Here is a 57671-nt window from a genome sequence, read left to right on the forward strand (position 1 = left end):
CCAAAAGTTACACCGTGGACTTATACCAAGGCAGAATTACTTATGGGTAGGTTTGTCTAGGTTTTTAGAAGCGGTAACATAGAAGTCTTACCAAAACCCCTTGCCCTGTCGTTGCATTCTTCTTTGACTATTTTGGAGCCCAGGAACGAGGAATTAAACCAGCCCATCCTACCCACAAGCACCACAGGATGCTTAGGCGAAGATCAATTTGCCCTCGCCTTCCGTTTGTCTCCCAACGCCATGGCAATCAGCACCCTAACGGATGGACGCTTGTTGGCAGTCAATGAGCAGTTGTTGAATCTGACGGAGTATCAACGAGACGAAATCATTGGTAAAACCACAGTTGAATTAAACTTTTGGCTGCATCCAGAGGAGCGGACGCAATTTGTTCAGCTATTGCAAAATCAGGGAATCATTCACAATTATGAATTCAATTTCCGTCTTAAATCAGGACAGCTAAAAACGGGACTGCTATCGGCAAATATTATTAACTTCAGTGGACAAGACTGCTTACTTGCTGTCATTAACGATATAACTGAACGCAAACAGGCTGAGGAACAGGTGGCACGTCTAGCTAAAATGAGCCAAGCCATTAGTAGTGCGGCGGATTTTCAGACAGCGTTGGACATCGCCTTGCATCAAGTCTGCGAAATTACCGGCTGGAGTTATGGTGAAGCGTGGATTCCGGCGACGGATGGGATGGCATTAGAATGTAGCCATAGTTGGTATCGAAAATGCTCGAATATTGATTCCCCAGATGCGGCAAAATTCAACCAATTCCGAGAGTACAGTGAAGCATTAACCTTCTTACCTAATGAGGAATTACCGGGACGAGTGTGGCATCGAGTTCAGCCGGAGTGGGTTGATGATTTAGCGACGTTTTCAGATGACCTTTTCCTGAGATTAGAACTCGCTGTTAAATGTGGATTTAACTCAGCATTTGCCGTACCTATTGTTACACCAAGATCAAACCAAGAACCCATTTATGTATTAGCTGTGCTGGTGTTTTTTATGGTAAAAAAATACCCATCCAATCATCGCTTCTTCGAGCTAGTCACGGTTATTTCTAATCAACTTGGTAGCGTGATGCAGCAGAAGAAAAATGCCACGGAGATTCAAGCCCTATTTGCCGCGATGACAGATGTGGTGCTGGTGATTGATGCCTCGGGACGATGCCTAAAAATTGCCCCCACTAATCCCCTGAGTGCCTACAAGCCGTCAGCCGAAATCGTGGGTAAAACCTTACACGACCAGTTCCCAGCCGAGCAAGCCGATTTTATTCTCCAAGCTATCCAAGAAGCTCTCTTAACTCAGCAAACCGTGAGTATTGAGTATCAGTTGACTGTTGCCGGACGAAATAGTTGGTTTGCGTCTAATTTATCACCACTTTCTAATGATAGCGTGATTTGGGCGGCACGGGATATCAGTGAAAGTAAATTACTCGAACATAAACTGCGAACCTCAGAAAGCAAAATGCGCCTATTTTTTGAGGCGATGAATGCTGTTGTGCTAATTATTGATGTTCAAGATAGTACAATAGAGAATATCGAAATTGCGCCAACCAATCCTACGCGATTCTATGACTTTTATATTGACCCAATTAGCCAAACCATCGAATCTCTTTTTCAAGAAGAAATAGCTCAAAATTGGCTGGATAAAATTCAACAGGCGTTAACGACTCAGCAAACGATCTATTTTGATTACAGTCTACAAAGTGAAGAAAATACAGTGTGGTTTGCCGCCAGTATTTCGGCGATGTCTGAACAATCGGTTATTTGGGTGGCGCGTGATATTACTGATCGCAAACAGGCAGAAGCGGCGTTACAGTTAGAGCAAGACAAGTCAGAGCAGTTATTACTGAATATCTTACCCGAACTGATTGCCAATCGTCTTAAACAAGATCAACGGGCGATTGCTGAACATTTTGATCAGGTGACGATTCTTTTTGCCGATATTGTCGGGTTTACGCCGTTATCGGCACGTCTGCAACCGATTGAACTGGTGAATATGCTTAATCAAATCTTTTCCACATTTGATCAACTTGCAGATCAGTATGGATTGGAGAAGATTAAAACCATTGGTGATGCTTATATGGTTGTCGGCGGTTTACCCAGTCCTAGAGACGATCATGCCACAGCGATCGCGCAAATGGCGTTGGATATGCAACAAGCGATTTATGACTTCCAAAAGCAGCAGGGTGAGTCGTTCCAAATTCGCATTGGTATTAACACCGGATCAGTCGTGGCGGGTGTGATTGGGAGGAAAAAATTTATCTATGATTTATGGGGAGATGCAGTTAATGTCGCCTCTCGCATGGAATCCTCAGGAGAACCTGGTAAAATTCAAGTTACCGCTACTACGTACAAACAATTAAAACATAAGTTTATCTTTGAACAGCGAGGTGAGATCGCAGTTAAGGGGAAAGGCGATATGATTACCTATTGGCTTCTGGATAGAAGGATGTGAAAAAATCTCTCAATCTGGGGTGCATGTAGATCCAAAGAGGTAGACTAGATAACAATAGCAGATATTAACCGATTAAACCAACCCGATTGTATCCCTGACTCTTGGCTTGATAAAGTGCCTGATTTGCTCGTTGAATAATTACCTCAATATTGGAATCATCGGATTGATAACTAGCGACACCAACCGTCACAGTCATTTGCACATGTTGATTACCAATCCCAATAGTAATTTGTTCCAGCCGTCTTCTCAGACGTTCAGCCACACGCACCGCCCCAGCACTATCAGTTTCTGGGAGCAATGTGACAAATTCTTCACCGCCAAATCGTCCACAATAATCCGCCTCACGCAATGAACCAACGATGCTTTTTGCTACACCTTTAAGTATTTCATCTCCCATCGTATGTCCATAGGCATCATTAATTTGCTTAAAGTTGTCAATATCAATCATCAGGACAGACAAGGAACGTTTGTACCGACAGGCTCGGTGAAATTCCTGATAGCCAACACTTAAAACATGGCGGCGATTCCAGAGTCCAGTCAGGGGATCAGTACTCGCTAACTTTCTCAACATATTCATTAACTTTTCATGCTCTTTAACCAATTGTTTCAATTGATATCGAGTCTGCTTCAATTCTAAATGGGTTCGGACACGGGCAAGAATTTCCGCCGGATTAAAGGGATATATAATTGTATCAGCGACACCTTTTTCAAAGGCTTCGATTAAATGCTCTTGTTCATGAATCGTCCGAATCAGGATAATTGGGCTGGTGGTTAGGGGGAGGGGAAACTTAAGATGGTCGCACAATTCTAACCCACTCATTGTGGACATGATTAAAGCGATAATAATTAAGTCCGGCTTTTTAAGTCGTACACGATTAATTGCGTCCTGTCCCTTGTTGGCAACAGTTGTTCTATAACCTTCGGCTTCTAAAATAACACGAAGAATTTGTAAATTATTGAGATTATCATCGACAATCAAAATTAGGAACTTTTCAGGAAAAAATGATTTCATTTTTCATGTATTAATTGGGGATTGGTAATGGTAAAAATCATACTATTGAGCGAAGTGAAGGGTAAAAAAAGGGGTTATGGGGTCTCTTGGGTTACCATTTTTCAGGAATTCTAGCATCGATTTCGATTACTGGAGTGATGTTCTCCTCTGGTATGGTTTTGAGGCAAATAGGGGTGGGTGCAATACTGCTCGGATAAGCCTGTCTTCTCTCCCCCTGCTCCCCCTGCTCCCCCTGCTTCCCCTGCTTCCCCTGCTTCCCCTGCTCCCCCTGCTTCCCCTAACTTTTCACGGGATGTGGAAAAAGGGGATTGGTTTGCGAATGTTATCCGCGAACCAATCCCCTTACTCTTTTGGAGATTTAGAAGCCTCTTGAGTTAAATCAGACCAACTTTGTTTGAGCGTCTCAATTGACCTGACTTTTCACGGCATCTTGGGTGTGGGGTGTGGGGAATTGTATTAGATTTATATCGCCCTTTAATATTCAGGCACAGACAGGTCAATTTCCCGACTCCAAGCGGTAATTCCTCCTTTGACATTAATCCCTTCAATTCCGGCTGCTTTGAGAATGCCTAACGCCTTAGCCGAACGTCCACCCATCTTACAATGGGCAATTAAGCGGTGACCATTCAGCAGTTGCTTAACCGTTTCGACGCCAGAACCCTGTTCAATATCCGGTAATGGCACCAAAACGGCACCCGGAATTTTGGCAATCTCGTATTCATTGGGATTGCGAACATCAACGAGAACAAAATCTTTTGTCCCACTATCCAGCAATTGCTTGAGTTCTTGAACGGTCATCTCTTGAATTTCCATTAACCGTTTCGCCTCCTGTTCTTTCGCTTGGGTAATGCCACAGAATTGTTCGTAGTCTACTAATTTTTCGATAACAGGACGTACTGGGTTAGGTCGCAGCTTCAGTTCCCGGAATGTCATATCCAGGGCGTTGTAGAGTAACAATCGTCCGCTGAGAGTTGTTCCCTTACCCAGGATAATTTTAACGGTTTCCGTGGCTTGGATGAGACCAATAATTCCGGGTAAAATACCCAAAACACCACCTTCGGCACAAGAAGGAACCATTCCCGGTGGTGGGGGTTCGGGGAACAAGTCGCGGTAATTGGGTCCATCTTCGTAGTTAAATACGCTGGCTTGTCCTTCAAAGCGCAAGATAGAACCGTAGACGTTGGGTTTACCCAGAATCACACAGGCGTCATTCACCAGGTAACGGGTGGGGAAGTTATCCGTCCCATCGACAACAATATCGTAAGGTTTTATGATATCCAAGGCATTCTCGGATGTCAGGCGGGTTTCGTAGAGGTCTACTTGACAATAGGGGTTAATTTCTAGAATCCGGGTTTTTGCCGATTGAATTTTCGGTTTCCCCACCCAGGAGGTTCCGTGAATCACCTGACGTTGCAGGTTGGAACTATCGACGATATCAAAATCCACGATACCGATACGTCCAATACCCGCTGCGGCTAAGTAAAGCAACAGGGGTGAACCCAGTCCTCCCGTACCAATACATAGAACACTAGCGGCTTTGAGGCGTTTTTGTCCCTCTAGTCCAACTTCTGGCAAAATTAGGTGTCGAGAATATCGTTCGTATTCTTCTTTGGTTAGTTGGATTTCTTCCAGATTGGGGTTTAACATGGCAATTTCGTAAGATTAGCGATTGGGAAAGTTTTGACCCTTCACGATTTTCGAGAGCATGGCGCGTGAGTTTCGTGTAGGGGCGGGTTTGACTATTATCGTTTCTTTTTCTCCCAGATGCGACTCGCGCCCGCCCCGAGCAAGTTTTGAGTTAACGTCCTCATTTCCGTTACATAAAATTTACACAAATCTACCAATGCCCAGTAAAATCTGCCGTTTACTTCCTGCTTCATTCTGGCGGCGGGGGCACTCAACCAGTCCACAGGCTAACACCACCTAACTGGCGGCTTGCTCCAAATTGAGCGATGCGTTCAAGTCTCGGTCAATTTCTAGACCACAATTGTCACACCGAAAAACCCTCTCAGATAATGGCATTGAGTCTTTATCGTCAACCCTCATCTCAAAAGACTTGCTATGACACGTCTGGAACATTATGGCTTCCCCGCCTCCTTTGTCGTGAGAATTTCTTCAGGCTGAAACTGGTGATGGGGATCAAGAGTCCAGCTTCTGAGGTCAGAAGCTATACCCTGCTGAACGGAAATTATAATATACGAATAGCGCTGCCATGCGATCGCGCGATCAAATTCTGAGGGCACGGCTGCATGGTCAGGATGGGAGTGATAGATCCCAATGATATCTAATTCGCGATCGCGTGAGAGCTTCTGAACCTGCAACATGACCTCTGGGGCAATGGTAAACTGGTTACGTTTTGTCCCTGAGTGACCCCGTGAACCGTTTACTCCTTCAAACTCTTCCGCCGCCTGATTATCCCAAGCGTTTTCTGTCGGTATAACTTCAACGACGGTTTTCACCTCCCCCTTAATGTGACCTAATAACAAGCCACAGCATTCCTCTGGGTAAGTACTTTCGGCGTGAGTTTCCATCACCTGAACATAATCAGCGTCAAGTTTGAGTAAATAGTGCGGGAAATGGTCGGGGTTTGCCATATATTTCCAATAAACACGGCTTAATTGACTTTGAACTAGAATATGCCATTGTTGATCTTCAGGGACGCTGGATAGAATGAATAAGGATTCTGTCGGATTTCGAGTTCGGCTTAAATAACCATGATCTAAGCTCAATCAAACTTAAATAATCCCAACTGAAAAATCGCTTTTGTTCTCCTTTAAATTATGACAACAACCCTCGAACCCAATAACCAAAATAATACAACTTTCCTTGATTACTTTCAAGCTTACGCAACCGAAGCTTTACAAAATCAAAACCAGACCGTTAGTGATTCCTTAAACCGGAGGCAAATTCCTAAGAGCCAGGTACGCCCCCTTGATCAAGCTTACCAAGTTTCCTTAAAACTGGGTAAAGACTTGCCACTTCAGCCAATTAAAAAACAAATCTTACAACAAATTGATGCCGTTGTCTATTTTCTCCGAGATTTTCACATTGGGGTACTAGGTCAGCGAACGAGTATCTTTCATCTTTATGAAGTTGAGATTCAAGTTGAATCCAATCTGCGCTATAGTTTGAGTTTTGAATCGGGCAAACTCTTAATTCAAATCCCCTATTGGCAGATGGCAGTTTGGGATCGCTACCTGCCTTATCAAAAATTAAAATATCGCTGGCATCGCGGCAAACATTTACCAAAATCTTCGCCCATTCGCAAAGTTTGGTGGTTAGTTGATCCGATTGGAGAATTACGTTCCAGTCTGCGATCTCTGCTTGTACTGGCGATTCAAAAGCAAATTTTGGGAATTGACCAGCTTTTTGTCAAATTTAACTTACTTGATCACGGGAATCGAGAACATCAAGTGATTCAAGGGGATCATCAAGAAAAAACAGGATTTAAGCATAACGCGATCGCGTTCCTCAAGGCAACAGTCAAAGAAGAAAAACTGGGCATAAATCTCGATCTAGTGCTTCAGAACCAAGACAATGCCGCAATCGCGAAGTTATTGGCAGTCTATAAGAAAAATTTGGCAGATATAGATCAGATGGAGGAATTAATTGAAACGGGGGCATTTACCTTACAACAGAAGCTGAATGAAGAACAATCTCAAGTCGATATTAAGATGTTTGGCTTTGTCAATGTCGGTAACTATCATCGGATTGATGTGGCGGTTAATCTGAGTAAAGGTTATCTCAAAAAATATGTAGAAATCATTCCCCGAAAAACCGATGTGAAAGCCACACTATTTGGCTTTGTCAATGTTTACACGATAGACGACATTACCGTAAAACCCAATTTTCACGGGGCAATGACGCTCAATTTTGAAACAGCCGCTTTGGAAAAAGCATTAAAGGAATTAGAATTAGTACAGTAGTCGATCATGTAGGGGCGGGTTTCACAGTTATCATTTATGACTGCACCCGAATGCGACTAAACCCGCCCCGATTAAATTACAACGTTTTGCAATTGTAGATAAAGATAAAATGGAACGTGGTTTACTCTGGTTACCCTTACTAGCTGTATTTATTTGGCTAGCGTGGTCAGGTTGGAATGAATATCAAAAAGTTGAGGCATATCGCTTATGGGCAGAACAATTTGAACGGGCAAAATATGATATTTATGCCGTACTCGGACAAAAGGGAAAAAGCCTGACTTGGGGAAAACCGACTCGTTCGGGTCTAGTGGATATAGAAACTTTTTCTCTAAATGATGTCCAGGCAATTCGACTGTTAGTCGATGGGCAGATTGTCGCCTTAGAAACTCCCCCCAAAAAAGGACGCGCGATCGCACTAGAGTTTCTCCTGCCAGAATCCACGATCCAGGTGCCGTTTACCGAACTTCCTATGGCTGCGGAGTGGGGAAAGTTTCTCCAGAATTATCAATAAATTTTGTCGGGGTGGGTTTCACCATTATCATTTCTGACCCCACACAGATGAAACTCGCGCCCGACCCCGACTATTGCACAATGGCTGTATTAATCTTTGTTACCTTTTTCCTGTTAAGAGTTCCCTGTCTAATGACGAATGACGTAATGGAACGCTAAGCCCTGAAATTCGTCTTTATAAATAATAGTTCTGGTACTTTTTCCATGAAACCTATCCTACCTATTCTGGCGATTATCGGATTACTCCAGAGTTGCACCGCCCCGGTGAATTTTTCCTCTCAAGTCATTGGAAATCCCGCTAATTGCCCTCGCCAAACTGAACCCATACCGATCGCCTCTGCTAAGGATGAGGGACTGTATCAGCAATTTGACTATCACATTCGCGATATTCTTACAGATGCCGATACGATCACCTTTCAAACTCAGCAGTATAATATCGTCTTCTGCCGATTTGATCGCACCTGGACAGTAGAACCGGGAACGTTAGCCAGTGAGAGACAAAGGTCTGATAATCCCGAACAATTCCAAGAAAACCTCCAGAATCCCCCTTATCAAACCATTGAACTTAACGGAAAATCCTATCAATATCGCGTCATTCTTGAACCGAAGCCCTTTGGTAATGACGAACCAAAAACCGTTGTCTTTGAACTGATTACTCCCAATAGCAAACAACCTCAACGCCACCCCCTCTATACATTAGAACAGGTGAGGGAAGCTGAAGTGGGAATTGCCTTGGGAGTTCCTCGAATTACCTCCGCCGTCAATTATGCCGATCGCCTATTTTGGTCAGTCGCATCAGAACAAGGGGAAGGGTTCAGTGGTATTGCCACGATTGTTGGTTACAATCCCGATATGAATGAGGTGGCAGTGATTCAACCTCAAGAAATTCAAGGGCAACAAATTACCGATTTTGTCATCGCTGGTGATCGAAACAATCCAGTCTTTTGGCTAGGAACTCATATTAGTGGTGAAGGGAATCCCTACCTACCCGGAACGGGATTAGTCGCCTATCGTCCTTCTCCCCCCAATCTCAAATCCGGAACGATTACCTCCTACACCGTCAGCAATAGTCCCATTATCGGGGCAATTCCTGACAAACTGCATTTAGAAGGCGATCTCCTCTGGGTAGGAACCGGAAACGGGGTTTGCCAAGTCCGTTGGCAAGGGGTAGATAATCCCGGAAATTGGTCTTGTTGGCGATTTGCGGCAATGGCGAAACTGCCGAGTCAGGAATTACCCCTTTACAGCCGTTTATTAGAGGAAACCCCTGCCGTTACCCTTGAGGCGGATCGGGTGGGAGACACGGTAGAAGTGCTATGGTGGTCACCAGTGGACTACCAAACCCAAAAGGGACGGTATGAGGTCAGGTATGAAGATGGCTTTACCGTCACCTTAGAGGAGGGGGCGAGTTCTTGGTCTGAAATTTATGGATCATCATGGCAACCTCTCCCTGGGCAACCGCCTCTACACTGGGCTGGACACGAATGGTATTGGAATGGCGATCGCTTTGTGCGCGGTTTTGATCAAGTCGCCCTGAATTTCTTTGGCGGTGGACCTTTGGGAATTGTATCCGATTCAGATCAATGGACAGGGGAAAAACCTGCCAATATGAACGCCTTGCGGGGTGATCTGGAAGTATTGGAATTAACGGAAACGACAACGAAGCTGAATTATTATTCAGGTTGGGTAGAAGAAGAATTACTGAATCCTTATTTCACCGTTGTTCCTCAAAATCGTCCCTTTAATTCTCGCCCTAATCCTTTGAATGAGATTGGGTTTGGAAACCAAACCCCTAAGTAGTCGGACAAAAACTCCACTGGTTGATATGGCGCTTGGATAGTCATATAGGTGGGATCGTCACAACGGTATTAAACCGGACAATTTTATCAGTAATTCTGATTATGGGGCGATGATTGGTTGCCAGGGGTGTTAGCATAATTTTAATCTAGGACTTCTAGTTTTTGCTTCACTATCAAGTCAAATCAATTGATAAAATGCTTAAAACCATTCAAGTGAAAAACTTCAAAAGCTATCGACATGGAGTTTTACCCTTGGCTTCTTTAACTGTCTTAATTGGTGCTAATGCATCAGGCAAAAGCAACATCATTGAAGCCCTAAAATTACTGTCTATGATTGCTGAAGGCGAGCGATTAAGCCTGCTGGGAAACACGCATCAACAGAGTGACAATCTGTTTAGAGGTGAAATTAATAATCTTGGATACCGAGGATCAACATCATTGCAAATTTCCTGTGATGTAACAACTCAAGCCTTTGCCGGCTGGGATCATTTTGAGATTCATCTAGGGTTTGGCAAGGATGGAGAGATCCATGTTACCCAAGAAAGAATCACAGGCTCGACATCGACTGTTCCACTTTACCAAATTATCAGTGAACCTCAAGGAGCAGGTAGTGATGTTTTTGTGGCATATAATAATTTTGCCCGTGGTGGTAGAAAGCCAAAAATCGTATGCAGTAGCCAGATGGCAATTTTCACACAGTTATTGAGTGAAATTCGGTTTCGTCCTGAAAACCAAGAAACTCGCGCTCAAATACCGAAAATCACTAAGAATTATGTGCGTTGGTTGAGTGGCATTGTTTTTCTGGAGCCTGAACCTAATGCCATGCGCTTTTATGGACATAAAACCGATAAATTGCTCAAGAAACACGGCGAAAATATTTCGGGTGTTCTTTATACTCTATGCCAAGACGCGACGATTAAGGCTGAGATATTAGAATTTGTGAGAAGCCTTCCTGAACAAGACATTAAAGATATCAGCTTTATTGAAACGCCTCGTGGAGAAGTGATGGTGCAGTTAACTGAAACCTTTGGTGGCACATCAACTGCCTATGATGCCGCGACTCTTTCAGATGGCACATTAAGAGTTCTGTCGATTGCAGGAGTTTTGTTTTCGGCTCCAGAACAAAGCATTGTCGTTATTGAAGAAATTGATAATGGAGTACATCCTAGTCGAGCCGAAAGTTTACTGAAGCGGATGTCTAATATTGCACAACAACGTAATTTGCGAGTCCTGATTAGTAGCCATAATCCGGCATTACTTGATGCGTTACCGGATCAGGCTGTACCAGAAACCGTTTTTTGCTATCGTAGTCCTGATGATGGTTCGAGTCAACTGATCCGATTACGAGATATTCCCGACTACCCTGAATTAATTGCTCAAGGTTCGGTTGGACATCTGATGACAAGGGGTTTACTTGAACGGTTTGTGAAACATCATCCTGGACGTGAACAGAAGCAGCAAAAAGCACTGGAATGGTTAGCTTCTATCCGTGAAGAGATGGAGATCAGCGGATGAAGGCAGTGGCAATTGTTGATACCTCTATCTTTTGTGAGTTTCTGAATATTCCTAATATGAATAGCTCACAAGAGGAAGTCTTAAATGAATTTGAAAGACTTGTCTTTAACGATACATCATTTCTTTTGCCAATAGCTGCTGTTTATGAAACAGGCAATCATATCGCCCAATTACCGGATGGGAAAAATCGTCGCCGTTTCGCTCAAGCTTTTGTTAGGGAAGTTCAGAAAGCGATTAACGGAGAGGCTCCTTGGCAAATTCTGCGAGTTCCAACGGTTCAAGAAATTGGTATATGGTTGAATGAATTTCCTGACTCAGCGATGCGAACTGTAGGTATGGGAGATCTGTCAATTATTAAAGAATGGGAAGAAGCCAAAAAGAGGACTCCTTATCTACGTGTGTTTATTTGGTCTTTAGACAAAGACTTGAGAGGATATGACTACCAGCCATAATAATGTGAACCTGTAGGGTGTGTTAATTATTTACTGTTGATTGGTTTTGGAAACCAAACCCCTACTAATCATTAACAAAATTAGCAATAACCGGGAAATGATCAGAGGGAAGAACTCCTTGCCATTTCCGATCATCAACCGTCACCGTGTCTCGTCTGAGGCGACTATCGTAATAAATCGTATCAACAGCCGCAAACGCCTCACCTGTAAACCCATGAATACTTCGCTGTTTTTCTAATTCAACACCTGCAAAGGCATCCTGTAGAGTAATATAATTCGCTGATGACTCAGATAAGATTTCCCGTGGTAAGCTATCGGGTTCAGCATTAAAATCACCCGTAAGGAAGAGATAGGTATGATCACGATTGTGGTGAATTATGCGATCGCGGATTAGCGTTGCTCCCAGTTCCCGTGCCAAGGCACTGTTATAGTCCAGATGGGTATTAAAACAGGTGATCGTTTTAGTATCCTGCGCTACAGTAAATACTGCCCAGCTTGCCATTCGCGGTACAGGATTCCCCCATTCAGGAGTGATACTCCCAGCAATATCAGGCGTATCACTTAAGAAAAAATCACCACTGTCTAGGCTTATGAGACGGTCTTGGTTATAGAAAATCGCACAATATTCTCCTGTCCCTGTTCCCGTGCGATCGCCCCCAATACTTTGATAATTCGGTAAACGGCGATGTAAGTCAAGGATCTGGTGAGCTTTCCCTTCCTGTGTGCCAATAATATCTGGACGATACTCCTGAATCAGCGCCGCGATCGCATCACGCCGAATCCTCCAATCTTGGTTATCTGGGTCAGGTTTATCATAGCGGATATTGAACGTTATGATTTTAATGTTCATTTGTTATTTGTGATTTGTGATTTGTGATTTGTGATTTGTCATTCGTCATCCTCGCTCTTCGAGCAAGCAAGCTACCTCTATGTTCCCTGTTCAGTAGTTCCCTGTTCTCTATTCCTTATTGCCTATTCTCTAGGTCATAGTTCCCACGGAATCGCTATATAACATTTAGTTAACTTATAGTTAAGGCAAGGTTAAAGGTGTGTTAATATAATGGAAAACAGAAATTTAAGACAAGAGGTGAAATATGGCACAGTCCCCATCATCTGATTCCCCACAGATCAGCAAGCAAAACTTCCTTTACCCTCGATGCCGCTATTACGGCAAGTTTACGCCAGAGTATCTAGCCTTTAATGCCAACTTGCAAGAGTTTGCCCAGAAAGTGTCCTATGTTTCTGCCCTAGAAACTGGCGGCAAGATTTCCTCTGAACAAGCCTATCAGCAAGTGCGCTCACTCTGGAAGCAGTTGAAACATACTAAGGAATCCTTAGGCATTGGTCAAGCTAAACCCCCCAATACCTGATAGCTTTTGTATAAAATGGTAGTTTAAGATAAACTGTGAAACAGAATGCTGCAATTTTAGTCATTGAAGATGAAGAAATTTTGCGGGACATTATTCTTAATGTCTTACAGGAAAAAGGGTATCAGGCAATTGGCACGGGCGATTCTCGCAGGGGCTTACTCTTAGCCAAAGAGTTTGTCCCTGATTTGATTTTGTGCGATATTCGGATGCCAAAATTAGATGGGTATGAAGTTCTCAAAGCTTTACGCCAAGATGCCAAGACTAGGACGATTCCCTTGATTTTTATTTCGGCAGAAAAAAACCAAAGCGTTAGGCATATAGGGCAACAGTTTGGTGCGAATGGTTATCTGGCGAAACCTTTTACAACCGATGAACTATTAACGGTAATCGCTAATCAGATCAACTTTTATCAGTAAAGGCTAAAATTTTTCTTTCTGTGTCTATATTTATTTTTGATAATACCAATTATAAGTAGGGCGGGTTTGGTTGTTCAGTTATTTCACCAATAGCTGATTTTAGTTCCTAAACCCGTCCCGACAATAAATAAGGATCTACACTGCGTAGTAGTGCTGGCAAAATGTCTACCTGCAAGCCATGAATCGACGTAAAAAACGCTACTCGCTGAGATTTGTTGTTCGGAATCTTCGTCAATCGCTTTCAGTATTCCGCTATAGTGGACGCGCCTTGAAGTTAGTTTGGACAACCAATCACAGATTAACCTTGGTGCTAGCTATTTTAACCATCATAGCTGGATTATTACCCGCCGCGATCGCATACTTGGGTAAGTTGATTGTGGATACCGTGGTATTGGCGTCTCAGTCGGGGTTAGCCGCCCATCGTTGGCTAGCGCTAGGCTATGTCGGATTAGAAGCGATCGCAGTTATGATACTGGCAGGAAGTCAGCGAGGTCAAACCGTTTGCCAGTCGCTATTGCGGGTATTGTTAGGGCAACGGGTGAATGTGTTAATTCTAGAAAAAGCCTTAACCCTAGACTTACCCCACTTCGAGGACTCCGAATTTTACGACAAAATGACCCAGGCGCGGCGGGAAGCCTCCAGTCGCCCTCTAGCGCTAGTGACGCGGACGTTTGGACTGGTTCGGGATAGTCTGTCACTAATCACCTTTGGCGGACTACTGCTGCAATTCTCAACCTGGGCGGTGGCGATATTAGTCATAGCCGCAATTCCTCCCTTTATCGCCGAAACTCGCTTTGCTGGGGTAGCCTTTCGCTTATTCCGTTGGCGTTCTCCAGAAACCCGCCAGCAGCATTATTTGGAAACATTAATTGCTAGAGAAGATTACGCCAAGGAAATTCAGCTATACCAGCTTGGCGCTACCATGCTACAGCGCTACAACGATACATTCGGGCGCCTTTACCGAGAAGATAGAGATTTGACCATTCGTCGCGGTTTTTGGGGTTATTTGTTAGGATTACTGAGTACGCTGACATTTTATGGAGCCTATGCTTGGATTGTCATAGAAACCATCTTTGGTCGGATTTCCTTGGGCGACATGACCATGTATTTAACCGTATTTCGCCAAGGACAATCTACATTTTCCGCCATACTCACCTCCATTGGCGGTATGTATGAAGATAATCTCTATATTTCCAACCTCTACGAATTTCTAGAACAAGAGGTTCCCCAATACCAGGGGACAGCCACTCAGGGGATAAAACCAGGGGATGGGATTCGGTTTGAGAAGGTGTTTTTTACCTATCCTGGAAGTCAAAATCATGCACTTAAAGGGATTGACTTACACCTGAAACCGGGAGATAAGTTAGCCCTTGTCGGCGAAAATGGGTCAGGAAAGACAACGTTAATTAAATTATTAACTCGTCTCTATACGCCAGATTCGGGGCGCATTCTCTTAGATGGGTTAGATTTAAAGGAATGGAATATTGATACCCTGCGTCGCCGCATTGGGGTGATTTTCCAGAACTTTGTCCGCTATCAATTTACCGTCGGGGAGAATGTTGGCGTTGGGGATGTAGACTATTTGCAAGACAAAACCCGCTGGGAAAATGCGGCGGAGAAAGGCATGGCGAAACCCTTTATTGAATTAATGCCAGAAGGATTTAGCACCCAGTTGGGGCGATGGTTTAAAGGGGGACAGGAACTGTCTGGGGGTCAGTGGCAGAAAATAGCCCTGTCTCGTGCTTTTATGCGAACCGGTGCAGATATTTTAGTCTTAGATGAACCCACAGCCGCCATGGATGCAGAAGCGGAGGTGCGAGTCTTTAACCATTTCCGCACGATTACCCAGAATCAAATGGTAGTATTAATTTCCCATCGCTTCTCTACAGTACGGATGGCGGATAAGATTGTGGTGATGGCGGGGGGAGAAATAATTGAACAGGGAACCCATGAGGAATTAGTGGAACTTGGCGGACGTTATGCGCGGTTATTTTCGCTACAGGCGGCGGGATATCAATAGTTTGTCATTTGTCCTTTGTCATTCGTCCTTTGTGTGATTTAACAATTTGGGGTATTCCGTAGTTAGTGTGCTAAATTGTTAGTTTGATTTGCCTGAATATTGGACAGCAATAGATTTAACCATTTTTGCCCGGATTTCAATTCCTTTTAAGACGCTTAAAAGCCACAATCCTTGATTGGTAGGCTTTCTGGCTTATTAAAACTGATATTTTAGCACACTAAGTACGGAAGACCCAGCTTTACAATTGCCAAAGATATAGGTGATGCAATGATAAAGCAGTTAGCTCTGATAAGTTGGGGAAATATTGCTCTCATGAAAGGAGACGATAAAAAAGCAATACATTGCCTGATTGATCTGGCAAATCTCTACAAGGAATTAGAAGAGTATGATCAAGCAATTGAGTCTATACATATAAGCTTGCTAATTAACCGTAAAATTCACGACCCAAGACAGGATATAAAATGTTGGGAACTCTAGGATTTATTTATGCTCACCAAGGCAATTATGAAAAAGCCATTGAATGTCAAAAGCGAAATTTACGGATTGCACGAACAATTCAAGCCCGTCGAGAGGAAGGACATTTTTTGGGCAGTTTAGGAGAAGCTTATGAATCCCGAAAAGACTATCCTAATGCAATCAAGCACTATGAACAGAGTTTGACTATTGCGGAGGAAACACAAGAGTCATTGGGACAAACGATACTCTTGAGAAATTTGGGAAACATTTATTCCTCTCTGGAAGAGTATGCCCAAGCAATTAATTATTATAAACAGAGTTTAAATATTGCACGGAGAATACCAGATAGCTGGGAAGCAGAAAAAGTCATACTGAAGCTGGTCAAAGCTTCCTGTGCTTTGGGAAAGTATGACGAAGCAATTGATTACAATCACCAGCATTTCGTTCTTGTACAAGAAAGAGAAGGGGAACGAGGGGAGTGGGAAGGGGCCTGGGGGGTTAGGTTTCTCAATTGCCCAAAATATTGTTTAACTGCCAAGCGCAACTCATTAAAGCTATAATTAATAGAAATTAATTTAAAGGAAATAACTCTATGAGTGTAACAATTTCTGATGACATCTTACACGCAACTCAGATGTCAGAAGCAGAGTTCAAGCAAGAAATAGCTATTCTACTTTTTCAAACAGGCAAACTCACTCTCGGACACGCTAGCCATTTAGCTGGAATGGATAAAGTACAATTTCAACAGGTATTAGCTACCCGCAAAATCCCTCTCTATTGCTACGATGTCGAAGATTATCAGCTAGAACTCAGCAACCTGAGAGAACTGGGGGATTTGTGACTGTCGTTAGCAATACCTCACCCATTACCAACTTAGCTGCTGTAAATCAACTCAATTTATTGCAACAGTTATATGGTAATATCATCATTCCTGAAGCTGTATTTCAGGAATTAACTGGCATCGATAATCCTGTTCCTGGCGGAAATGAAGTGCAAACATTTGAATGGATACAGACAAGACAGGTAATCAATCGTGATCAAGTAACAGCACTTCGACTGGAACTCGATGAGGGGGAATGTGAAGCAATAGTCTTAGCGATGGAGTTAAATGCTAATCGATTGCTAATTGATGAACGTCGAGGTAGAACAATAGCTGTCAATTTAGGACTCAAGATTACTGGCGTATTGGGAATTCTGATAGTAGCCAAACGCCGAGGATTAATTAAAGGTGTCAAACCTATTCTTGATGACTTAATCAGGACAGCACGGTTTAGAGTGTCAGAGTCACTGTATACTCAGATTTTACAAGACGTTGCCGAGTAAAGCGATTCTTCCTCTTTAATCGCCTCCTCAAAAGGCTAGGTGGCTGGGAAGATGAACCCGAAGTCATTGATGAGATGATCGCAGAAATCATCAGCGATCGCGCCGCACACCCATTGAATCAAAAATGTTGACACACTTATAGTATGGGTAGACAAGACAATAGGAGAAGACAGTCATGAAAAAATACGTTTGCACCCTTTGCAACTACGAATATGATCCCGAAAAAGGTGATCCCGATGGCGGTATCGAACCCGGAACCGCCTTTGAGGATATCCCTGATGACTGGGTATGTCCCGTCTGTGGGGCGGCTAAATCAGATTTTGAACCCTTAGAATAATCATAACCCTGACTACTGCAAGCACTTTGTCTCTTAAAATTGTTGTTATCGGTGGTGGTGCGGCTGGTTTTTTCGGCGCGATCGCATCTGCATCCACCCATCCTCACACCCAAGTCATACTGCTGGAAGCTTCTAAAACGCCTTTAACTAAGGTGCGGATTTCTGGCGGTGGGCGCTGTAATGTCACTCATGCTTGTTTTGACCCCGCCCTTTTGGTACAAGCCTATCCGAGAGGGAGTAAAGCCTTGCGCGGGGCGTTTACTCGGTTTCAACCCAAAGATACGATCGCGTGGTTTGAAGCCCAGGGGGTACACCTGAAAACAGAAGCGGATGGGCGGATGTTCCCGGTTACGGATACATCCCAAACCATTGTTGATTGTCTATTCCATGCTGCTACAAGCGCAGGCGTTCAAATTCGCACCGCCACTCCAGTTAAATCCATTCGCTTCACCTCTGGGTTTCAAATCCAGTTAAAGACAGGGGAAATAATCGAGTGCGATCGCGTGCTTTTAGCAACCGGGAGTAACCCCCTTGGCTATCGCGTTGCTCAGGATTTGGGTCATACTATTCAACCCCCTGTCCCCTCTTTATTTACGTTTACAATATCAGACCCACGCTTACAGGATTTAGCCGGAATTAGTGTCAATGATGTTCGTTTAAAACTACCAGAAGCCGAGAAAAATGTCAAGGAACAAACGGGAGCCTTACTAATTACCCATTGGGGATTAAGTGGTCCAGCCGTCCTGAAAATGTCGGCTTGGGCGGCTAGATTTCTCCATGATTGTCACTACAAAACTCCCTTAATAATCAATTGGCTTCCCCAATACAACCAAGACTATCTCCGCCAGGTTTTACTAGCCGTTAAATCTCAACTTCCCCAACGTCATATCGGGACGAGTTGTCCGATTCCCATTCCGAAACGGCTATGGCAGAGTTTAATTAGTTACGTTGGTATTGATCAAAACCAACCCTGGGCAGAAGTCTCTAAAAAAGCACTGAATCAACTGATACAAGAACTCAATCAAGGACGTTACGTGATTCAAGGAAAGGGTGTTTTTAAGGAAGAATTTGTTACCTGCGGGGGAATATCTTTAAAAGAGGTAAATTTTAAAACTATGGAAAGTCGCTGCTGTCCAGGGCTTTACTTGGCTGGCGAAATTCTGGATATTGATGGGATTACGGGCGGATTTAACTTTCAGAATGCTTGGACAACGGCTTGGTTGGCGGGTCAAGCAATAGGGAAGATGTAGGGGTGGGTTTAGGGACTAAAGTTCGTTGGTTATTGATAACTGAACAACGAAACCCGCCCGGTTCTATCTAGGGGCAAAATGATTCATTATGTAGATCAAATCTGTCAGCATCGGAATTGTATTTTTTCAACGCAGAGGAGCGCAGAGGGTTACGCAGAGGGACGCAGAGGGGGTAAATGATTTGAGGGACAATTTTATCGGGTTTATAAGAAAATAAAATAATAGTAATTCCCGATTTTTTTTTGTAGAAAAATGCTATAATATATAATCTATGTCTTCAAACTTGTGAGGATAGAAGTATGTATAAAATCCTAATAGTTTCTGCCCTAACTTTGGTGACATTTGCCGGAAATGCTGTCAATGGCATAGCCCAGACATCGCCGCGATCGCCTGCATCTTCTCCAGACGTAGATCCCGGATATTATATTGACCTGAATCGGGCGAAAAATCTAGCCCGACAAGCGGCTGAACGTATTAATGGTGGATTGGGGCGATATCGGGCTGAAGCGGCGATGCATGGTCCGGTACAAGATGCACCTTATATAGAGAACGAGGATGGTACAGTAACGTTTACCTTTAAAGGACGCCCTCCCGGTGCGACAAGGTACACTGTAGAAACTAGCGTAACTGTTAATCAAAACAATGGAACGGTAACCGTTAACTATAATAGACCGATTGGCAATTAATTGAACCCGTTCCCAGAACTATCCATGGCTTAAGAATGAACCATGAACGATTAACCATGAATCCTGACTAAAATGAAATTTAGTGAACTGGTACAAAAACTTAATATAGACACCGATCGCACGAGTCTATCGGTTAATCCCAATTGTAATCCAGAGATTCAAGGTATCGCCCCCATTGATCAAGTCACCAAGGGTGCGATCAGCTATATTGAGGGAGCGAAGTTTGCCGCAAGGGTGAAAACCATCAAGGCGAGTGCTTTAATTTTACCCTCAAATGAAGAGTTACAACGACAAGCCACAGAACGCGGTATCGCTTGGATGGGGGTATCTGAACCCAGACTATTATTTGCCCGTGCGATCGCGCTTTTCTATCAACCCTGGAAACCTGCACCGGAAATTCACCCTAGCGCTGTGATTCACCCAGAGGCGCAGGTAGGGGATGGGGTTTATATTGGGGCGCATGTGGTGATTCAGGCGGGGGTGAAGATTGGTGATCGGGTTTGTATTCATCCGAATGTGGTGATTTATCCCGATGTGAAAATCGGCGATCGCACCATCTTACATGCTAACTGTACCATTCATGAACGTAGCCAAATTGGGGCGGATTGTGTAATCCATAGCGGTGCGGTAATTGGTGCGGAAGGGTTTGGTTTTGTCCCCACTAAAGAGGGGTGGTTCAAAATGGAACAATCGGGGTATACCGTTTTAGAAGACGGAGTGGAAGTGGGATGTAATACGGCGATTGACCGTCCGGCGGTAGGAGAAACTCGGATTGGTCATCATACTAAAATTGATAACTTAGTCCAGATTGGTCATGGGTGTCAAGTCGGGGGTGCTTGTGCGATCGCGGCGCAAGTCGGTTTAGCTGGAGGTGTGAACGTCGGGAATCAGGTGATCCTCGCCGGTCAAGTGGGGATTGCTAATCAAGCCAAAATTGGTGACGGCGCGATCGTAACGGCGAAAACAGGCGTTCATAATAATGTAGCAGCCGGGGCGATTGTCTCTGGTACTCCCGCTGTTCCCCATAAATTATATTTAAAAGTATCCGCGATTTATAATCGGTTACCAGAAATGTATCAGATGTTGAAGCAATTACAGAAACACAAGGGATGAGAGAGTGTTGAGCCTGTAGGGGCGGGTAATGGAACTTTCTTGTCGCTATTGATAGTAACCTTTGTACAAAACCCGCCCTGACCGAGTTTTTAATTTCTGTAAAATTCTTTCCCGAAAATTCATTTATACGTTATATTGACTAGGCTGGGCTATGGCTTTGATCCGTTTCCAATGACTAATTCCCATTGTCAGATTTAGCCGAGTGTCTCATTGTCAGTCGCATTGAATCGTCAACGAATTTATACAATCCTTGACTAAGTTCATCGGCTTTCTGCTCAAGATTGGAGAAGATTTCATTCATGGTGTGAGCATAGGGTTGTACTAGATGTTTTGAGTTTGCTGGAATACGGTCGAGCACTTCATCTATGAGTAATTGGGTCATATCCGCTACCAGATCCCAAGCTACATCTACACTAGGAAAAACCATAACACATAAAGGCACGAGTTCTTGTTCCACTGCTGCCATACTTTCCTCTAGCACACACAACCATAAATAGCTTTGGAACATATTTAGATCTCTGGTTGTAGAGGCTGTTACACCTGGGTCAATTAGTCCACCTCGACGGCTTTGATGATGAGGGAATAATTCGATGCATTGACTGTAAACTTTGTTGGCAATTTCGTGACTGAGCGGTAGCATCTGTTCGACAATGGCTAAGATAGGTGAACTCGGCTCATGCTGGGCAGCAGCTGAACATACCCGTCTCCAGGGAATACAAGCTTGCTCTTCGATAAACTTCAGATAGGGGCTGATCAACACTTGCTCGGCAAGGGTGAGTTTTTTGAGGATTAATGCGGCACTGAAGTGAAACTGGGTATTGATAAAGCCAATTGTGCGCGGGTCTTTTGAGACGAGATGTTGCTCTTGAAGTTCCAATAATGAGGGTTCAATCTCCGTGTAGAGCTGTTCAATAGCAGGTAGTTCTAGGGCTTGTTTCGCCCAATTTGCAAAGACTTTGCTTGAGAAATCAATTACTTTTTCGGAGTTATTTTGAGTCAGTGTCAATCGCATTGCAGCTAGGGATGAGGTAGATGGCGATTGCTGCAAGTAAACATCCATTGCCTTGGAATAAGCCTTTGCTCCAAACTGAGCCAATCGCCGAGCTTCAGCTAAATTCACAACATTAGGGACATAAGAGAAAAGAGCATTGGTTTTCATCCCAGCGCGTTCACAGTGGATTTGGACTAAGCGCCGCATTTCGGCAACGGTTTGAATTCGCCCTTCTCTAGAAGATGCTGCTATCAAATCAGTGGGAGTCAACCCCCCTTCTATTGAAGATAGAGTTGACAAGTCTGGCACGTAACGTTCCGCCCATAGCTTGACGAGGGGTTCGACTGAACTTTTTTTGACCAGTTGAGTAGTTTTCAGCATAATTCAGGAGTCGGGTTATCAGAGCAATGGTTGTGGGCAAGCTGTCCTCATGTCAACTTCGCCGCATTTGCTGATTATTTTTTATATCCACATCATAACTTCATAGTAAAAAAGTGGTGTAAAGCCTATTTAAATATTTCTGTGTGTTTTTTTTTATTCCGGTTAAATAGGTGACGGATGAAAAAACTGCCTGACTTAACGTGGCGATTAGCGCGGATGGTATTGCCATGAGGGGTAGTCGCTAGGGTGTACATTATACCAAATCCAATGAAGTGACCTCCCTTTATCTCTTAGGTAGTAGATTTGTAGAGACGTTCCGGCGGAACGTCTGTGCTAACTCACGCTGACGACTGAACAAAGCTAGGCGATGATCTTAAAGATTCCCCAAAGGAAAACATCAGCCCAGAGGAGAGCGATTTTTGCTTCACGGGTAACTCAATTATAAACTCTGTCCCTTGACCCGGTTGGGATATACAGGTCAATTTACCCCCATGTTTATCCACTACAATTGAATGGGAAATCGATAACCCTAAACCCGTCCCTGTGCCAATGGGTTTGGTGGTAAAGAAGGGATTAAATATTTGATTTTGAATCGCTTCGGGGATACCCGGGCCATTATCCTCAATCCGGATAATCACCCGTTCGCTCGATTGAGGTTGCTGGGATTTGTTTTCCGGTGACTCCTCTAACGGTACAACAGGAAACTGAGAACTCACTTGGGTGCAAATCGTAATTCTTCCGGGTTCAGGTTGGGAGTGTAACGCATCAATAGCATTTCCCAGAATATTCAAAAACACCTGATTAAGCTGACTGGCGTAGCATTCCACTGATGGTAAGTGACCATAGTGTTTATGAACTTGAATTTCTGGACGATCAAGTGTTGATTTGAGTCGATGCTGTAAAATGAGTAATGTGCTTTCAATGCCGTCATGGATATCCACCGGCTTAATCTCCGCCTCATCCAAACGGGAGAAATTCCGCAGGGATAGCACAATTTGGCGGATGCGATTGGCACCCTCTTGCATGGAGTTCAAGAGTTTGGGAAAATCTGCCCTCACAAAGTCTAAATCAATCGCCTCAATCTCTGCTTGAATCTCGGCAACTGGTTCGGGATAATTCTTAGCATAGAGTTGTAATAAATGCAACAACTCAGTCCCATATTGACGAGTATAGGTAATATTCCCAGCAATAAAACTAATCGGGTTATTGATTTCATGGGAAATTCCCGCAACCATTTGACCCAAACTGACCATTTTTTCCTGTTGAATGAGTTGGGTTTGAGTCTGCTTGAGTTGATGTAAGGTTTGCTGGAGATCGTGGTTTTTGACTCGTAACTGATGTTCAGATTTCCGCAAGGCTTCCTCAGCTTGTTTGCGATCGCTAATATCCCGGATAATCGTGGAAAACACCTCCACCTCTCCGGTTGCGCCTTGGTGCGCCATCACCACCTGAGACACGGGAATTTCCCAACCCTGTTGATGCAGGAGTGAGGTTTCACCCTGCCATACTTTGTCTTGGATCGCTTTGGGTAATCCTTCCTCTAACAAATGCTGCTTCACCGACTGGGGATGAAAATCCCAAATCTGCAAATGGCTGATCTCCTGTTCTGGATCAAGTCCCACCATTTGCCGACCCGCCTGATTAATATAGAGGAAAGTCCCATCAGGTTCACAAATACTGACAAAATCGGTGGTACTTTCTAGGATCGCGGTCAATCGCGCCGTTTTTTGTTCCGCTTGCTTACGCTGGGTGATGTTGGTACTGGTACTCACCACCCGATAAATCTGTCCAAGTCGATCGCGCAGGGGGGTTAGTGTGGTAATCCACCAACTTTCTTGTCCCTGTACGCCAAAACATTCTTCATAAGAGATTGATGTTCCCGTCTGAACACAGGTGTTGTAGCGTTCGCTTATGGTTACTGCCAGGTCTGGTGGTAAGATAGCATCCAGGGGTCGATCGCGTAGTTGTTCGCCTGGGATACCGATTAAGTGTTCGTAAGCCGGATTCACATCCACATAACGGAATTGCCAAGAGGGATTGGGTTCACTCTGGCGTTGATGAACATCGACGACACTAATTGAGTTTTCTACACCATTGAGGATACTGCTTAAAAATTGTTCTCTTTCTTGTAAGGCTTCCTCGGCTTGTTTGCGATCGCTAATGTCGGTAATCATTCTCAGCACCCCGACAAAGCTACCCTGATCATTAAACAGTGGCGTCGCGGAAATAATCGCCCACAGATCTGATCCATCTTGGCGGCGAAACTTGAAATCGTAGCGTTCCTGTATTCCTTGACGGCGACGTTCTAAGTAGGTTTGGATCAGCGCCTGGGATTCGGTGTCAATAAAATCAAACAGCGATAGCCCCAGCATTTCTTCAATGGGATAACCCAGCATTTGCGCCATGCGAGTATTAGCAAAGGTGATTTGGTTATTCGCATCAAACACCCAAACCCCCTCGGATGCGGTTTCCACGATACAGCGATAATGACGTTCCGATTCTCGCAATGCGGCTTCGGCTTGCTTGCGTTCAGTGATATCTTCAACAATCCCCAATATATACTGTGGCGTACCTTTTTCGTCCAGCAAGGGGACTTTTTTGGTATTGACGATGCGTTCTCCCCGATGGGGCGTGTTGAGGGGAGCTTCGGGAATATCAACTAATTTACCATCGGTGAGAATTTGTCGGTCTTTCGCCCGTAAGAGTCGGGCTTGTTCGTAAGGTAAAAAATCATAGTCATTCTTACCCAACACTTGTGCTTTCGAGTAACCCAACAGTTCTTCGCTGGTTTTGTTCCAGCACATCACCTGCAAATCTTTGGCATCTTTGATAAAGACACCGACAGGGAGATTCTCCACCACGGAGTTGAGGAAGGCTTGTGTCTCCCGCAATTGGATTTCAGTTTGTTTGCGCTCAGTAATATCCAGGATCACACCATCGAGCCATTGGACAACACCGTTCTCATCCAGAATCCCTTGACCCTGATCATAGACCCAAGTGATTTTGCCATCAGCACGGACAATCCGGTACTCAATCGTATAGGGGTGTTGGCTGTCAATACTTTGCCACACACTCTCCTCAACGCGGCGGCGATCTTGAGGATGGATAATACTGTGAAAAGAGCGTACTCGATTGTGAATAAACTCAGACGCTTCATAGCCAGAAATAGGCTGAATCGCTGAACTTAGAAACGTCATCGTCCCAACCGAGTCCCAGGTACAACGGTAAACAGCGCCCGGAATATTGGCAACTAACGTCTGAAATCGGGCTTCGCTCTGTTGCAGCGATTCGGGTGTCTGTTGGTCTTTGGTGGAGTTTGGGGTGGATTCAAGGGAATTGGGTAGAATAGCCATGATTTTCTCCACACTCAGATGGGTGGCTCAACTATTGCGAGGGTTTTGAGGGAGTGGACGGTTGAATGCTTAAAATTTTATTAAATTTTATCGTCCTGACCATAAATAAGACTAATAAATTTCCCAGTATGAGATTATCCCTGTTCATGTAACTAATTGTAAAGCCCTTGGCTCAAATTACTTGCCTATCACCCAGCGCACCCAAGCCTGTCAGTAGTAGGAGCGGTCAATTCTGAGATGCTGATCCGAGGAGCAGTTGACCGTTGGCAAGGAACTAAGTCTCTATGATAAGGCAAGTGAGGGACTCGAAACAGATGTGCTAATTTTTCTCTCAATAAAACTATTCCGTGGAAGGTAGAGACTTAAATGGCACCTCTGGGAGCATTGGTAGCTTGGATTACAGTTTTGAGTTTTTCCCTAGGGGCGGGTTTTACTATTATCCTTATTTTTCTCGCCCTGATATTACTAAACCTATCCCAAGAATTAGCCTAAATTATGCTAGAATTTTGTTAAAATTGATACCAAAAAGAATTGAGTAAAAGTTCAGATTGAATCTGGTATAGTATCAAGTTATATTTTTCAGTTAATTACGCTACAAAATAACAATTTTCGCAAAAGAATACTCTCTTATATAGAGAAAGACAACTTGCCACACTCGGACTGTTTGATTGATGGATAAGCCAAATATTTAACGAAACCAATAGCGCTCTACAAACTCCGAAATCCTCTGTGCTTAGATAGTTAAGGAGTGGCAAGCTGCCCAGGTAATGGGATCGCTATTTTGTCACTGTTTAGTAACGTCTGAGTAAGCTTTGCATAACACTGATGCAAATCGCAAATAGCTTCAGTTGGCGTTCCGTCGCCAAAACCAATCAGTCGAGATAGAAAGGGTTAAATCCTCCTCTTAGACATCAAAATTGGGCATTTCTTAGCAAAAACAACCATTTTGACCCAGGATTGACATAAATCTGGATCAATTACAGCAAGCCAAGTTTGACCTTGATGTAGTTAGACAGCGTTCGCTTATCTTTGTCTGCTTCCTGTTTAAGCTGCTGCTTTTGCTCGATCGTCACTTTGATCGTAATCGTGGTTCGTTTCATTTACGTCTAGCCATCTCACCTTCTCTACAGTAATACTTTAGTATAAAAAAGTAGTAAAAAGTGTTACCTAATAAAACAAATATTAAGAAATTAATAATTGCTCAGGTTGAACAAATATCCTGAAGGGAACCTGTAACGATTTGATCATAAAGATTGTTGATAAGCATAAACAAAATGCCATGAATCGATCAGTGATTTGAGGCAACAGTCTATAGCTAGTCATCGGTGGCAGTCGTCTATTTTAGAATTTGCCGTCACTCAATCCCTATCAAATTAATAAGCCATCTAAATGTTCCCCTAGAACCCAGCATTTTACCTCTTAAAGATTAAATTTTGCAGTAGTCTGATAATGTTATGGCTTATAAACTTTCACAAAGTTGTACTGGGTGTGATACCTGTCGCTCCCAATGTCCAACGGGTGCAATCAAAATCAAGGATAACCAGACGTGGATTGATCCAAATCTGTGTAACAACTGTGAAGGGTATTATCCCGAACCTCAATGCGTGATTCACTGTCCGATTAGTTCTCCAGTTCCCTCTCAAGGAAAAAAGGGACGATACAAGCTCAATGAAAGACCTCCCACCAGTCCCGACTTATTTGCCAATGACAAAACCAATCCATTTGCCTCTTCCATCGTCATCTGGGAAGCGTGCAACCTATTAGCACAGGGACTCTCTCTTCTTTGGCACACTGATGCTTCCGGAAAACTCTGTTATCAGCGACAGGTTAGTCATGGTAAATGTAAAGTAGACTTCTGCCTAACCGATACATTCGATACAGACTCGACTGAGGCTTTATCCGCTGACAAAGCACAGGCGACGCTTGAGGCGATGGATATCAAAGCCACCTGTCTCCATCTCATTTATGCTGCATACGCGACAGCATTGGAAAAACCTTGGCAAGAAGAGTTTACCCTCAACGATGTGCAAATTGAGAACTATTTGGGATTAGAGAAACGCACAGATTTGAGTAAAGCGGCTAAATTAAGTTTGATCAAACAGCTTGCCCAGCAGCCCTGCAAAATTAGCATCGGCGCTCATTGGTCAAAGCAAGGCAAAGTCCCAGAATTTAGCATTCCCCAAAGCCGTTTGTGGCATCTACAGCCAATTGAACATCATTTTCAAGAAGACGAACAAGGATATAAACATTTGGTTGGCTTAACCTTTAGGGTTAGGGCTGGGATTTGGGCAAAGTATTTTTTAAATCGGCAAGGCTGTCAAAACCGAACCGCCTTCTATCAATATGGTAATCTGCCTCAATCCTTACTCAGCGCCGTGATGAGTAACTGGCAACATCATGAAGGGGCGACGCGGATGATGTTGTGGCTGCTGTTTAAAACCAGAATCGGTAAACGACAGCGGATTACCGTACCCACATTAATGCGAGTAGCTTATGGTGAGGACAAACTCCTGCGGGCGTCTTCCCAACGAGATGAACGGAAACGTCTGGTGCGGACATTTGAAACTGATTTAGAGGTTCTCAGTCATTATGGACTTAAACCTGTGTTTGATCCGGTGACGTATTTACCAGAGATTCAACCGATGTGGGCGAAATTAGGGGATCTCCCCGACGATGCTGATGCGGCGCTAGAGTTTTGGATTCAAGATGGAAATAGTAAGAGGCGGTTAACCGATGCAGCGCCCCGTGGCAAGTGGAATCTGTTAATGAAAGCCCGGATTTTATGGTTTGAACTGAAGGCAGAATGGGAACATGCGCTGACTACCGTTGAGCCGAACAAGGTACGATTGACAAAACGCAAAACTAAATCCCATTCATCGCCTGTACTTTCGGGCGCAGATATTATTGCGGCGAGAAAACACAACCAACTCAGTCAACGAGACTTGGCGCAATTGACGGGTAAAAGCCAAAGCTGGATTCGGGATATTGAAAAGGGGCGTTTTCAGATTAAATTAGAAGACCAACGGCTGTTGCAGAAAGTGCTGGGTTTGGCTGAGTTGAATTCTGGATAATAGTTCAGGGATAGAATAGATGTAGAGACGTTGCATGCAACGTCTCTATCATGATGGGTTCTTATCTATAGTGGTAGGTGGGCATTGCCCACCCTACATATAAGCTTAATTATCAAGTAGGAATTGAAGCCACGCGATCGCATCCGGTTGTTTCCCGATTTCTTGTATCATTATCCTATCCCTCTCATTGTATTTAATTAGGTTCGTAGGGTGCGTTAGCGGAGCGTAACGCACCATTGCTATAACTGACCAGATAGCGAAATCAAAGGTCAAGTCAGGGCGGGTTTAGTCACATCTGGGTGCAACCAAAAAGATAATAGTGAAACCCGCCCCTACACAGACGCCAGGTTCTTTTACTCAGAACGCCGATCAATCAGGACTTCACCCCCATCGCGATTTAGTTTCAATTGAATCACTCCCTGAAATTCAGACTTAATCACCCAGTAACTGACAGTTCCCAGAACCACAGGTGTCAGCAGAATATGCAAGGCAAAAATGATTTTAGCAGCACTCAAGTTCCGTTGTTTGGTCATTTCGATTAACCTCTTAACTCAACTGCTTCTTACTATCGCCGTTGCAATTAAGAGATTACGCTGAAACTTAGGCTAACATGGCTAACATAGCCTAACATTCGTCTCATGCAACCGTTACCCCAGGACTTTTTGACCAAAATTGCTCGCGACTATGACCTTTCCCCGGAACAGGAAGAGGCATTTGTGGCACGTTTCAGTCGTCAGGGGGATGTAGACGCGATCGCGGAATCTCTTCATATCTCTCCGGGTGCCTTTCGCACTCGCATGAGTGGTGTCTATAAAAGGTTCAGCATTGGTGGTAAGAGTCCAAATAAGGTTCCGAAACTGAATCATTTGCTCATCCAGAAGTATCAAGCCTCTCATCCAAATTCAACTCCTCAGACTCCTACTCATGAGGTAGAGATTGATACCCTGGTGCAAGAAATACGCCAGAAAATCAAACCCAGCATTCAAAAGGATTGCGGCACAATGAAGGTGCTGGACATGACTCAACCTATTGGCTTGAAGGATATTTATACTAAAGTCAATATTCTAGAAAAAGTCATTGGGCGTAGGCGGTTAGGGATTAATGAATTGATGCAAGGTTGTCACAATGTACTAAATCTAAGGTTTTGACGGATAAAGTTCCTATTTTTATTACGCTGAAGCAATTTGCCGAAACGCAAAATCAGCCAAGTCTGACCGCCTATATTAATCAAATTTTCGATAACGGCAATGTTACAGAAAACCAAGTCTCTGCAATTCTTCAACACGGAAGAGGGTTAATTCTGCTAGATGGCTTAGATGAGGTTAGGGAAGAGGATGCTGATCGCGTCTTAACTCAGATTCAAGCTTTTACTGAAGAGTATGATGCTAATACATTTGTGATTACTTGCAGGATTGCTGCACGAGAGTATACCTTTGAAAAGTTCACAGATGTTGAGGTTGATGATTTTGACGATAAGCAGATTCGCACATTTGCTACGAAATGGTTTCAGGCTAAACAATCAGATTTAGCTGACTATTTTATAGAACAATTAGAAGATAACGAACCTATTAAAGAACTGGCAAGCAATCCACTGTTGTTGACGTTACTGTGTATAGAATTTGAAGATTCTGGAGAATTTCCAGCTAACCGTGCTGAATTGTACAGTCGAGCTATTCATACACTTTTGCGGAAATGGGATGCGAAGCGGCGGATTGTACGAGAGCAGGTTTACAAGAAATTGTCAGTCCAGCGTAAAGAGGATTTATTGAGTGAAGTTGCTTTCGCAACCTTTGAGCGGGGAGAGTATTTATTTAAGCAAAGAGACGTTGAGCAGTATATTGCTGATTACATTCGCAATTTACCCGATGCTAAAACTGATCCGGAGGCGTTGTTATTAGACAGTGGGGAAGTTTTAAAGTCGATTGAAGCCCATCATGGGTTATTAGTAGAACGGGCGAGGGGTATTTATTCGTTTTCTCATTTGACGTTTCAAGAGTATTTTACGGCAAAATGGTTTGTGTACCATGCTGATTGGCAAGGTTTAGTCGAGCATCTGACAGAGGTACGCTGGCGGGAAGTATTTATTATAGCCGTTGAGATGTCGCTAAATGCTAATGATTTGTTGATTTTAATGAAACAGCAAATTGATGCAATTATATTGGATGATGAACAGTTGTACCAGTATCTTCTAAGATGCGCCCCTAATAAAACCTTAAAAGGTGACGTTCAATACAATTCTTTAGTGGTTAGAGAATATTACGAGACTTGGACGTGGCTATTAAGCTTTAATAAAAATAAATGCTTCAACACTCCGCAGATAAATGTGCTGCGACGGTACTACCAAGCGAATAAACTACTAATGGATTGTTTGAATAGTAGTTGTGCAGTATCTCCAGAAGTGCGCCAAGAGATTGAAAAAAACTTACTATTCCCCATCCCTAAAATTGAAAAGCGCAAATCCCACGCCAACTGAACTCAACCCCATCACCCATTCCCTAATCCAAACTCAATCCTATTCGCAGAACTCTCTAATTTCATTTGAATAGCACTGATTTAAAGTACGCCCCGACACCCGCCCGGAGTTCAAACTCCGGGCTAAAAGCTCAAGTCCACTAAAGTGGACTAAAACTCTTAATCCGAATGGTACTAACTTAACTCTAATAGATAGTGTCTATCCTATGACATAGCAAGAGTTCCGGCGATTCCAAAAGGCTTAAGTTAGTGCCATTATTCTTAGTCCAGTCAGCTTTAGCTGACTTTCGCTTTTAGCCTTGGGTTTAAACCCAAGGCGGTTGATGAGACTTACCCCCAAACCCCTCTGCTTTCCCTCTGCGCTTTCCCTCTGCGCCCCTCTAAGTTTCCCTCCCAAATACCCGCAAGTAACCCCAATCAATCAACCAATCGCACATCCACCTGATCACCAGTTGTCAATCCGTACTCATAACCACTATGATTTAGCCGTAAGCGAAAACGCCAACGATACGTTAAATCAGATACAGCACAGAGAGAAATTCTATGGTAAGGGTTCACTGCCAACAATAAAGAGGATGAGAAGACAGTACCCTTTATCTATGCAACAGGCAGACAGAACAGAAGAACCCCACTTGAAAAATTCTAACCTTAACTGCCAAAATGCCAGCAAACGCTTAGAGAGGAGACAACTAGAATGCTAGAAGCCTATCGCCAACACGTTGCAGAACGCGCCGAACTCGGCATTCCCTCCCTACCCCTAGACGCCAAGCAGACGACTGAACTGTGCGAACTGCTGAAAAACCCGCCACCGGGGGAAAAAGAAACCCTGATGCACCTAATTCGCGATCGCGTTCCTCCGGGTGTTGACGAAGCCGCCTATATTAAAGCAGGCTTCCTCACCGCCATTGCCAAAGGCGAAATCACCAGTCCCCTAATCAGTCACCAAGGTGCCGTAGACCTTTTGGGGACAATGGTAGGCGGTTACAACGTCCAATCCCTGGTCGATTTACTCAAATCCCCTGACAACCCCTTAGCATCAGAAGCCGCCGTCGAACTGAGTAAAATCACCTTGGTGTATGATACCTTCAACGATGTCCTCGCCCTCTCAGATGTCAATCCCTACGCCAAACAGGTCATTGATGCTTGGGCAGAAGCCGATTGGTTTATCCGCCGTGCTAAACTCCCCAAAGCCATCACCGTCACCGTATTCAAAGTACCGGGAGAAACCAACACCGATGACCTCTCCCCCGCCACCCACGCCACCACCCGCCCGGATATCCCCCTACACGCCTTGGCGATGCTAGAATCCCGGATGCCGGATGGGTTAGAAACCATAGCCAAGCTGAAAGAAAAAGGCTATCCTGTGGCTTACGTTGGGGATGTTGTCGGTACAGGTTCCTCCCGTAAATCAGCGATTAACTCCGTACTTTGGCATATTGGGGAAGATATTCCCTACGTTCCCAATAAACGCGCAGGCGGGTATATTTTAGGAAGTGCGATCGCGCCTATCTTCTTTAACACCGCCGAAGACTCCGGTGCATTACCCATCGAGTGCGATGTCACCCAGATGGAAACCGGAATGGTGATTACCATCCATCCTTATAAAGGCGAAATCACCAACGAAGCCGGAGAGGTCATTTCCACCTTTAAACTCAAACCCGAAACCATCCTCGATGAAGTCCGCGCAGGTGGACGCATTCCCCTGTTAATCGGGCGGAGTCTCACCGATAAAACCCGTGAGGCTTTGGGATTAGCCCCCAGTACCCTCTTCACTCGTCCCACAATGCCAGAGGATAGCGATAAAGGCTTTACCTTGGCACAGAAAATGGTGGGCAAAGCCTGCGGATTACCCGGAGTGCGTCCCGGAACCTCCTGCGAACCCTTAATGACTACCGTTGGTTCCCAAGATACCACAGGTCCGATGACACGGGACGAACTCAAAGAACTCGCCTGTCTGGGATTCAGCGCCGATTTAGTCATGCAGAGTTTCTGCCATACCGCCGCCTATCCCAAACCCGTAGATATCACCACCCACAAAGAACTACCCAACTTCTTTTCTACACGCGGTGGTGTCGCCTTGCGTCCAGGGGATGGGATTATTCACTCCTGGTTAAACCGGATGTTATTACCCGATACGGTAGGAACAGGTGGCGACTCTCACACCCGCTTTCCCTTAGGGATTTCCTTCCCCGCCGGTTCCGGGTTAGTCGCATTTGCAGCGGCTTTGGGGGCTATGCCATTAGACATGCCCGAATCCGTATTAGTCCGGTTTACGGGTGAATTGCAACCGGGAGTCACCCTGCGGGATATTGTCAATGCGATTCCCTATGTGGCGATTCAACAAGGCAAATTAACCGTTGCTAAAGAGAATAAGAAAAACGTCTTCTCTGGACGGATTATGGAGATGGAAGGCTTACCCGATTTAAAAGTTGAACAAGCCTTTGAACTCACCGATGCAACGGCAGAACGGTCTTGTGCTGGCTCAACCATTAAGCTAGGTAAAGAAACGATTTCTGAGTATCTGCGTTCTAATATTGCTCTATTGAAAAATATGGCAGCGCGAGGCTATCAAGATGCTCGTACCATTATGCGCCGTGTGGCTAAAATGGAGCAATGGTTGGCAAATCCGGAGTTAATGTCTGCGGATGCCGATGCTGAGTATGCCGATATCATCGAAGTCAATTTGAACGAAATCACAGAACCCATTGTCGCCGCACCCAATGACCCAGATAATGTCAAATTAATGTCCGAATGTGCTGGAGACAAAATTGACGAGGTGTTTATTGGGTCTTGCATGACCAATATCGGACATTATCGCGCGGCTGCCAAAGTCTTAGAAGGTGCAGGAAAGGTAAAAGTGCGCCTATGGATTTGTCCGCCTACCCGAATGGATGAAAAGCAACTGCGGGAAGAAGGGATTTATGATACCTTTGCCGCTGCGGATGCACGGACAGAAATGCCGGGATGTTCTCTATGTATGGGAAATCAGGCGCGAGTTGAAGATGAGGCGACGGTATTTTCAACCTCGACTCGCAACTTCAACAATCGCATGGGCAAAGGTGCGCGAGTGTATTTAGGTTCTGCGGAATTAGCCGCCGTTTGTGCGCTGTTGGGACGGATTCCCACAGTTGAGGAATATACGGCGATTGTGACGGAGAAGTTGAATCCTTTTGCTGGTGATTTGTATCGGTATTTGAATTTCGATCAAATTGCTGGGTTTGAGGATGAAGGACGAGTGATTCCGTTGTCAGAAATGCCCAAGATTGAGGATATTTTGGGGATGCCGACAGCGGCGAGATAATTTAAGGTAGGGTGGGCAATTGCCCACCTGAATTGTTGTTTGATTTTTATAAAATTAGAAAATGGCTCAACTCTTTCCATCTGAAGCAAATATCTCAAAGTTAAAAGTAAAACCAACTAAAGGTGAACGATGTTTACTAGATTGTTTGAAGGAAACTTTAGATGATCGGTTTGAAATATATTATCAACCATTTCTGAATGGAGATCAGCCAGATATTATCATCATGCGAAAGAACTATCGTGTGATGATTGTAGAGGTTAAGGATTGGGATTTATCATCATATTATATAGATAGTAAAAAGCAATGGAAATTAAAACAAAATAATTCGATTTTAAAATCACCAATTGCTCAAGTTAAAACTTACAAAAACAATTTATTCGATTTACATATCGAAAATTTGCTGGAGCGAAAAATAGAAAATGATAAATTTTATGGAATCGTGTCTTGTGCCGTTTATTTCCATAAAGAAGATAAAAACAGTTTAAGTATATTTTTGGCAAATGGTTTTGAGTCTGAAAAGGATAGGGAGTTTATAAAAGTTTTTGGTAGAGATTCGCTGAATCCTGAAAAACTCAGGATAATCCTTAGTGATGCACAGCTCTATCAGAGGTCATCACTTTTCGACGAACAAATTTACAATAGTTTTAGAAGATACCTTCAGCCACCGTTTCATACAATCGAACAAGGGATAGAAATTAACTTAACGGCTAGACAGAAAAAATTAACTCTTAGTGAGCCTCGCCCAAGGCGAAAGATTAAAGGAGTTGCTGGTTCTGGAAAAACACTAATATTAGCACGGAGAGCTGTCAATTCCCATAAAAGAACTGGCGATAAAGTATTGATACTTACTTACAATATAACTCTGAAAAACTACATTCATGACAGAATTAGCGAAGTCAGAGAAGAATTTAGCTGGAATAGTTTCTATATAAATAACTACCATGATTTTATAAATGCAGAGTTAAATAACGTAGGAATAAAAATTGATGTACCAGAAAACTTTGAGACTTGGAGTAGTCCTGATAAAACACAATACTTTGAAGAAAATTATTACTCAAACAAAAATTTATTTGAAGGAATAAAGCAGAAGCTAAGAAAGTATAACGCCATATTGATAGATGAGCTTCAAGACTATAAGGAAGAATGGCAAACAATTATCATGAAATTCTTCCTGGCTGAAGATGGCGAGTATGTAGTATTTGGGGATGTCAAGCAAAATATATATAAAAGAGCGTTAGATGAATACAAAGATTATAAAGCTGTAGGTATGCCTGGGGCTTGGAATGTTTTAAATGAATCCTTTAGACTATCAACTAAAGTGGCACATATAGCGGAAAAATTCCAAGAAACCTTTTTTCAAGAAAAATATAAAATAGATAAAGTTAAAATCATAAAAAACAACAATAACAATAAACCAGAAGTATTTGATTATTTAGATTATATGAAAAATACTTCACTGAATATAGTAGTCGATAATATTTACAACAAAATAAATAAATATAACATACATCCTAATGATATTTGTTTTTTATCATTTACTATACAAACAGTAAGAGAGATAGATTACTTTATAAGAAATGATAAACACGAAAAAACTAAAGTTATGTTTGAATCAAAGGAAATCTATGATAAAATTATGTCTGATAAAGCCAAATATACAATATCAAAAATTGAAATAAAAGAAATAGGTGAAAATAAAAAGGCAAATTTTTGGATTAATTCTGGCACGGTTAAATTATCTACAATCCATAGCTTCAAGGGATGGGAAATAAATACATTAGTTTTAATTATTGAAGATTATACTGAAGACAGTGATGATTCCATGGATGAATTAATATACACAGGAATAACAAGATGTAGACAAAATCTGATTGTGGTCAATCTAGGTAACTCGAAATATCACAATTTTTTCAATCAAGTTATTGATGATGATAGAAACCTAACCCCCTAGCCCCCTTCCCTGCAAGGGAAGGGGGAACAAGAAACTCTTACTCCCCTCTCCTTGTAGGAGAGGGGCTGGGGGAGAGGTCATCCAAAATGTAACAATACCAATCAATTACCATACTTTATTAATGAATAATCCCACTCCCCAACAAACCCCAAAAGAGTTAACCAATAATATTGTTATCGGACAAAAAGTAACCTCAGTCAAACTACAACTTGCCAAGGAACTCCGTCGCCAAATGACCCAAGAAGAAACAATCCTCTGGCAAAAACTTCGCGCTAATCGATTGAATGGCTTACACTTCCGCCGTCAGCAAATTATTGATGGGTTTATTGCCGACTTTTACTGTCATGCTGCTAGATTAGTCATAGAAGTGGATGGAGAAATTCATCAACAACAAACGGAATACGATTCAGAACGCGATCGCATTTTGTCTGCACGAGGATTGCGGCTGTTGCGAGTTAGAAATGAAGACGTGAGACAGAATCTTGATCGTGTTTTGGCGCGTATTTCCGCAGCTTGTGGAGAAACCTAACCCCCTAACCCCCTTCCCTGCAAGGGAAGGGGGAACAAGAGACTTGTACTCCCCTCTCAGCTAACAAACTTTATTCCGCTAACAAACTTTATTCCGCTCCCCTCTCCTTGTAGGAGAGGGGTTGGGGGAGAGGTCATTTAACCTAGATGAAAGCAGAGGTCTTACAGTAATTAAAGTAGAGTGGACTATGCCCACCTTACTGTTCCAGTATTGAAGATGGAGCTAATGCAATGCTATTGGAATTAAAGCGATTTAATATACCACCCGGTCATAAAGTCTTTCTAGAGGATGTAAGCTGGCAAGAATTTGAAACTATTTTAGAAGAGTTAGGAGAACATCGGGCGTCAAGAGTCGCCTATGAGAACGGACTATTAGAAATTATGACGCCCTTACCAGAGCATGAAACCAGTAAATTGTTTATCACTGATTTTATTGGGATTCTTCTGGAAGAACTAGATATTGATTTTTATCCTCTTGGTTCTACTACCTTTAAAAATGAGGATATGCTCAAAGGCATAGAACCCGATAATTGCTTTTATATTCAAAATGAAGCCGCAGTAAGAGGAAAAGAACGATTAGACTTATCCGTCGATCCCCCTCCAGACTTAGCTTTAGAGATAGATGTAACGTCTCGCACTCATCCGAGTATTTATGAAGCATTAGGAGTGCCTGAGCTTTGGCGATTTGAGAAGGGCAAGTTACAGATTAATGTATTACAGGATGGGCAGTATATCGAGTCAGGGTTTAGTCCGATTTTTCCTAACCTACCACTTGTTGAGGTAATTCCCCAATATTTGAGCCAGATAAAGACTGAGGGTAGGAATAAGACGATGAGAGCTTTTCGAGCTTGGGTACGGGAACAAATTACAGGATCATAACATTTCAGTGGGTTGTTAAGGTAGGGAAAGATGAAGTCAAGGAGGAAAGTATGTCTGAGCAAGACTTAAGTAATGTAGCCAACACACCAAGTACCGAAAGCAGTTCCCAAGAAGACAACTCTGCTGTAAGCGACAATCACGTTTTAGCCAAGTTAATTCTAGAAATTCAGCAAACACCGGAAGAGTATTTACCGAATTTACTGCAAATCGTGCGCCTATTTCGTGAAAGCGTCACCATGAAGTCTGTGCGATCGCAGGTTTCGGAACAGGCAATGGATGAAATAAAAAATCCTGATCCTGTAAAGAAATCAGTACGACAGATTGCGCTGAGTGAATTGTTGCGATCGTGGCGAGAGGAAGGAGATGAGCAGGAGCAAAAAGAAACTTGGGAAATTCTAGAGAAAGCTTTAGATGAAGACGGTGTTTCTATTTAATCAACCATTCCATGAGCAGAGTAGTTTTGCTAGATTCTGGCCCATTAGGGATGGTAACTAACCCTAGAGCTACACCCATATCTTTGGAGTGCCAACTTTGGTTTGATTCTTTGGAATCAAGAGGCTACGAGGCTATGTTACCCGAAATCGCAGACTACGAAGTTCGGCGTGAATTGCTTCGCGCAGGTAAGGTGGCAGGTATCAGGCGACTTGATCAACTAAAAGCTGTACTTACCTACCATCCCATTACTACAGCAGTAATGCTCAAAGCGGCTGAACTTTGGGCAGAAGCACGAAGGAGAGGAAAACCAACGGCAGATTCCAAAGCACTCGATGGGGATGTGATTTTGGCGGCTCAGGCTATATTGGTGGAAGAGGAGGGGAATGATGTGATAGTTGCTACAACTAATGTGAGGCATCTGTCTCAGTTCGTTGATGCCCGTGAATGGCGACTAATTCAGTAATGTTTTTGTAAAGGTAGTGAAATATGGCATTTAAGTAGAAGTTTATCGAATTCGGATTCGAGAGTAAAAGCTTAACGCGATCGCGTTCTGTCTGCACGGGAACTGCGATTGCTGCGAATTAAAAATGAAGACGTGAGACAGAATATCCATAGTGTCTTAGGGCGTATTTCTCAAGTTTGTGGAGAAACATAACAACATCACCTCCCCTTATTCCCCTTTTAGATCTCCTTTAATGTTCCAAAAGTGACCAAAGAGAGTTATACTGATGAAGTCTGTGACAGGCGAGCTTCACGCCTTTATCGTCTTTCCATAAAGCGGTAAATCAGGCGACAAATAAAGAAGTAGCTGACTACAGGGCAGTAGATACACTCGTAACCAGTCATCCAAGAATGGAAGAAGGGATGGATGAAGTAGAATACGTTCGCAAGCACAATATTAAATATCTTTACCACATGACAGCTATCAGTAACCTTCGCTCCATATTAGAACATGGATTGCTGTCACACAAGGAAGCTCACCGCCTTGGATTAGTCATGATGGATATTTCTGATCCAGAAGTTCAAAGACGCAGAGATGATAAAAAAGATACTATTTATAATAGGTTTTTACATAATTATGTGCCTCTCTACTTTTCTCCAAGAAATCCAATGCTGTACCGAAGAAGAGAGATACAGGAAAATATCGTGATTCTCGGGATTAAGCCTGATGTAATTTTTAAAGCTAATACTGTTTTCTCAGATGGCAATGCAGCATCGAAAGGCACAATTTTTTATAATGATGTAGCCATGCTTGATAATCTTCGTTGGAACATTATTAATGCCTTAAACTGGTCGGATTTTCCAGATGGAAGACGTATCAAGTGTGCTGAGGTGCTAGTATACCCTAAACTAGATGTTAAAAATATTGTTAGTATATTATGTTACTCAGGCAATCAACTTTCGACTATCCATGAAACTATAAAATATTTCCGGGCAATACCCCGTTCTCTTACTATTTCAGTACAGGTAAAACCAGAACTATTTTTCTGAGGATTTCCAATGATTAAGTACACTGACACTACCGTTTTTAATGTAGGAGTACAAACAATTGTCAACACAGTTAATTGTGTAGGTGTTATGGGAGCAGGACTGGCGCTGGAGTGTCAGTTACGCTTTCCAGAAATGTATCAGGATTATGTAGAACGCTGTAAGCGAAAAGCTGTCAAAGTTGGTAGACCCTATCTTTATCGGGGATATGGAACACCATGGATTATGAATTTTCCTACCAAAAACCATTGGAAATATCCGTCAAAAATTGAATGGATACAACAAGGATTATATTATTTTAGGCAAAACTATGATCGGGGTGGAATTACATCAATTGCATTTCCTAAACTAGGGTGTGAAAATGGTGGTCTTAATTGGGATGATGTGAAAGCTGTAATTGAAGCAACTCTCCAAGAGATTAACATAGATGTGTATATATGCCTTGATCAAGAATCAGAAGCCAGTGGAATAGAAGGCATTATGACCGACTTGGTGAATAATAAGCAGGATTGCTTCTGGATTTCTGCATTGGGAATTAGAGAGGACATTGCGACCAAAATATTAGATTCACTGCCTATCAGACGATTTCGAGAATTAAGAAGAATTGCGGGTGTGGGAAAGCAAACTTATAACGAAGTCTTCAAATTTTTGTATTCAATTGCTGTAAAATGTGATTCTGAAGTGTATCAGGATACTGATGCACTAGAAAAAAATCAATCAATCGCTGATACATTTGAGGTAGTGCAAGTTGCCGCAAAAGAGCCTGTTATACACAATCAGGTTAATGGCGAAAATACCGAAACAGAGTGTACTATCTCGGCTCCGGAAGCCAAAACTAAGCTAGCGGTGGATACTAACCAACGCAATCACGTAATGTTCTTGCTTAAAGAGCGTCTAGGCTTAGAAGAAAGTGATTTATGTAAGCTGAAATGGTGTGAATTCAAAAATCATGAAGACAAAGAGCAAGTGACGTTATTTGGTAAAGTAATTCCAGCGTCATTATGGCAAGAAATTAAATCTATTCGTGGAGATTCAGAATTAAATGATCTAGTCTTTCGCAAGGGTACAGGGGGTCAGTTATCAACTTCATATGTTAAAAAAATTATGCGTGATGCAGCTAATAATACTGGAGAGCTTGATGTGAAGAGTTCTCAACAGCCAAAAGCTCCAACCAAAGAAACACAGCTAGAGCTTGATTTAGTTTACTGAAAATTATTTGAACTATAGGTGGCTATGAGAAAGGGTGACACTCTCTTTGCCTTTCACCCCCCATTTTTAAGGGCGCATCGCTATGCGCCCCTACGATGGTGTCAAGAGAATTAACTAGCGATCGCACCCACCCATCAGCAAGCGCGATCGCCTCCCCTCATCCTCCAATAACCGCTTTTTGCGCCGTTGCTAGAGACACAGCTACCATTTCCTCATCCGGTTGCGGGTCAAACACCACGACAAACGACGCATTAGGTATAAGCTGACGCAGACACCGCAAGTGACCATCCGCATCAGACCGACTGCGAAACCGACCCACGATCGTTCGTTGCATATTGGGTAGGAGTTGAGCGATCGCCCAGGGAGTTAGTCGCTCTCGGTAAGTGATTTGATTGAAATTGTATGGCATGATTAGATTATCCGTAAGGAACAAAGGAAAGGGCGTTAGTCAGTCTCTTGGCGGGGATATACTAACGCCTGCCTACCATGATTAAAGTGCAAATCAGCTATTCTTGTCAATACTTAGCGCTAACTTTTAACGATAGATTAAGCGGAATAGTCGGTCAGCTATGGATCTGAGAGCCTTGAGAGAACGCGCAGGGTTGAGAATCTCAGACGTAGCGCGTGAAATAAAGAGTGCCGAATCTTCAATTCGCAACTGGGAAAAGGGGAGAACAACACCCAAGATGGAAGTTTGGCAAGTATTTCACTTGCGTGACTTGTATCAATGCACGGAAGCTGAGTTAGTGCAGGCGGTCAAAGAGTCGATGCTAGAAGAAATACAGCCGTGATGTTTAGGAAGTGCGATCGCACCTTACCCTCCCAAACTCTAGGATTGAGACAGTGCAAGTAGGATGGACTCTTCCCCACCTTACTGGTAGAAGCAAGATAAAATATCTACAAAGCCGCAAGCCTCTACTATATGGTGCATCCCCTTCTCGACCAACGCGATATTTTGCAAGTCCTGTTCCATCCCAAACCGGATACAACGGGTAAGCCGCGATCGCCAAATATCCATCTCATTGACGTTGAAGTCGAACCGAGACTCTTTCTCAGAGGACGATTGTACCCAGCCGCCAGCAATTCGCCGGCTATTCTATTTTTTCATGGCAACGGTGAGATTGCAGCTGAATACGATAGCATCGCCAAAATTTTCACTGTCTTGGGCATTACCATGATGGTGATTGACTATCGGGGCTATGGTAAAAGTGATGGGACATCCACCGCCTCTAATCTCCTGGCTGATGCCCTCAAGGTATTCGCTGCTTTTGGTAAAATCTTAACGGCGCATCAACTGTTTCCCCAACGACTTTACGTGATGGGGCGCAGCCTGGGTAGTGTTCCCGCCATTGCTGTTGCCGATCGCGCTCAAGATAAATTAGCCGGACTGATTATTGATAGTGGCTTTGCCGATACCTTCGCCCTGCTCAAACGTCTTAGCTGGCGGGGTAGAGGTAATGAGGATGAGCGTTTGGGATTTGGTAATACCGAAAAAATCAGCCGCATTTCTATACCAACGTTGATTATTCATGGTGAGAAAGATTCATTAATCCCTCCCCAACAAGGAGAAAAACTCTACAACTCTTGTGCCGCCCCAAATAAGCAGTTGATCCGGATTAAAAATGCGGGTCATAACACCTTGATCCGCATGGGGATGTGGCAATACTTTGAAGCAATCCAGAAATTTGTCCTCGGTAAATTAGTTTTAGACGAAGCCTCACTATTGCAGTTACTATTACGTCCCCGCCTGAATAATCAGATTACGCCCCTCGAACTCTACCCAGTGGCTGTCGCTGTTGACTCTCAGGTCAAAGTTCGAGGAATCCTCTACCCAGCAGCAACTGATGCACCTGTTATTCTCTATTTCCCTAATATTAATGAGTTAGCCGCCGATTGTAATTCTATTGCCAAGTTATATCGGCGGATTGGAGTCACTCTGCTGGTTTTTGATTACCGGGGTAATGGTGCCAGCGAGGGTCAAGCAACAGTGAATAATGTGTTAACTGATGCGGTAACTATCTTTAATCAGGTTGGTGATATTTTGCACTCAAAAGGGCTTTCCCAAGAGCGACTCTATGTTCTAGGGCGAAGTTTGGGAAGTGCCGCCGCGATCGAAGTGTCAAGGCAAGCCGAAACTCAACTGGCGGGGTTAATTATTGAAAGTGGTTTTGCCCAGCAGTTTCCTCAATTGTCTTATCTGAATACCTCGGCGGGAGAAGTAGGGGTGAATGGCGATGTTTTTGGCAATCTGCGGAAGATGGGAGAAATCACTATCCCAACTCTAATTATTCATGGAAGAAAAGATACAGTAATTCCCGTTGCTGAAGGGCAAGAACTCTACTACTACTGTGCGGCACAAGACAAAAAGCTGGTGCTGATTGAAAATGCGGGTCACAATATCAGAATCTCTCTGGAACACAACCAGTTTTTTCATGCCATTCAGAGATTTGTCGGCAATTCAGAGCAATAATTGGTAGTAGGGGTTTGGTAACCAAACCCCTACTTGAAATTGAAACCAGAAGCGCTAACGCACCGGAGGCGGAACCTCTAACCCCACGCGATCGCGTCCTCCAATTTTCGGCGCTACCATCGATACTGTAGGCGGATTCCCTTCCGCCAACGTTGGTACAGAACCGCGCAACCGGGCGGTTAACTGCTGCGTCGTCGAGTCATACATCTGCGTGACTAGCTTGGGATACAAGCCAATGCCAATAATCGGCACCAGCAAACAAGCGATAATAAACACCTCACGCGGTTCCGCATCCTGCAAAACCTCGTGTTCCACCAGTTCCTTATTTTCCGAACCGTAGAAGATTTCCCGCAGATTTGACAGCAGATAAATCGGCGTGAGAATTACCCCAACGGCTGCCAAAAAGACCACGATTACCTTAAATGTGGAATTGTAGGCATCCGAGGTAGCAAATCCGACAAACACCATTAACTCTGCCACAAAGCCACTCATCCCCGGTAACGCCAGAGACGCCATGGAACAAGTCGTCCACATGGCAAAAATCTTCCGCATCCGTTGACCCACGCCCCCCATTTCATCCAACATCAGGGTATGGGTTCGGTCATAAGTTGCCCCGACTAAGAAGAACAGACTCGCACCAATTAAACCGTGGGACACCATTTGCAACACCGCCCCACTCAAACCCAAGTCGGTAAATGAGCCAATCCCGATTAAGACAAAGCCCATGTGGGAAATCGAGGAATAGGCAATCTTGCGCTTGAGGTTGCGTTGGGCAAAAGAGGTTAATGCCGCATAAACGATATTCACCACCCCCAAAATCACCAACACTGGGGCAAAATAGGCATGGGCATCGGGTAACATCCCGGCATTCATGCGAATTAGGGCATATCCGCCCATCTTCAACAGAATCCCCGCTAGCAACATGTGAACCGGGGCGGTGGCTTCTCCATGGGCATCGGGTAACCAAGTATGTAAGGGGAAAATCGGTAACTTCACCCCATAAGAAATCAGAAACGCCGCATACAGCAACAGTTCCAGATTTAGGGCATAATCCTTTAAAGCTAGCGATCGCATATCAAAGGTGACAGTATCCCCATAGAATGCCATCGCCAACGCCGCGATCAAAATAAACAGCGATCCTCCTGCCGTATACAGAATAAACTTCGTTGCCGCATACAGCCGCTTTTTGCCGCCCCAAATCGAAAGCAGCAAATAAACCGGAATTAACTCCAGTTCCCACGCTAGGAAAAACAACAGCATATCCTGAACCGCAAACACGGCAATCTGACCGCCGTACATTGCCAGCATCAGGAAGTAAAACAGCTTAGGCTTCAGGGTTACGGGCCAAGCCGCGAGGATTGCCAACGTCGTCATAAACCCCGTTAACAATACCAAAGGCATCGATAAGCCATCCACCCCCACCGACCAATTCAAGTCTAGGGTGGGCACCCAAGCATACTTCTCAACCAGTTGCAGTCCCGGATTGGCAAAATCATACTTTGTGACGAAAGCACAAACTATCAACGTAAAATCAATCAGCCCAATAATCAGGGCATACCAGCGTTCCCAGACGCCATTCTTCTCCGGCAATAATGGAATGCCCACAGAAGCGACGATGGGAAACAGAATAATTACAGTTAACCAAGGAAAATCAGTCATTAGTTCATGGTTCATGGTTCATAGTTTATGGTTTATTGTTCATAGTGTATGGTTAGAACTCAAAACCCGGTTCCCTCAAAGGTCGTGAAGGGTCAAAACCATGCCCTCAAAGGTCGTGAAGGGTCAAGTCAGGGCGGGTGCGATTCACATTTGTTGTGAGGTAAGAAACGATAGGAGTCAAACCCGCCCCTACCAAATTATCAAGACAACCCAGAAACAATCACAAAACCGAGAACTGCCCCAAAGACAATTAGCGCATAGAATTGAGCGCGACCGTTTTCGAGATATTTGAGTCCTTCACCACTGATCAGGGCAACTAAACCGGTTAAATTAACCGCACCATCGACCACACGGTAGTCTACTTCCATCACCTGGCGGGCTAGGCGACGACTTCCCTGTACGAACAGCCGATTATAAAGATCATCGAAATACCACTTGTTGAGAGAAAACTTGTAAAGCGGTGTAAAGTTTTTCGCGATCGCGGCGGGGTCAATTTGACGCATCCGGTACATCAGCGATGCTACGGTAATGCCAATTAGGGCAATCCCCACTGAGGAACCTGCCATAACCACAAACTCACTCCAGTTAAACGCTGCTTCATGACTCACCACTTCCGCCACGGTTTCTCCAGGGGCGTGGATAAATTCCTCAAAGTAGTTGTCAAAGGGCATCCCCACCAGACCAATCAGCGTTGAGGGGACAGCTAGTAACAGTAAGGGTAAGGTCATGGTTAAAGGGGATTCATGGGGAGACTCACTATGCCCATGGTCATGATCCTCAGCCTCTAATTCCCGCCTATCCATGGCACCAGGTCCAAAAGCGGGTGCAGGTTCAGCCACTGCCCCTTTAATTTGCTCCTTAATACTGGTGATATTACCTCGGAAATCGCCCTCAAAGGTCATGAAATACATGCGGAACATATAGAAGGCAGTAAGTCCAGCCGTCAGCCAACCGACAACCCACAGTCCTGGAGAAGCGTTAAAGGCACTGCCTAAGATTTCATCCTTTGACCAGAATCCAGCAAAGGGAGGAATCCCAGAAATTGCCAGAGTGCCAATTAAAAACGTCAGCGAGGTAATCGGCATATACTTCCGCAATCCTCCCATCAGCCGCATATCCTGGGCTAAATCCGGATCATGACCGACCACGGCTTCCATACCATGAATCACAGAACCGGAACAGAGGAAGAGCATGGCTTTAAAATAAGCGTGGGTCATCAGGTGGAATAACCCGGCACTGTATGCCCCAATCCCCATTGCCATGACCATGTAGCCTAACTGGGAGATGGTTGAATAAGCCAGACCCTTTTTGATGTCATTTTGGGTCAGGGCGATGGTTGCCCCTAAAAAGGCGGTAAATCCTCCCGTCCAGGCAATGACTGTCATCGCCACAGGGATATTTTCAAACACGGGGTACATGCGGGCAATCAGAAATACCCCAGCCGCAACCATAGTGGCGGCGTGAATCAGTGCTGAAATTGGGGTAGGACCTTCCATCGCGTCAGGAAGCCAAACGTGCAAGGGAAATTGAGCAGATTTGGCAACCGGTCCTAAAAAGACTAATACGGCAAACAGGGCGGCGAGTCCGGTGCTAATATAACCGGATTCGACAAAGGCTTCTAAGTGGGCGCCCATGACATCAAACTCGAAGCTACCGGTTGCCCAGTACAGCCCCAGAATACCTAAAAGGAGACCAAAGTCCCCCACCCGGTTAACCACAAAGGCTTTTTGACAAGCATCGGCGGCGGCTTTGCGATCATACCAGAATCCGATGAGTAGGTACGAACACATGCCCACCAGTTCCCAGAAAATATAGACCTGTATCAGGTTGGGACTAATCACCAGACCCAACATTGAGGAACTAAACAGGCTCAAATAGGCATAGAAGCGCACATAACCAGGGTCGTGTGCCATGTAGCCGTCGGTATACACCATGACCAGAAAGGCGACGGTAGTAACGACGACTAACATCAACGCCGTTAGGTTGTCGATGGTGTAACCCATCATTAGGTGGAAATTCCCTGCCGCCGCCCATTCCAGGGTACGGGTAAACGGTTCATGTCCGTGAAATTGACTCCAGAATATGGCAAACGACAGCACCATCGCCGCCCCCAGCAGGGAGACGACGAAAACGGAGGATAACTTCCGTAGCTGATTTGTGGTTTTGTTGAATGAGATAAGCCCTAAGCCGACTAGCATTGCCCCTGCCAAGGGCAAGACCGGGATCAACCAGGCATATTGATAAAGCGATTCCATGGAAGACAGCTTACTTTAGATTTCTTTACTATTTTGACAAACCGTTAACAACTGTGACATATACCTATACAAAAAGAAAGTTGGCTCGGTGTGAGCCAACCTCAAGTAGAAATACTTATTCTATAAGGAAACTCTTGGGTTGATTAATTTTACTGATAGTGATACCTCAAAAACACGAATAGTTCAGTGCAGCGACCTTCAAATAACCACCCGTTAACCATAAGCCAAAAAGCAGATACCATAAACTTTACAGCCTTGGAGCCTTCTGCCCTGGAACCTTCTGCCTTCTGCTTTTACTAGGCGGCTGATTGAGTTGCATTCTCTAAGGCGGTATGAGTTAAACTTTGCCCCATGGATGCTGAAAACTGTGATTGACTGTTCCCGATCAGGTTTTGAATCGCTAAGCGCAAGTCATCTCGTCCTTGAAAGCCTTCTAGTCGCTCCACTAACTGACCGTTCTCAAATAAGAGCAAGGTGGGTAAAGATTTGAGTTGATAGGCACTGGCAAGCCTAAGACTATTATCCGCATTCACCCGCACGACTTCAATCTGATCGCTCCATTCCTGCTGTACGTCCTCCAACATTGGCTGGATTAGGCGACACAGACCACACCAAGGTGCCCAAAAATCAACCAGAACCATCTTGGAGTTTTCTAAAACGTATTGCTTAAACGTCTGCTCGTTCACCGACAACACCATGATCCCTCGAATTCTATTGGATTTTTACTCTAGCCTTGGGATCATGCTACATCGAATTGGGATTATTTGAACAATAAATCTACTAATTTTACCAATTTATTTGGGCAGTTGCTCGCATGAGTAGGGGATGCGCCCACCACAACAAGCCCACAAACCCGATTACGCCTAGATAGGCGGGACGGATAAATTCATCCCATTTCAGGGTTTGGCGTCCTTGAATCAGAGCAAGGAAGGGAAAAACCGAGGTGCGCTCTTTGACGGACTCAAAGGCTTCACCATAGCGCTTGGAAAGCCGTTGATCCCCATGCCAAACCCCAAAGCAATGGTGCAAAATTAATCCCACCGAGGTGAGTAAGGTGAAGCTGGTGCCAATCCAGAGGGTGTGAGCAATACACCAGATCACCTGTCCCACCATTTGCGGATGTCGGGTAATGCGAATAATCCCGGTTTCGTAGAGGTGAACTTGGGGTTTCTGGATGGCGGCGATTTCTAACAGGTTGAATGTCGCGGGGTAGAGAAACAAAAAAGAAATCGCTGAAAGCCACCAGACTAGGGGCTTGATCCCCGGAATTCCCTGCACCTGCCACAATTGAATCCCATCATAGCGGTGGTTGAAAAAGTAAATAATTAATACAACGGCAAGAGATAGGCTAACCAGAGCAAATAAAATTCGATAGAACCTCGCGCCAATGCGTTGTTCAGCCCAAGGTCGCAGTGCGGCTAGACCACTATGCGCGATCGCAAACCCCAAAAGTAGTCCAGCCATTACCCAATGACTGGATGTCACGTTAGTCAAGACCCCCATAAATCCTGATGTTGATTCATTGCACAATTCATCCTAGCAAGAATACTCAAAGAGTTGATCCCGTGTTGTGTTACTGTCGATTTCAGGCAGAGGCTTATACGTTCGTTGTCGGCAATCCAATTCATCGTTGACGTTAAATTCCATCTTCAACCCCTCTTGGATTGCCTGTTATTGCTCCTTTTTTGATGGTTTAGCTCCTATGTCTGACCTTCCTTTCACTCTCGATCAACTCCGCATTCTCAAAGCTATCGCTTCTGAGGGGAGTTTCAAACGTGCTGCTGATAGTTTGTACGTTTCCCAACCGGCTGTGAGTTTACAAGTGCAAAACTTGGAACGACAGCTTGATGTTCCCTTATTTGACCGAGGCGGGCGTCGCGCTCAATTGACAGAAGCCGGACACTTACTCCTAAGCTACGGTGAGAAAATCCTCACTCTTTGTCAGGAAACCTGTCGGGCGATTGAAGATTTACAGAATCTTCAGGGTGGAACGCTGATTGTGGGCGCCTCTCAAACCACGGGAACCTATCTCTTACCTCGGATGATTGGCTTGTTTCGACAGAAGTATCCCGATGTTTCAGTACAATTACAAGTCCACTCGACTCGCCGTACCTCTTGGTCTGTTTCCAATGGACAGGTCGATTTAGCCATCATTGGCGGTGAAGTACCCACGGAACTTCAAGAAACGTTACATATTATGCCCTATTCGGAAGACGAGTTGGCGCTCATTCTACCCGTCTTTCACCCCCTAGCAAAGGTGGGAACGGTGCATAAGGAGGACTTGTATAAGTTACAATTTATTGCCCTCGACTCCCAATCTACGATTCGTAAGGTAATTGACCACGTTCTCACCCGCTGCGATATTGATACCCGACGCCTGAAGATTGAGATGGAACTCAACTCAATTGAGGCAATTAAAAACGCGGTGCAATCTGGATTAGGGGCGGCTTTTGTGTCTATTTCAGCCATCGAAAAAGAATTGCAAATGGGTGTTTTGCACCGAGCAACGATAGAAGGCGTTGTGGTAAAGCGAATGTTGTCTTTAATCGTCAATCCCCATCGCTACCGTTCCAAAGCCGCCGAAGCATTCAGCCGGGAAATTTTGCCGCAGTTTGCGCCTCCAGGATGGCAAGAAAATCCACCCTCCTCAGCGCCAATAACGGCTCCTAAACTGAATTCGGCATCATCTCAACCTGCATCGTCTCAACCAACAGGTTAAGGACAGTTGAGCGAAGCGTTTGCGGTTGAAATTGCCAGAGTGTAGAGGTGTGAGAGTGCAGAAGTAAGAGCTACCTGTAGGGGTACAACATGTCTACCTGTAGGGGTACGACATGTCGTACCCCTACTAGGACTAGATTCGCCGCGTATGTTCTGATTGATCAATGGATAATTAATAATTGATAATTGACAATTGATTAATTGGGTCTAAGACCTCTTCGTTTACGAAGAAATCAAAAAAGATTTTCCTTAATTTCAATCCTCTTCTTTTAAGAAGAGGTCATTATCCATTCTTCATTATCCATTGTCAATTTGTGAATCAAGGCTATGAACAACGCGATTTTCAGGGAAACCATACGCCATTTTGTTTTGCGATCGCGTATAGTCTAAGATCGTACTATATCTCCCAGTAGCATGAATGTTGCAATTATCGGTTGCGGTTATGTCGGTAAAGCCGTTGCACACCACTGGCGTCAAGACTTGGGCTTAACTGTCACCGCAACCACAACCACTCCTGAGAAAGTGCCAACCCTAGAAAAAATTGCCCAGCGCGTTATCGTTGTCAAAGGCAATGACCCAGAGGGGTTAAAATCAGTGGTGCAAAACCAGGATACTATTCTTTTAAGTGTAGGTGCATCTAGTGCTAATGCTTATCAAGACGCTTATCTAGAAACGGCGAAAACTCTAGTTTCTGTTCTCAAAGATACTCCAACAGTCACTCAATTAATTTATACAAGTAGCTATTCGGTTTATGGTGATCAAGGGGGAGATTGGATCACAGAAGAGTCTCCAGTTCAGCCAAGCACTCCAAATGGTAATATTTTAGCCGAAACTGAACAGGTATTGCTATCAGCCGCTTATTCAAATTTACAAGTTTGTATTCTCCGCCTAGGTGGAATTTACGGAGTGAATCGGGAATTAGTGAAGATATTTGGTCGATCTGCAGGAACCACTCGTCCAGGTAAGGGAGAGGATATCACCAATTGGATTCATCTGGATGATATTGTGGGAGCGATTGAATTTGCCCGTTCCCATCATCTGCAAGGGATTTATAACTTAGTCGATGATACACGATTACCGTTACGGGAATTACTGGATCGATTGTTTGAGACGCACAATCTAGCCAAGGTATCCTGGGATACATCTGTATCCAGCACTCGTCCCTACAATACGCGAGTGTCAAATCAAAAGATTAAAGTGGCTGGGTATCAGTTCATTCATCCAGAGATTATATTCTAATTACCTAGCTCTTAAGAGTTTCCCGCTAACGCTAACGCAACGCTTTCGCTACCGCAACACTTTCCCATGACAGGTTAGAACGCAACTTGGTATTAAGTGCGATCGCTCTCAAGCTCAAGATAGATGATTATGGCGTGGATTGGAGTAATCCTGATAGAGGAAAAGCACAGAGAGTGAATCAAATGGCTTGTCTGCTATATGTTATAGAACTCCGTGAGTTGTTAATCTGGATCTGATACCCAGTGCGATCGCATCCAGACAAATTCTACAACCTCATGGTCAGTCCCAATACCGTCGTTTTACCCCAACCTCAACCTCACGTCATCCAGGGAACTTATCCCTTAAGTGTCGCGCCGATGATGGATCGCACAGATCGTCATTTTCGGTACTTCATGCGCCAGATTACCCGCCGCACTCTCCTCTATACCGAGATGGTCACCAGTCCAGCTATTATACATGGCGATCGCGAACACCTGTTGGGTTTTTCCTCCCAAGAGAAACCCTTGGTGTTGCAAGTGGGGGGAGATAATCCCCTAGAACTCGCCGAATGCGCCCGAATTGCCCAAGGGATGGGGTATGACCAGATTAATCTTAACGTAGGATGTCCGAGCGATCGCGTACAAAATGGTAACTTTGGTGCTTGTCTGATGGCGCAACCGGAACGGGTAGCGCGGGGGGTGGAAGCGATGATTAAGGCGGTTAAAATACCTGTTACCGTCAAGCATCGGATTGGTATTGATGAGTGCGATCGCTATGAGGATATGGCAAACTTTGTCAGTATTGTCTCAGCAGCCGGATGTCAGCATTTTAGCGTTCATGCGCGGAAAGCTTGGTTACAGGGATTAAGTCCCAAGGAAAATCGCACGGTTCCCCCTTTACGGTATAGTGACGTGCATCGCCTCAAGCAAGAATTTCCCCAGTTATTTATTGAAATTAACGGGGGATTTACCAGTTTAGAACAGGTACAGGAACAATTAAAATTTGTCGATGCGGTAATGATTGGACGCGCCGCTTACGATCACCCTTATCTGTTTGCTCAAGCTGATTGTCAGATATTTGGGGAGGAAGATATAGCGCCAACTCGCCATCAGGTTGCGGAAGGGATGTTAGATTATATTGATCATTGGGTAGCAAAAGGATTGAAGCTGAATAAAATTACCCGCCATATCCTACAATTATTTTCCGGACAACCTGGGAGTCGTGCTTGGAAGCGACATTTAACCGAAAAATCTTGTATTCTGGGTGCAGGTTCTGAGGTGGTGCGGGAAGCCTTGGCAAAAGTACCTGACTTGTCCCTGAGTGTTAGATGAAACTGAAAGAGATTGTTAATCGTCTGGCTATTGATCCGCGTAAGCTAACAGAGTACGCTCTGAATCCAGATAATCCCGTAGGCAAAGACAAAGCGATAGTATTTCAAAATCGTTTAGGATTTAGTAAAGACAACTACAATTCACTGTTAGAGCAAATCTCCCATCAAGCACTTGATGCCGAGGTCATACTGGGTCGCAATGATCAACATGGTCAGCGCTATAGTGTAGATATTTTAATTCTTGGAACAGAAGGTCAGCAAGAGATTGTTCGGACAGGCTGGATTGTAGAACCTAATAGTGATTCAGCGAGATTAGTAACGCTTTACGTGAGGAAAAGCCCATGATTGAACCCGAGTTATTTGATGGAATTAAGTTACTGGTAAATTTGCCTGAACACAATCTTTACTCTGGTATGCAAGGGGCGATTGTAGAATGTTACTCCGATAAGGCTTATGAGGTAGAATTTACCAATCCGGATGGTGAATCCATCGCATTGTGTACACTGTCACCTGAGCAATTTATTGTGGTATGGAAAGCAAAGACTAAAACCTGGCTATCAGTAGCAGAACAAGTGGCGGCGATCGTAAATCGCCTGTCTGAGGAACGCCGACAGGAAGTGTTAGATTTTGCTCACTTTTTGTGTCAGCGGTAGTTACGGGATAAATTGAGTAAATTCTCCAAAATATTCATGTTATCCTAAAGTTTTAGTATTCCACCGAGTAACAGATTCATTGCACTGAATCTTGGCAAAATCAAAAAGTTAAACTGTATTGGCTTGGCTACTCAAAAATAAGGATTTCCACTCATACCAAATCCGGGTTAACCATCCCCTTTATAACCTACTCCTTGTCAAGCGGACGCAAGGGTCAGTGTAACAGCGATTTTAATCGCCGTGACAAAAGGGGGGAACTCAAAAAGTTAGGGGAATCCCCCAAGTCTGACACCTTCCCCTAACTGGTTATTCGGGATGCTCAAAAACGTCCAGCCTCTACATCGCTCAGTTGGCTTAAGGAAAGTTATGCCAACTATTCTGAACTTAACAGAAGCGATTAGAGTTGCGCCAGGGACGTTATCTATGAATACTCAGGCTTATATAATACTAAACCTAATTATTTTGGCAACGGGATTGAGTCACCCTGTAATCTACATTCAAAGTCATCAACATTTCCTGATGTCAATATTTTCCCATAAAGCAAGGCAAAATTCATTATTGACACAAAAAAAACAGTTAGAGGAACCGCCGCTAAATCCAGGTTCTCCTGATGAACGGGTGCCAGCAGGAACCTACAAGAGCGATAGTTTGGCTGTTGTGCAGACAAGGAAGGATTTGGTCAGGGTGGAATACGAACCTACTCCACCAAAAGAGGACAGACCTGGCGGTAGTCGGTGGATTGCTATTTAAACCCCGTCTAGATTATAAACTGAAATCAATCTTATGGGAGAGGCAAATGAAGCCGAAATTATTTAGTAAAAATTATCCGAGACTTCTATCTCAAATCTATGTAATTCGATAGAAAGCTTGAACCCGATCGCCTTGTTAACCTGATTACAGTGGTGTTGCAGAAGTTCACAGCAATAGAGACCTCTCGCACCGGATGAAAATAACATAACAGGAGGATATTATATGTCTGCGACAGGATTACCAGAATTTGACCCCACCGTTCAAAAAACAAATACTTAGGTCAATGATGTAGCCGCAGAACTAGGTTGGGAGGACAAACAGAGAGCCTTCCAGGGATTGCGCGTCACCTTGCACGCTTTGCGCGATCGATTGATAGTATAAGTCCGTGCGTAATGTAATTATAAATAGCTGAATTGAGGACTGATAGTTTATGCAAATTCCATTAGAGATTTCCTACCGGGATGTGCCAAAAACCGAAGCGTTAGAGGCATTAGTGCGGGAAAAAGTCGGTAAGTTGGAGCAGGTTTGCGACCACCTTAATAGTTGCCGCATTGCGATTGAACAGGCACACAAAAACCCCAATAGCGGTTCCCCCTATCGGGTACGAATTGATATGACAGTACCACCAGGTCACGAACTTGCTGTGGTCGAAAATCCCGGACAAGGAAACCAGTATCAGCCTGTAGAAACCGTAGTGCGTAACGCCTTTGAGTCGGCACGCCGCCAGCTTATCGAACTCACCGAACGGCAACAGAATAAAGTCAAGTCTCATCCTACTCAGGAAATGACGGCAATAGTTACTAAGTTATTTCCAGAAGAAGGGTACGGCTTTCTTAAAAGCCTGGAGGGTCAGGAAGTCTATTTCCACCGTAATAGTGTCCTCCATGATGACTTTGACCGCTTAGGAATCGGTACAGGCGTCCACTTTTTTGCCGAGGAAGGCGAACAGGGACTGCAAGCCAGTACTGTGCAGATTGTGAACAAGCCGGGTGAGCGTATTTCCAAAGTTGATGAATTGGAAATTGAACAGCCCCTCGGTTGGAGCCAATAGATTAGCACTTGTGTAGGGGCGGGTTTCACGATTATCACAACAGATGCGACTAAACCCGCCCTGACCGATGTGTTCCAGACTTGCAACGGTAAACCCGCCTTCGCGGGTTTTGTTTGTGTAGCTGCGGTTACCCTACGGGAAGCCGCTCCGCGTCTACAACCGCCCCATCTTACAGGATGTTTCCTCATCAATCTCAACGAGAGAATTCAAAGCCCACCGACAAAACTTGCACCGTTTCTCCTTCTCGAATCAAAGTTTGACCAACGGGTATCATAGCCAGACCTGTGGTTTGGGCTAAATTAATTAAATTACCCGAACTGTGACTCCCACCCGCCAGATTGAATTCATAGTTTCCCTCAACTAATTGAAGCTGACCCCACAAATAGGATTCTCGACGCCCATCAGATTTGAGTTCATTACGAGAGATGGCGTTGATAAACCTGGGCTTCCATCGTTGCATTGGCAAACCGGAACACTTTCTCATCGCAGGTTGCACAAATCGCCAACAACTGACTAAGGCAGATACTGGATTTCCGGGTAGACCAAAATATAATACTGGATGCGATGAGCCTTTTTTATTCCCCTGATGAGGCGGGAACATCGCCACGGTTAAGGGTTTACCAGGTTTAACCGCAACCGAACGGATGTGAATCTCAGCATCCAGTTGGGCTAAAATTTCATCTACATAGTCATAATCCCCCACAGAAACGCCACCTGTAGACAGAACCATATCAGCGGCGGGAATCGCTTGGGCAATGGCTTGCTTCAGGGCGTCTGGTTTATCGCGGACAATCCCCTGTACCTTAGGAATTCCGCCACAAAGAGTAACCCAAGCGGCTAGGGCGTATTGATTGGAATCGACAATTTGACCCGGTTGCAAGGGTTGGTACGGAGTAACCAGTTCATTCCCTGTGGAGAGAATCGCGACTTTGGGACGGCGATAGACGGTGAGTTCCGTACATTGGGCGGCGGCGAGAACGGCAATTTCTGGCGCACCCAGTTGAATTCCTGTGGCTAAAAGGGGTTCTCCAGCACGGTAAAATGATGCCTGATGACGCACGAAGCCTTGAGGTTTCGGTGCTTGTAAGATTAAAACATGGTTATCCTCACGCAATGTATGTTCCTGCATCACCACTGTATCGGCGCCCTGTGGCATACATGCACCGGTGAAGATACGCGCAGATTGTCCGGCTGCAATCGTTTTTTGCGGTTGATATCCGGCGGGAATCTCTTCGACGAGTTCTAAACGTATCGGTTGCTGTTCACTAGCCGAGTGCACATCAGCATAGCGCACCGCATAACCATCCATGGCAGAATTATCCCAGTGGGGAAAATCCAATTGGCTAGTTACAGGAGCAGCCAAAATGCGACCTGTGGCGGCAGATAGGTCGATGATTTCGCTGTCTAACTGGGAGTCTAAGGGTTGAACGAGATCTAAGATAATGGATTCGGCTTGGTTAACGGGTAGCATGGGTTTAAAGGAAATCAGAAGCGGGATTAATGTTCGATTTTACTGTGAACTGATTACTTTTATCCTTGTATTCAAAACCATGAAACCCCTCTCAGAACTATGCTGGGAGGGGATTTTTTTCTTTATTTTCGCCTCAACAGTGGGCGACAGAATACATTGAACAACGTCTGTCTGCGATCGCTTTAAGCCAAGCAGGAGTTGACAAAAACCCAAACATTACACCAACTTAGGAACCAACGATGCCGCCATCCTTGCGAGTAATCACAACCGTTAGATCACGGGGTATTTTGCCGCTACCTTGGGGTGCCGGAAAGTTTGTCAAAGCTGGATTGCCATTACCCGGATGCTGAAGGTTGACAAACAGCGTTCGACGATCAGGGGTTCTGGTCAAACCCGTCACTTCACAGCCTGTTACCCCAGTGAAGAGGCGACAAATCTCACTCGTGTTTGTGTCAGCAACCAGCAGTTGGTCATTCGGTCTCACGCCGTTGATTTCAGGTTGAGTACCATCAGTCTCAATAAACAGCCTGCCATCGGGATCAGACCAGAGACCATCCGGACTACCAAAGGCGCTTTTGTCGGTATCATGGGTATCGACAGCGAGAACAAAGATGTCCCAGGTGAAGGTGGTGCCAACATGGTTGTTGCTGTCTCGCCACTTGATGATGTGACCAAAGGGATTGGGTGCCAGAGGGTTAGGGGCATCAGGAACTTGACGGCGGCTGTTGTTCGTGAGGGTGCAATAGATATCCCCATTGGGAGCAGCAGCAATCCACTCCGGACGATCCATCGGTGTGGCACCCAGGGTGTCAGCGGCGAGACGGGCAAAGGTTAACACCTCAGCTTGATCCGTAAACCGAGCCGCAAGGGCTGGATTTTTAATCGTGAGTTCCAGCCACTCGCCTGTGCCATCATCATTAAACTTGGCGACATAGAGCGTCCCTCGGTCTAAGGGGCTGATACCCCGTGCCCGCATCGACCGCCAGTTGCTTTGTGAAACAAACTTGTAAATATAGTCAAAGCGTTCGTCATCGCCCATGTAAACCACGGCACGACCGCCTTGTCCGACGACAAGCTCGGCGTTTTCGTGCTTCAACCGACCTAATGCAGTCCGCTTAACGGGTGTCACAGAAGCATCCATCGGATCAATCTCGACCACCCAGCCAAAGCGATTCTCTTCGTTGGTGTAACTGGCGTTCGAGAGGTTAAAGCGCGGGTCAAAGTTGTGCCAATCATAGCCAAAGCCTGCGGCACTGAAGCCATAGCGCTCTTGTGCTTCCGTAGGTGTCCAGCTATCGGTAGCGCCGAAGTAACCGTTAAAGTTCTCCTCACAAGTCAGGTAAGTCCCCCAGGGAGTGTGACCATTCGCACAGTTGTTCACTGTAC

52 protein-coding genes and 1 pseudogene (1 of these 53 running past the window's edge) are annotated in these 57671 nt (G+C 44.4%); 37 read left to right on the plus strand and 16 right to left on the minus strand.

Annotated features, from left to right (window positions below; all coding sequences use genetic code 11):
* Positions 1 to 123: 123 nt before the first annotated feature.
* Positions 124 to 2466 carry an adenylate/guanylate cyclase domain-containing protein gene (locus tag ACLGGO_RS18165; protein ID WP_446420360.1) on the plus strand — a complete coding sequence of 781 codons (2343 nt, stop codon included), beginning with the start codon at positions 124 to 126 and terminating at the stop codon, positions 2464 to 2466.
* Between the two features lie 64 nt (positions 2467 to 2530).
* Here the strand turns inward: ACLGGO_RS18165 and ACLGGO_RS18170 are convergent, their stop codons facing one another.
* The 4 genes and pseudogenes from ACLGGO_RS18170 to ACLGGO_RS18185 all read right to left on the minus strand — a co-directional run bounded on the left by ACLGGO_RS18170 (position 2531) and on the right by ACLGGO_RS18185 (position 6072).
* Positions 2531 to 3478: a diguanylate cyclase gene (locus ACLGGO_RS18170; protein WP_446420361.1), complete on the minus strand. Its 948-nt coding sequence runs from the start codon at positions 3476 to 3478 to the stop codon at positions 2531 to 2533.
* A gap of 474 nt (positions 3479 to 3952) precedes the next feature.
* Positions 3953 to 5125 carry a molybdopterin-synthase adenylyltransferase MoeB gene (moeB, locus tag ACLGGO_RS18175; protein WP_446420362.1) on the minus strand — a complete coding sequence of 391 codons (1173 nt, stop codon included), beginning with the start codon at positions 5123 to 5125 and terminating at the stop codon, positions 3953 to 3955.
* Between the two features lie 276 nt (positions 5126 to 5401).
* Positions 5402 to 5551 (minus strand): annotated as a pseudogene (locus ACLGGO_RS18180) (zinc ribbon domain-containing protein); the annotation flags it as partial.
* Positions 5552 to 5556: 5 nt separating this feature from the next.
* Positions 5557 to 6072, minus strand: coding sequence for a Mov34/MPN/PAD-1 family protein (locus tag ACLGGO_RS18185; protein WP_446420363.1), 516 nt, complete (start codon positions 6070 to 6072; stop codon positions 5557 to 5559).
* A gap of 186 nt (positions 6073 to 6258) precedes the next feature.
* Between ACLGGO_RS18185 and ACLGGO_RS18190 the strand changes: the two genes are divergently transcribed.
* The 5 genes from ACLGGO_RS18190 to ACLGGO_RS18210 all read left to right on the plus strand — a co-directional run bounded on the left by ACLGGO_RS18190 (position 6259) and on the right by ACLGGO_RS18210 (position 11680).
* Positions 6259 to 7404, plus strand: a complete 1146-nt coding sequence (locus ACLGGO_RS18190; protein ID WP_446420364.1) for a hypothetical protein — start codon at positions 6259 to 6261, stop codon at positions 7402 to 7404.
* Between the two features lie 109 nt (positions 7405 to 7513).
* Positions 7514 to 7915 (plus strand): hypothetical protein, encoded by a 402-nt coding sequence (locus tag ACLGGO_RS18195; protein WP_446334785.1) that lies wholly within the window; start codon positions 7514 to 7516, stop codon positions 7913 to 7915.
* Positions 7916 to 8118: 203 nt separating this feature from the next.
* Entirely contained in the window at positions 8119 to 9714 is a 1596-nt protein-coding gene (locus tag ACLGGO_RS18200) for a hypothetical protein (RefSeq protein WP_446420365.1), read from the plus strand.
* 194 nt (positions 9715 to 9908) lie between these two features.
* Complete coding sequence (locus ACLGGO_RS18205) at positions 9909 to 11228, plus strand: AAA family ATPase (RefSeq protein WP_446420366.1); 1320 nt, start codon at positions 9909 to 9911, stop codon at positions 11226 to 11228.
* Positions 11225 to 11680 carry a hypothetical protein gene (locus ACLGGO_RS18210; RefSeq protein WP_446347070.1) on the plus strand — a complete coding sequence of 152 codons (456 nt, stop codon included), beginning with the start codon at positions 11225 to 11227 and terminating at the stop codon, positions 11678 to 11680. The genes ACLGGO_RS18205 and ACLGGO_RS18210 overlap by 4 nt, the downstream gene beginning before the upstream one ends.
* A gap of 64 nt (positions 11681 to 11744) precedes the next feature.
* Here the strand turns inward: ACLGGO_RS18210 and ACLGGO_RS18215 are convergent, their stop codons facing one another.
* Positions 11745 to 12530 (minus strand): endonuclease/exonuclease/phosphatase family protein, encoded by a 786-nt coding sequence (locus tag ACLGGO_RS18215; RefSeq protein WP_446420367.1) that lies wholly within the window; start codon positions 12528 to 12530, stop codon positions 11745 to 11747.
* 244 nt (positions 12531 to 12774) lie between these two features.
* Between ACLGGO_RS18215 and ACLGGO_RS18220 the strand changes: the two genes are divergently transcribed.
* The 10 genes from ACLGGO_RS18220 to lpxD all read left to right on the plus strand — a co-directional run bounded on the left by ACLGGO_RS18220 (position 12775) and on the right by lpxD (position 20651).
* On the plus strand, positions 12775 to 13050 hold the full coding sequence (locus ACLGGO_RS18220) for a DUF7219 family protein (RefSeq protein WP_446420368.1): 276 nt from the start codon (positions 12775 to 12777) through the stop codon (positions 13048 to 13050).
* Between the two features lie 35 nt (positions 13051 to 13085).
* Positions 13086 to 13466 (plus strand): response regulator, encoded by a 381-nt coding sequence (locus tag ACLGGO_RS18225; RefSeq protein WP_446420369.1) that lies wholly within the window; start codon positions 13086 to 13088, stop codon positions 13464 to 13466.
* A gap of 178 nt (positions 13467 to 13644) precedes the next feature.
* On the plus strand, positions 13645 to 15486 hold the full coding sequence (locus ACLGGO_RS18230) for an ABC transporter ATP-binding protein (protein ID WP_446420370.1): 1842 nt from the start codon (positions 13645 to 13647) through the stop codon (positions 15484 to 15486).
* 461 nt (positions 15487 to 15947) lie between these two features.
* Positions 15948 to 16502, plus strand: a complete 555-nt coding sequence (locus ACLGGO_RS18235) for a tetratricopeptide repeat protein (protein ID WP_446420371.1) — start codon at positions 15948 to 15950, stop codon at positions 16500 to 16502.
* Positions 16503 to 16534: 32 nt separating this feature from the next.
* Positions 16535 to 16783 (plus strand): UPF0175 family protein, encoded by a 249-nt coding sequence (locus ACLGGO_RS18240; RefSeq protein ID WP_446420372.1) that lies wholly within the window; start codon positions 16535 to 16537, stop codon positions 16781 to 16783.
* Positions 16780 to 17265 carry a DUF3368 domain-containing protein gene (locus tag ACLGGO_RS18245; protein WP_446420373.1) on the plus strand — a complete coding sequence of 162 codons (486 nt, stop codon included), beginning with the start codon at positions 16780 to 16782 and terminating at the stop codon, positions 17263 to 17265. Before ACLGGO_RS18240 ends, ACLGGO_RS18245 begins: the two co-directional genes overlap by 4 nt.
* A 175-nt stretch (positions 17266 to 17440) precedes the next feature.
* A complete protein-coding gene (gene rd, locus ACLGGO_RS18250) occupies positions 17441 to 17602 on the plus strand; it encodes a rubredoxin (protein WP_446349480.1) in 162 nt (53 codons plus the stop codon).
* A 26-nt stretch (positions 17603 to 17628) separates the two neighbouring features.
* The gene (locus ACLGGO_RS18255; RefSeq protein ID WP_446420374.1) at positions 17629 to 18852 is read left to right on the plus strand and encodes an NAD(P)/FAD-dependent oxidoreductase; all 1224 of its coding nucleotides are present in this window, start codon (positions 17629 to 17631) and stop codon (positions 18850 to 18852) included.
* Between the two features lie 299 nt (positions 18853 to 19151).
* Complete coding sequence (locus ACLGGO_RS18260) at positions 19152 to 19538, plus strand: hypothetical protein (protein ID WP_446420375.1); 387 nt, start codon at positions 19152 to 19154, stop codon at positions 19536 to 19538.
* A gap of 72 nt (positions 19539 to 19610) precedes the next feature.
* The gene (lpxD, locus tag ACLGGO_RS18265) at positions 19611 to 20651 is read left to right on the plus strand and encodes a UDP-3-O-(3-hydroxymyristoyl)glucosamine N-acyltransferase (protein WP_446420376.1); all 1041 of its coding nucleotides are present in this window, start codon (positions 19611 to 19613) and stop codon (positions 20649 to 20651) included.
* A 175-nt stretch (positions 20652 to 20826) separates the two neighbouring features.
* On the opposite strand, the gene ACLGGO_RS18270 is transcribed toward lpxD, so the two are convergent.
* Both ACLGGO_RS18270 and ACLGGO_RS18275 read right to left on the minus strand, forming a co-directional pair.
* Positions 20827 to 22023 (minus strand): hypothetical protein, encoded by a 1197-nt coding sequence (locus ACLGGO_RS18270; RefSeq protein ID WP_446420377.1) that lies wholly within the window; start codon positions 22021 to 22023, stop codon positions 20827 to 20829.
* A 338-nt stretch (positions 22024 to 22361) separates the two neighbouring features.
* Positions 22362 to 25376, minus strand: a complete 3015-nt coding sequence (locus tag ACLGGO_RS18275) for a PAS domain S-box protein (protein WP_446420378.1) — start codon at positions 25374 to 25376, stop codon at positions 22362 to 22364.
* A gap of 366 nt (positions 25377 to 25742) precedes the next feature.
* Here ACLGGO_RS18275 and ACLGGO_RS18280 point away from each other — a divergent pair, with 366 nt between their 5' ends.
* Positions 25743 to 25868 carry a hypothetical protein gene (locus tag ACLGGO_RS18280; protein WP_446334797.1) on the plus strand — a complete coding sequence of 42 codons (126 nt, stop codon included), beginning with the start codon at positions 25743 to 25745 and terminating at the stop codon, positions 25866 to 25868.
* 485 nt (positions 25869 to 26353) lie between these two features.
* On the opposite strand, the gene ACLGGO_RS18285 is transcribed toward ACLGGO_RS18280, so the two are convergent.
* Positions 26354 to 26476, minus strand: coding sequence for a hypothetical protein (locus tag ACLGGO_RS18285; protein ID WP_446334798.1), 123 nt, complete (start codon positions 26474 to 26476; stop codon positions 26354 to 26356).
* Positions 26477 to 26830: 354 nt separating this feature from the next.
* Between ACLGGO_RS18285 and ACLGGO_RS18290 the strand changes: the two genes are divergently transcribed.
* The gene (locus ACLGGO_RS18290; protein WP_446420379.1) at positions 26831 to 28447 is read left to right on the plus strand and encodes a helix-turn-helix domain-containing protein; all 1617 of its coding nucleotides are present in this window, start codon (positions 26831 to 26833) and stop codon (positions 28445 to 28447) included.
* Positions 28448 to 28800: 353 nt separating this feature from the next.
* On the opposite strand, the gene ACLGGO_RS18295 is transcribed toward ACLGGO_RS18290, so the two are convergent.
* The gene (locus ACLGGO_RS18295) at positions 28801 to 28980 is read right to left on the minus strand and encodes a hypothetical protein (protein ID WP_446420380.1); all 180 of its coding nucleotides are present in this window, start codon (positions 28978 to 28980) and stop codon (positions 28801 to 28803) included.
* Between the two features lie 105 nt (positions 28981 to 29085).
* Between ACLGGO_RS18295 and ACLGGO_RS18300 the strand changes: the two genes are divergently transcribed.
* The 10 genes from ACLGGO_RS18300 to ACLGGO_RS18345 all read left to right on the plus strand — a co-directional run bounded on the left by ACLGGO_RS18300 (position 29086) and on the right by ACLGGO_RS18345 (position 40710).
* Positions 29086 to 29595: a helix-turn-helix transcriptional regulator gene (locus ACLGGO_RS18300; protein ID WP_446420381.1), complete on the plus strand. Its 510-nt coding sequence runs from the start codon at positions 29086 to 29088 to the stop codon at positions 29593 to 29595.
* Positions 29592 to 30920, plus strand: coding sequence for an NACHT domain-containing protein (locus ACLGGO_RS18305; RefSeq protein WP_446420382.1), 1329 nt, complete (start codon positions 29592 to 29594; stop codon positions 30918 to 30920). The genes ACLGGO_RS18300 and ACLGGO_RS18305 overlap by 4 nt, the downstream gene beginning before the upstream one ends.
* 693 nt (positions 30921 to 31613) lie before the next feature.
* Positions 31614 to 34220 carry a bifunctional aconitate hydratase 2/2-methylisocitrate dehydratase gene (gene acnB, locus ACLGGO_RS18310; RefSeq protein ID WP_446420383.1) on the plus strand — a complete coding sequence of 869 codons (2607 nt, stop codon included), beginning with the start codon at positions 31614 to 31616 and terminating at the stop codon, positions 34218 to 34220.
* 61 nt (positions 34221 to 34281) lie between these two features.
* Positions 34282 to 36171 carry a UvrD-helicase domain-containing protein gene (locus ACLGGO_RS18315; RefSeq protein WP_446420384.1) on the plus strand — a complete coding sequence of 630 codons (1890 nt, stop codon included), beginning with the start codon at positions 34282 to 34284 and terminating at the stop codon, positions 36169 to 36171.
* A gap of 121 nt (positions 36172 to 36292) precedes the next feature.
* Positions 36293 to 36700 (plus strand): endonuclease domain-containing protein, encoded by a 408-nt coding sequence (locus tag ACLGGO_RS18320; RefSeq protein WP_446371240.1) that lies wholly within the window; start codon positions 36293 to 36295, stop codon positions 36698 to 36700.
* A gap of 230 nt (positions 36701 to 36930) precedes the next feature.
* On the plus strand, positions 36931 to 37578 hold the full coding sequence (locus tag ACLGGO_RS18325; protein ID WP_446420385.1) for a Uma2 family endonuclease: 648 nt from the start codon (positions 36931 to 36933) through the stop codon (positions 37576 to 37578).
* A gap of 50 nt (positions 37579 to 37628) precedes the next feature.
* Entirely contained in the window at positions 37629 to 38012 is a 384-nt protein-coding gene (locus ACLGGO_RS18330) for a hypothetical protein (protein WP_446420386.1), read from the plus strand.
* Between the two features lie 11 nt (positions 38013 to 38023).
* A complete protein-coding gene (locus ACLGGO_RS18335) occupies positions 38024 to 38476 on the plus strand; it encodes a nucleic acid-binding protein (protein WP_446420387.1) in 453 nt (150 codons plus the stop codon).
* Positions 38477 to 38877: 401 nt separating this feature from the next.
* On the plus strand, positions 38878 to 39504 hold the full coding sequence (locus ACLGGO_RS18340; RefSeq protein ID WP_446420388.1) for a DUF4433 domain-containing protein: 627 nt from the start codon (positions 38878 to 38880) through the stop codon (positions 39502 to 39504).
* A 9-nt stretch (positions 39505 to 39513) separates the two neighbouring features.
* On the plus strand, positions 39514 to 40710 hold the full coding sequence (locus ACLGGO_RS18345) for a macro domain-containing protein (RefSeq protein ID WP_446420389.1): 1197 nt from the start codon (positions 39514 to 39516) through the stop codon (positions 40708 to 40710).
* Between the two features lie 157 nt (positions 40711 to 40867).
* Here ACLGGO_RS18345 and ACLGGO_RS18350 read toward each other — a convergent pair whose 3' ends face one another.
* Entirely contained in the window at positions 40868 to 41119 is a 252-nt protein-coding gene (locus ACLGGO_RS18350) for a hypothetical protein (protein ID WP_446420390.1), read from the minus strand.
* Between the two features lie 160 nt (positions 41120 to 41279).
* Between ACLGGO_RS18350 and ACLGGO_RS18355 the strand changes: the two genes are divergently transcribed.
* Positions 41280 to 41501 carry a helix-turn-helix domain-containing protein gene (locus tag ACLGGO_RS18355; RefSeq protein WP_446420391.1) on the plus strand — a complete coding sequence of 74 codons (222 nt, stop codon included), beginning with the start codon at positions 41280 to 41282 and terminating at the stop codon, positions 41499 to 41501.
* Between the two features lie 131 nt (positions 41502 to 41632).
* Positions 41633 to 43180 (plus strand): alpha/beta hydrolase, encoded by a 1548-nt coding sequence (locus ACLGGO_RS18360; protein WP_446420392.1) that lies wholly within the window; start codon positions 41633 to 41635, stop codon positions 43178 to 43180.
* Positions 43181 to 43234: 54 nt separating this feature from the next.
* Here ACLGGO_RS18360 and ACLGGO_RS18365 read toward each other — a convergent pair whose 3' ends face one another.
* From ACLGGO_RS18365 to ACLGGO_RS18380, 4 genes are all read right to left on the minus strand, one after another.
* A complete protein-coding gene (locus tag ACLGGO_RS18365; RefSeq protein ID WP_446334923.1) occupies positions 43235 to 44839 on the minus strand; it encodes an NAD(P)H-quinone oxidoreductase subunit 4 in 1605 nt (534 codons plus the stop codon).
* A 200-nt stretch (positions 44840 to 45039) separates the two neighbouring features.
* Positions 45040 to 47094, minus strand: coding sequence for an NAD(P)H-quinone oxidoreductase subunit 5 (locus ACLGGO_RS18370; RefSeq protein WP_446334812.1), 2055 nt, complete (start codon positions 47092 to 47094; stop codon positions 45040 to 45042).
* A 296-nt stretch (positions 47095 to 47390) separates the two neighbouring features.
* Positions 47391 to 47792 carry a thioredoxin gene (gene trxA, locus ACLGGO_RS18375; RefSeq protein WP_446420393.1) on the minus strand — a complete coding sequence of 134 codons (402 nt, stop codon included), beginning with the start codon at positions 47790 to 47792 and terminating at the stop codon, positions 47391 to 47393.
* Between the two features lie 88 nt (positions 47793 to 47880).
* Positions 47881 to 48558, minus strand: coding sequence for an NnrU family protein (locus ACLGGO_RS18380; RefSeq protein ID WP_446420394.1), 678 nt, complete (start codon positions 48556 to 48558; stop codon positions 47881 to 47883).
* 238 nt (positions 48559 to 48796) lie between these two features.
* On the opposite strand from ACLGGO_RS18380, the gene ACLGGO_RS18385 reads away from it, so the two are divergent.
* From ACLGGO_RS18385 to ACLGGO_RS18415, 7 genes are all read left to right on the plus strand, one after another.
* Positions 48797 to 49813 (plus strand): LysR substrate-binding domain-containing protein, encoded by a 1017-nt coding sequence (locus ACLGGO_RS18385; protein ID WP_446420395.1) that lies wholly within the window; start codon positions 48797 to 48799, stop codon positions 49811 to 49813.
* 413 nt (positions 49814 to 50226) lie between these two features.
* The gene (locus ACLGGO_RS18390; RefSeq protein ID WP_446420396.1) at positions 50227 to 51051 is read left to right on the plus strand and encodes an SDR family oxidoreductase; all 825 of its coding nucleotides are present in this window, start codon (positions 50227 to 50229) and stop codon (positions 51049 to 51051) included.
* 275 nt (positions 51052 to 51326) lie between these two features.
* Positions 51327 to 52361, plus strand: coding sequence for a tRNA dihydrouridine(20/20a) synthase DusA (gene dusA / locus ACLGGO_RS18395; protein ID WP_446420397.1), 1035 nt, complete (start codon positions 51327 to 51329; stop codon positions 52359 to 52361).
* Positions 52358 to 52705: a DUF6883 domain-containing protein gene (locus ACLGGO_RS18400; protein ID WP_446334818.1), complete on the plus strand. Its 348-nt coding sequence runs from the start codon at positions 52358 to 52360 to the stop codon at positions 52703 to 52705. Before dusA ends, ACLGGO_RS18400 begins: the two co-directional genes overlap by 4 nt.
* Positions 52702 to 53013: a DUF4926 domain-containing protein gene (locus ACLGGO_RS18405; RefSeq protein ID WP_446420398.1), complete on the plus strand. Its 312-nt coding sequence runs from the start codon at positions 52702 to 52704 to the stop codon at positions 53011 to 53013. The genes ACLGGO_RS18400 and ACLGGO_RS18405 overlap by 4 nt, the downstream gene beginning before the upstream one ends.
* Positions 53014 to 53379: 366 nt before the next feature.
* Positions 53380 to 53763: a hypothetical protein gene (locus ACLGGO_RS18410; protein ID WP_446420399.1), complete on the plus strand. Its 384-nt coding sequence runs from the start codon at positions 53380 to 53382 to the stop codon at positions 53761 to 53763.
* Positions 53764 to 54193: 430 nt separating this feature from the next.
* Positions 54194 to 54814, plus strand: coding sequence for an HPF/RaiA family ribosome-associated protein (locus tag ACLGGO_RS18415; RefSeq protein ID WP_446334821.1), 621 nt, complete (start codon positions 54194 to 54196; stop codon positions 54812 to 54814).
* A 193-nt stretch (positions 54815 to 55007) separates the two neighbouring features.
* Here ACLGGO_RS18415 and ACLGGO_RS18420 read toward each other — a convergent pair whose 3' ends face one another.
* Entirely contained in the window at positions 55008 to 56285 is a 1278-nt protein-coding gene (locus ACLGGO_RS18420; protein ID WP_446420400.1) for a molybdopterin molybdotransferase MoeA, read from the minus strand.
* Between the two features lie 226 nt (positions 56286 to 56511).
* Positions 56512 to 57671: the 3' portion of a PhoX family protein gene (locus ACLGGO_RS18425; RefSeq protein ID WP_446420401.1), read on the minus strand. It continues 706 nt past the right edge of the window; the window shows 1160 of its 1866 coding nt (coding positions 707-1866); the start codon falls outside the window, past its right edge; the stop codon is at positions 56512 to 56514.

The organism is Coleofasciculus sp. (genome assembly GCF_046565525.1).
Taxonomy (GTDB): domain Bacteria; phylum Cyanobacteriota; class Cyanobacteriia; order Cyanobacteriales; family Coleofasciculaceae; genus Coleofasciculus.

Bases quoted from the DNA above. Each gene is read 5' to 3' on its own strand.
- ACLGGO_RS18170 (WP_446420361.1), bottom strand. From the start codon at position 3,478: ATGAAATCATTTTTTCCTGAAAAGTTCCTAATTTTGATTGTCGATGAT.
- moeB (WP_446420362.1), bottom strand. From the start codon at position 5,125: ATGTTAAACCCCAATCTGGAAGAAATCCAACTAACCAAAGAAGAATAC.
- ACLGGO_RS18185 (WP_446420363.1), bottom strand. From the start codon at position 6,072: ATGGCAAACCCCGACCATTTCCCGCACTATTTACTCAAACTTGACGCT.
- ACLGGO_RS18190 (WP_446420364.1), top strand. From the start codon at position 6,259: ATGACAACAACCCTCGAACCCAATAACCAAAATAATACAACTTTCCTT.
- ACLGGO_RS18195 (WP_446334785.1), top strand. From the start codon at position 7,514: ATGGAACGTGGTTTACTCTGGTTACCCTTACTAGCTGTATTTATTTGG.
- ACLGGO_RS18200 (WP_446420365.1), top strand. From the start codon at position 8,119: ATGAAACCTATCCTACCTATTCTGGCGATTATCGGATTACTCCAGAGT.
- ACLGGO_RS18205 (WP_446420366.1), top strand. From the start codon at position 9,909: ATGCTTAAAACCATTCAAGTGAAAAACTTCAAAAGCTATCGACATGGA.
- ACLGGO_RS18210 (WP_446347070.1), top strand. From the start codon at position 11,225: ATGAAGGCAGTGGCAATTGTTGATACCTCTATCTTTTGTGAGTTTCTG.
- ACLGGO_RS18215 (WP_446420367.1), bottom strand. From the start codon at position 12,530: ATGAACATTAAAATCATAACGTTCAATATCCGCTATGATAAACCTGAC.
- ACLGGO_RS18220 (WP_446420368.1), top strand. From the start codon at position 12,775: ATGGCACAGTCCCCATCATCTGATTCCCCACAGATCAGCAAGCAAAAC.
- ACLGGO_RS18230 (WP_446420370.1), top strand. From the start codon at position 13,645: ATGAATCGACGTAAAAAACGCTACTCGCTGAGATTTGTTGTTCGGAAT.
- ACLGGO_RS18235 (WP_446420371.1), top strand. From the start codon at position 15,948: ATGTTGGGAACTCTAGGATTTATTTATGCTCACCAAGGCAATTATGAA.
- ACLGGO_RS18240 (WP_446420372.1), top strand. From the start codon at position 16,535: ATGAGTGTAACAATTTCTGATGACATCTTACACGCAACTCAGATGTCA.
- rd (WP_446349480.1), top strand. From the start codon at position 17,441: ATGAAAAAATACGTTTGCACCCTTTGCAACTACGAATATGATCCCGAA.
- ACLGGO_RS18260 (WP_446420375.1), top strand. From the start codon at position 19,152: ATGTATAAAATCCTAATAGTTTCTGCCCTAACTTTGGTGACATTTGCC.
- lpxD (WP_446420376.1), top strand. From the start codon at position 19,611: ATGAAATTTAGTGAACTGGTACAAAAACTTAATATAGACACCGATCGC.
- ACLGGO_RS18270 (WP_446420377.1), bottom strand. From the start codon at position 22,023: ATGCTGAAAACTACTCAACTGGTCAAAAAAAGTTCAGTCGAACCCCTC.
- ACLGGO_RS18275 (WP_446420378.1), bottom strand. From the start codon at position 25,376: ATGGCTATTCTACCCAATTCCCTTGAATCCACCCCAAACTCCACCAAA.
- ACLGGO_RS18280 (WP_446334797.1), top strand. From the start codon at position 25,743: ATGGCACCTCTGGGAGCATTGGTAGCTTGGATTACAGTTTTGAGTTTT.
- ACLGGO_RS18285 (WP_446334798.1), bottom strand. From the start codon at position 26,476: ATGAAACGAACCACGATTACGATCAAAGTGACGATCGAGCAAAAGCAG.
- ACLGGO_RS18290 (WP_446420379.1), top strand. From the start codon at position 26,831: ATGGCTTATAAACTTTCACAAAGTTGTACTGGGTGTGATACCTGTCGC.
- ACLGGO_RS18295 (WP_446420380.1), bottom strand. From the start codon at position 28,980: ATGACCAAACAACGGAACTTGAGTGCTGCTAAAATCATTTTTGCCTTG.
- ACLGGO_RS18300 (WP_446420381.1), top strand. From the start codon at position 29,086: ATGCAACCGTTACCCCAGGACTTTTTGACCAAAATTGCTCGCGACTAT.
- acnB (WP_446420383.1), top strand. From the start codon at position 31,614: ATGCTAGAAGCCTATCGCCAACACGTTGCAGAACGCGCCGAACTCGGC.
- ACLGGO_RS18315 (WP_446420384.1), top strand. From the start codon at position 34,282: ATGGCTCAACTCTTTCCATCTGAAGCAAATATCTCAAAGTTAAAAGTA.
- ACLGGO_RS18320 (WP_446371240.1), top strand. From the start codon at position 36,293: ATGAATAATCCCACTCCCCAACAAACCCCAAAAGAGTTAACCAATAAT.
- ACLGGO_RS18325 (WP_446420385.1), top strand. From the start codon at position 36,931: ATGCTATTGGAATTAAAGCGATTTAATATACCACCCGGTCATAAAGTC.
- ACLGGO_RS18330 (WP_446420386.1), top strand. From the start codon at position 37,629: ATGTCTGAGCAAGACTTAAGTAATGTAGCCAACACACCAAGTACCGAA.
- ACLGGO_RS18335 (WP_446420387.1), top strand. From the start codon at position 38,024: ATGAGCAGAGTAGTTTTGCTAGATTCTGGCCCATTAGGGATGGTAACT.
- ACLGGO_RS18340 (WP_446420388.1), top strand. From the start codon at position 38,878: ATGGATGAAGTAGAATACGTTCGCAAGCACAATATTAAATATCTTTAC.
- ACLGGO_RS18345 (WP_446420389.1), top strand. From the start codon at position 39,514: ATGATTAAGTACACTGACACTACCGTTTTTAATGTAGGAGTACAAACA.
- ACLGGO_RS18350 (WP_446420390.1), bottom strand. From the start codon at position 41,119: ATGCCATACAATTTCAATCAAATCACTTACCGAGAGCGACTAACTCCC.
- ACLGGO_RS18355 (WP_446420391.1), top strand. From the start codon at position 41,280: ATGGATCTGAGAGCCTTGAGAGAACGCGCAGGGTTGAGAATCTCAGAC.
- ACLGGO_RS18360 (WP_446420392.1), top strand. From the start codon at position 41,633: ATGGTGCATCCCCTTCTCGACCAACGCGATATTTTGCAAGTCCTGTTC.
- ACLGGO_RS18365 (WP_446334923.1), bottom strand. From the start codon at position 44,839: ATGACTGATTTTCCTTGGTTAACTGTAATTATTCTGTTTCCCATCGTC.
- ACLGGO_RS18370 (WP_446334812.1), bottom strand. From the start codon at position 47,094: ATGGAATCGCTTTATCAATATGCCTGGTTGATCCCGGTCTTGCCCTTG.
- trxA (WP_446420393.1), bottom strand. From the start codon at position 47,792: ATGGTGTTGTCGGTGAACGAGCAGACGTTTAAGCAATACGTTTTAGAA.
- ACLGGO_RS18380 (WP_446420394.1), bottom strand. From the start codon at position 48,558: ATGGCTGGACTACTTTTGGGGTTTGCGATCGCGCATAGTGGTCTAGCC.
- ACLGGO_RS18385 (WP_446420395.1), top strand. From the start codon at position 48,797: ATGTCTGACCTTCCTTTCACTCTCGATCAACTCCGCATTCTCAAAGCT.
- ACLGGO_RS18390 (WP_446420396.1), top strand. From the start codon at position 50,227: ATGAATGTTGCAATTATCGGTTGCGGTTATGTCGGTAAAGCCGTTGCA.
- dusA (WP_446420397.1), top strand. From the start codon at position 51,327: ATGGTCAGTCCCAATACCGTCGTTTTACCCCAACCTCAACCTCACGTC.
- ACLGGO_RS18400 (WP_446334818.1), top strand. From the start codon at position 52,358: ATGAAACTGAAAGAGATTGTTAATCGTCTGGCTATTGATCCGCGTAAG.
- ACLGGO_RS18405 (WP_446420398.1), top strand. From the start codon at position 52,702: ATGATTGAACCCGAGTTATTTGATGGAATTAAGTTACTGGTAAATTTG.
- ACLGGO_RS18410 (WP_446420399.1), top strand. From the start codon at position 53,380: ATGCCAACTATTCTGAACTTAACAGAAGCGATTAGAGTTGCGCCAGGG.
- ACLGGO_RS18415 (WP_446334821.1), top strand. From the start codon at position 54,194: ATGCAAATTCCATTAGAGATTTCCTACCGGGATGTGCCAAAAACCGAA.
- ACLGGO_RS18420 (WP_446420400.1), bottom strand. From the start codon at position 56,285: ATGCTACCCGTTAACCAAGCCGAATCCATTATCTTAGATCTCGTTCAA.